Origin of the sequence: Streptosporangium sp. NPDC050855 (genome assembly GCF_044456585.1) — a bacterium.
Classification (GTDB): domain Bacteria; phylum Actinomycetota; class Actinomycetes; order Streptosporangiales; family Streptosporangiaceae; genus Streptosporangium; species Streptosporangium longisporum.
In genome coordinates this window covers 228,589-286,259 of record NZ_JBITFY010000005.1, presented here as the reverse complement: position 1 = coordinate 286,259, position 57,671 = coordinate 228,589, and the positions used below count along the sequence as shown (strand labels likewise).

Annotated in this window: 47 protein-coding genes and 1 tRNA gene (2 of these 48 only partly in view); 30 read left to right on the top strand and 18 right to left on the bottom strand. The window is 72.7% G+C overall.

Annotation, left to right across the window (positions count from 1 at the left end):
- The 7 genes from ACIBCT_RS13820 to ACIBCT_RS13790 all read left to right on the top strand — a co-directional run.
- Positions 1 to 1,172, top strand: partial view of a sugar transferase gene (locus ACIBCT_RS13820; protein ID WP_399188185.1) — the 3' portion only. 325 nt of this gene lie to the left of the window's left edge; only the last 1,172 of its 1,497 coding nucleotides appear in the window; its start codon lies beyond the left edge, outside the window; its stop codon occupies positions 1,170 to 1,172.
- A complete protein-coding gene (locus ACIBCT_RS13815; protein WP_399188184.1) occupies positions 1,172 to 1,939 on the top strand; it encodes a 3'(2'),5'-bisphosphate nucleotidase CysQ in 768 nt (255 codons plus the stop codon). The genes ACIBCT_RS13820 and ACIBCT_RS13815 overlap by 1 nt, the downstream gene beginning before the upstream one ends.
- 19 nt (positions 1,940 to 1,958) lie before the next feature.
- Positions 1,959 to 2,873, top strand: coding sequence for a sulfate adenylyltransferase subunit CysD (cysD, locus tag ACIBCT_RS13810; RefSeq protein ID WP_399188182.1), 915 nt, complete (start codon positions 1,959 to 1,961; stop codon positions 2,871 to 2,873).
- Between the two features lie 175 nt (positions 2,874 to 3,048).
- Entirely contained in the window at positions 3,049 to 4,311 is a 1,263-nt protein-coding gene (gene cysN / locus ACIBCT_RS13805; protein ID WP_399188180.1) for a sulfate adenylyltransferase subunit CysN, read from the top strand.
- Between the two features lie 355 nt (positions 4,312 to 4,666).
- Positions 4,667 to 5,626: a sulfotransferase gene (locus tag ACIBCT_RS13800; RefSeq protein ID WP_399188178.1), complete on the top strand. Its 960-nt coding sequence runs from the start codon at positions 4,667 to 4,669 to the stop codon at positions 5,624 to 5,626.
- Positions 5,623 to 6,564 (top strand): glycosyltransferase, encoded by a 942-nt coding sequence (locus tag ACIBCT_RS13795; protein WP_344899047.1) that lies wholly within the window; start codon positions 5,623 to 5,625, stop codon positions 6,562 to 6,564. The genes ACIBCT_RS13800 and ACIBCT_RS13795 overlap by 4 nt, the downstream gene beginning before the upstream one ends.
- 263 nt (positions 6,565 to 6,827) lie before the next feature.
- A complete protein-coding gene (locus ACIBCT_RS13790; protein WP_399188176.1) occupies positions 6,828 to 7,772 on the top strand; it encodes a WecB/TagA/CpsF family glycosyltransferase in 945 nt (314 codons plus the stop codon).
- 36 nt (positions 7,773 to 7,808) lie between these two features.
- Here the strand turns inward: ACIBCT_RS13790 and ACIBCT_RS13785 are convergent, their stop codons facing one another.
- The 6 genes from ACIBCT_RS13785 to ACIBCT_RS13760 are packed head-to-tail and all read right to left on the bottom strand — an operon-like array spanning position 7,809 to position 14,805.
- Complete coding sequence (locus tag ACIBCT_RS13785) at positions 7,809 to 8,792, bottom strand: sulfotransferase (protein WP_399188174.1); 984 nt, start codon at positions 8,790 to 8,792, stop codon at positions 7,809 to 7,811.
- A complete protein-coding gene (locus ACIBCT_RS13780; RefSeq protein ID WP_399188172.1) occupies positions 8,726 to 10,159 on the bottom strand; it encodes a lipopolysaccharide biosynthesis protein in 1,434 nt (477 codons plus the stop codon). Before ACIBCT_RS13780 ends, ACIBCT_RS13785 begins: the two co-directional genes overlap by 67 nt.
- Positions 10,147 to 11,031, bottom strand: a complete 885-nt coding sequence (locus ACIBCT_RS13775; RefSeq protein WP_399188170.1) for a sulfotransferase family protein — start codon at positions 11,029 to 11,031, stop codon at positions 10,147 to 10,149. Before ACIBCT_RS13775 ends, ACIBCT_RS13780 begins: the two co-directional genes overlap by 13 nt.
- Positions 11,028 to 11,999 carry a hypothetical protein gene (locus tag ACIBCT_RS13770; RefSeq protein ID WP_399188168.1) on the bottom strand — a complete coding sequence of 324 codons (972 nt, stop codon included), beginning with the start codon at positions 11,997 to 11,999 and terminating at the stop codon, positions 11,028 to 11,030. Before ACIBCT_RS13770 ends, ACIBCT_RS13775 begins: the two co-directional genes overlap by 4 nt.
- On the bottom strand, positions 11,996 to 13,288 hold the full coding sequence (locus ACIBCT_RS13765) for a hypothetical protein (protein WP_399188166.1): 1,293 nt from the start codon (positions 13,286 to 13,288) through the stop codon (positions 11,996 to 11,998). The genes ACIBCT_RS13770 and ACIBCT_RS13765 overlap by 4 nt, the downstream gene beginning before the upstream one ends.
- Positions 13,285 to 14,805, bottom strand: coding sequence for a Wzz/FepE/Etk N-terminal domain-containing protein (locus ACIBCT_RS13760; RefSeq protein WP_399188164.1), 1,521 nt, complete (start codon positions 14,803 to 14,805; stop codon positions 13,285 to 13,287). The genes ACIBCT_RS13765 and ACIBCT_RS13760 overlap by 4 nt, the downstream gene beginning before the upstream one ends.
- A 310-nt stretch (positions 14,806 to 15,115) precedes the next feature.
- Here ACIBCT_RS13760 and ACIBCT_RS13755 point away from each other — a divergent pair, with 310 nt between their 5' ends.
- The gene (locus ACIBCT_RS13755) at positions 15,116 to 16,369 is read left to right on the top strand and encodes a glycoside hydrolase family 26 protein (RefSeq protein ID WP_399188162.1); all 1,254 of its coding nucleotides are present in this window, start codon (positions 15,116 to 15,118) and stop codon (positions 16,367 to 16,369) included.
- Between the two features lie 72 nt (positions 16,370 to 16,441).
- Here the strand turns inward: ACIBCT_RS13755 and cysC are convergent, their stop codons facing one another.
- Positions 16,442 to 17,671, bottom strand: coding sequence for an adenylyl-sulfate kinase (gene cysC / locus ACIBCT_RS13750; RefSeq protein ID WP_399188160.1), 1,230 nt, complete (start codon positions 17,669 to 17,671; stop codon positions 16,442 to 16,444).
- Positions 17,672 to 17,763: 92 nt separating this feature from the next.
- A complete protein-coding gene (locus ACIBCT_RS13745) occupies positions 17,764 to 18,492 on the bottom strand; it encodes a class I SAM-dependent methyltransferase (protein ID WP_399188158.1) in 729 nt (242 codons plus the stop codon).
- Positions 18,493 to 18,644: 152 nt separating this feature from the next.
- Between ACIBCT_RS13745 and mfd the strand changes: the two genes are divergently transcribed.
- The 14 genes from mfd to ACIBCT_RS13675 all read left to right on the top strand — a co-directional run bounded on the left by mfd (position 18,645) and on the right by ACIBCT_RS13675 (position 34,024).
- Positions 18,645 to 22,196, top strand: coding sequence for a transcription-repair coupling factor (gene mfd, locus ACIBCT_RS13740; protein ID WP_399188156.1), 3,552 nt, complete (start codon positions 18,645 to 18,647; stop codon positions 22,194 to 22,196).
- A 27-nt stretch (positions 22,197 to 22,223) separates the two neighbouring features.
- A complete protein-coding gene (locus tag ACIBCT_RS13735) occupies positions 22,224 to 22,859 on the top strand; it encodes a SurA N-terminal domain-containing protein (protein ID WP_399188154.1) in 636 nt (211 codons plus the stop codon).
- A gap of 8 nt (positions 22,860 to 22,867) precedes the next feature.
- On the top strand, positions 22,868 to 23,842 hold the full coding sequence (locus tag ACIBCT_RS13730; RefSeq protein WP_399188152.1) for a MazG family protein: 975 nt from the start codon (positions 22,868 to 22,870) through the stop codon (positions 23,840 to 23,842).
- A 279-nt stretch (positions 23,843 to 24,121) separates the two neighbouring features.
- Positions 24,122 to 25,399: a phosphopyruvate hydratase gene (gene eno / locus ACIBCT_RS13725; RefSeq protein ID WP_399188149.1), complete on the top strand. Its 1,278-nt coding sequence runs from the start codon at positions 24,122 to 24,124 to the stop codon at positions 25,397 to 25,399.
- 203 nt (positions 25,400 to 25,602) lie between these two features.
- Positions 25,603 to 26,013, top strand: a complete 411-nt coding sequence (locus ACIBCT_RS13720) for a septum formation initiator family protein (RefSeq protein ID WP_399188147.1) — start codon at positions 25,603 to 25,605, stop codon at positions 26,011 to 26,013.
- Positions 26,014 to 26,053: 40 nt separating this feature from the next.
- Complete coding sequence (locus ACIBCT_RS13715; RefSeq protein WP_344899015.1) at positions 26,054 to 26,563, top strand: DUF501 domain-containing protein; 510 nt, start codon at positions 26,054 to 26,056, stop codon at positions 26,561 to 26,563.
- A 99-nt stretch (positions 26,564 to 26,662) separates the two neighbouring features.
- Positions 26,663 to 27,646, top strand: a complete 984-nt coding sequence (locus ACIBCT_RS13710) for an exopolyphosphatase (RefSeq protein ID WP_399188145.1) — start codon at positions 26,663 to 26,665, stop codon at positions 27,644 to 27,646.
- 188 nt (positions 27,647 to 27,834) lie between these two features.
- Positions 27,835 to 28,911 carry a hypothetical protein gene (locus ACIBCT_RS13705; RefSeq protein ID WP_399188143.1) on the top strand — a complete coding sequence of 359 codons (1,077 nt, stop codon included), beginning with the start codon at positions 27,835 to 27,837 and terminating at the stop codon, positions 28,909 to 28,911.
- 147 nt (positions 28,912 to 29,058) lie between these two features.
- Positions 29,059 to 29,859: a uracil-DNA glycosylase gene (locus ACIBCT_RS13700; protein WP_399188141.1), complete on the top strand. Its 801-nt coding sequence runs from the start codon at positions 29,059 to 29,061 to the stop codon at positions 29,857 to 29,859.
- A 170-nt stretch (positions 29,860 to 30,029) separates the two neighbouring features.
- Entirely contained in the window at positions 30,030 to 31,346 is a 1,317-nt protein-coding gene (locus ACIBCT_RS13695; RefSeq protein WP_399188138.1) for an NAD(P)/FAD-dependent oxidoreductase, read from the top strand.
- Between the two features lie 215 nt (positions 31,347 to 31,561).
- Positions 31,562 to 31,634, top strand: a tRNA-Leu gene (locus tag ACIBCT_RS13690).
- A gap of 709 nt (positions 31,635 to 32,343) precedes the next feature.
- Positions 32,344 to 33,129, top strand: coding sequence for a Bax inhibitor-1/YccA family protein (locus ACIBCT_RS13685; protein ID WP_399188358.1), 786 nt, complete (start codon positions 32,344 to 32,346; stop codon positions 33,127 to 33,129).
- A 184-nt stretch (positions 33,130 to 33,313) separates the two neighbouring features.
- Positions 33,314 to 33,541 carry a DUF4287 domain-containing protein gene (locus ACIBCT_RS13680; protein WP_344900051.1) on the top strand — a complete coding sequence of 76 codons (228 nt, stop codon included), beginning with the start codon at positions 33,314 to 33,316 and terminating at the stop codon, positions 33,539 to 33,541.
- Positions 33,542 to 33,613: 72 nt separating this feature from the next.
- On the top strand, positions 33,614 to 34,024 hold the full coding sequence (locus ACIBCT_RS13675; protein WP_399188136.1) for a PPOX class F420-dependent oxidoreductase: 411 nt from the start codon (positions 33,614 to 33,616) through the stop codon (positions 34,022 to 34,024).
- A gap of 110 nt (positions 34,025 to 34,134) precedes the next feature.
- Here ACIBCT_RS13675 and ACIBCT_RS13670 read toward each other — a convergent pair whose 3' ends face one another.
- From ACIBCT_RS13670 to ACIBCT_RS13660, 3 genes are all read right to left on the bottom strand, one after another.
- On the bottom strand, positions 34,135 to 35,355 hold the full coding sequence (locus tag ACIBCT_RS13670) for an acetyl-CoA C-acetyltransferase (RefSeq protein WP_399188134.1): 1,221 nt from the start codon (positions 35,353 to 35,355) through the stop codon (positions 34,135 to 34,137).
- Between the two features lie 250 nt (positions 35,356 to 35,605).
- Positions 35,606 to 36,949: a PQQ-binding-like beta-propeller repeat protein gene (locus ACIBCT_RS13665; protein ID WP_399188132.1), complete on the bottom strand. Its 1,344-nt coding sequence runs from the start codon at positions 36,947 to 36,949 to the stop codon at positions 35,606 to 35,608.
- A gap of 59 nt (positions 36,950 to 37,008) precedes the next feature.
- Positions 37,009 to 37,983, bottom strand: coding sequence for an SGNH/GDSL hydrolase family protein (locus ACIBCT_RS13660; protein WP_399188130.1), 975 nt, complete (start codon positions 37,981 to 37,983; stop codon positions 37,009 to 37,011).
- A 131-nt stretch (positions 37,984 to 38,114) separates the two neighbouring features.
- Here ACIBCT_RS13660 and ACIBCT_RS13655 point away from each other — a divergent pair, with 131 nt between their 5' ends.
- Positions 38,115 to 39,485, top strand: a complete 1,371-nt coding sequence (locus tag ACIBCT_RS13655) for a cystathionine beta-synthase (RefSeq protein WP_344898998.1) — start codon at positions 38,115 to 38,117, stop codon at positions 39,483 to 39,485.
- Between the two features lie 81 nt (positions 39,486 to 39,566).
- Here ACIBCT_RS13655 and ACIBCT_RS13650 read toward each other — a convergent pair whose 3' ends face one another.
- Positions 39,567 to 40,754, bottom strand: coding sequence for a sensor histidine kinase (locus tag ACIBCT_RS13650; protein ID WP_399188129.1), 1,188 nt, complete (start codon positions 40,752 to 40,754; stop codon positions 39,567 to 39,569).
- A 151-nt stretch (positions 40,755 to 40,905) separates the two neighbouring features.
- On the opposite strand from ACIBCT_RS13650, the gene ACIBCT_RS13645 reads away from it, so the two are divergent.
- Both ACIBCT_RS13645 and ACIBCT_RS13640 read left to right on the top strand, forming a co-directional pair.
- On the top strand, positions 40,906 to 41,076 hold the full coding sequence (locus tag ACIBCT_RS13645; RefSeq protein ID WP_399188128.1) for a hypothetical protein: 171 nt from the start codon (positions 40,906 to 40,908) through the stop codon (positions 41,074 to 41,076).
- A 31-nt stretch (positions 41,077 to 41,107) separates the two neighbouring features.
- On the top strand, positions 41,108 to 42,247 hold the full coding sequence (locus tag ACIBCT_RS13640; RefSeq protein ID WP_399188127.1) for a cystathionine gamma-synthase: 1,140 nt from the start codon (positions 41,108 to 41,110) through the stop codon (positions 42,245 to 42,247).
- A 163-nt stretch (positions 42,248 to 42,410) separates the two neighbouring features.
- On the opposite strand, the gene ACIBCT_RS13635 is transcribed toward ACIBCT_RS13640, so the two are convergent.
- On the bottom strand, positions 42,411 to 42,836 hold the full coding sequence (locus ACIBCT_RS13635; RefSeq protein ID WP_399188126.1) for a hypothetical protein: 426 nt from the start codon (positions 42,834 to 42,836) through the stop codon (positions 42,411 to 42,413).
- A 296-nt stretch (positions 42,837 to 43,132) separates the two neighbouring features.
- Between ACIBCT_RS13635 and ACIBCT_RS13630 the strand changes: the two genes are divergently transcribed.
- Positions 43,133 to 43,555, top strand: a complete 423-nt coding sequence (locus tag ACIBCT_RS13630) for a DUF6292 family protein (RefSeq protein ID WP_399188125.1) — start codon at positions 43,133 to 43,135, stop codon at positions 43,553 to 43,555.
- A gap of 188 nt (positions 43,556 to 43,743) precedes the next feature.
- Here ACIBCT_RS13630 and ACIBCT_RS13625 read toward each other — a convergent pair whose 3' ends face one another.
- Together ACIBCT_RS13625 and ACIBCT_RS13620 are read right to left on the bottom strand one after the other, a co-directional pair.
- Complete coding sequence (locus ACIBCT_RS13625) at positions 43,744 to 45,690, bottom strand: VWA domain-containing protein (RefSeq protein ID WP_399188124.1); 1,947 nt, start codon at positions 45,688 to 45,690, stop codon at positions 43,744 to 43,746.
- Positions 45,691 to 45,699: 9 nt separating this feature from the next.
- Positions 45,700 to 47,127, bottom strand: coding sequence for a sigma 54-interacting transcriptional regulator (locus ACIBCT_RS13620; RefSeq protein WP_399188123.1), 1,428 nt, complete (start codon positions 47,125 to 47,127; stop codon positions 45,700 to 45,702).
- Positions 47,128 to 47,369: 242 nt separating this feature from the next.
- Here ACIBCT_RS13620 and ACIBCT_RS13615 point away from each other — a divergent pair, with 242 nt between their 5' ends.
- Positions 47,370 to 48,551 carry an FIST N-terminal domain-containing protein gene (locus tag ACIBCT_RS13615; protein WP_399188122.1) on the top strand — a complete coding sequence of 394 codons (1,182 nt, stop codon included), beginning with the start codon at positions 47,370 to 47,372 and terminating at the stop codon, positions 48,549 to 48,551.
- Positions 48,552 to 48,733: 182 nt separating this feature from the next.
- On the top strand, positions 48,734 to 49,942 hold the full coding sequence (ilvA, locus tag ACIBCT_RS13610; protein WP_399188121.1) for a threonine ammonia-lyase: 1,209 nt from the start codon (positions 48,734 to 48,736) through the stop codon (positions 49,940 to 49,942).
- 48 nt (positions 49,943 to 49,990) lie between these two features.
- On the opposite strand, the gene ACIBCT_RS13605 is transcribed toward ilvA, so the two are convergent.
- Positions 49,991 to 51,484 carry a M1 family aminopeptidase gene (locus tag ACIBCT_RS13605; RefSeq protein WP_399188119.1) on the bottom strand — a complete coding sequence of 498 codons (1,494 nt, stop codon included), beginning with the start codon at positions 51,482 to 51,484 and terminating at the stop codon, positions 49,991 to 49,993.
- A gap of 427 nt (positions 51,485 to 51,911) precedes the next feature.
- Positions 51,912 to 53,021, bottom strand: a complete 1,110-nt coding sequence (hppD, locus tag ACIBCT_RS13600) for a 4-hydroxyphenylpyruvate dioxygenase (protein WP_399188117.1) — start codon at positions 53,019 to 53,021, stop codon at positions 51,912 to 51,914.
- 102 nt (positions 53,022 to 53,123) lie between these two features.
- Between hppD and ACIBCT_RS13595 the strand changes: the two genes are divergently transcribed.
- The gene (locus tag ACIBCT_RS13595; RefSeq protein WP_399188115.1) at positions 53,124 to 53,603 is read left to right on the top strand and encodes an Lrp/AsnC family transcriptional regulator; all 480 of its coding nucleotides are present in this window, start codon (positions 53,124 to 53,126) and stop codon (positions 53,601 to 53,603) included.
- A gap of 105 nt (positions 53,604 to 53,708) precedes the next feature.
- On the top strand, positions 53,709 to 55,871 hold the full coding sequence (locus ACIBCT_RS13590) for a transglycosylase domain-containing protein (RefSeq protein ID WP_399188113.1): 2,163 nt from the start codon (positions 53,709 to 53,711) through the stop codon (positions 55,869 to 55,871).
- Positions 55,872 to 55,951: 80 nt separating this feature from the next.
- Here ACIBCT_RS13590 and ACIBCT_RS13585 read toward each other — a convergent pair whose 3' ends face one another.
- Positions 55,952 to 57,671, bottom strand: partial view of a thioredoxin domain-containing protein gene (locus ACIBCT_RS13585; RefSeq protein ID WP_399188111.1) — the 3' portion only. Its footprint extends 329 nt past the window's final position; 1,720 of the gene's 2,049 nt are visible here — the last part of the coding sequence; its start codon lies off the right edge, out of view — the gene reads right to left on this strand; it ends in the stop codon at positions 55,952 to 55,954.

The following is a 57,671-nucleotide window of genomic DNA, read 5'->3' as shown; positions in this document are numbered from 1 at the left end:
CGGAGGAGTTCCAGCGCATCCTGCAGTGCGGCTTCATGCTCACCGCCGCCCTCGCCGTCGGCGCCTACCTGACCAAGACCGAGGTGGCCCGCGGGTACGTGGTGCTGGCGCTGCCGCTGACCACGCTGCTCACCCTGCTGGCACGGTACGCGCTGCGCCGCTGCCTGCACCGCAGGCGGGCGCGGGGCGGCTGCATGCGGCGCGTCGTGGCGGCGGGCCACCGGGTGGCGGTCGCCGAGCTGGTCCGCCGGTTCCGCCGGGAGCGCTACCACGGCCTGGAGGTCGTCGGGGTGTGCGTCCCGTCCGGCGGGACGCGGCAGGTGGAGGGCGTGCCGGTGCTGGGCGACCTGTCCGACGTCGCGCTCGCGGCCGGGCGGGTCCGCGCCGACACCGTGGCCGTGCTCGCCTGCCCGGAGATGGACGGCACGGCGCTGCGCCGGCTGGCCTGGCGGCTGGAGGAGAGCGACACCGACCTGGTCGTCGCCCCCGCGCTGATGGAGGTGGCCGGGCCGCGGATCACCATCCGTCCCGCGGCCGGGCTGCCGCTGCTGCACGTGGACCACCCCGAGCTGTCCGGCCTGCGCCGGCTGCTCAAGAACCTGTTCGATCGGCTCGGCGCCGGGCTGCTGCTCGCGGTGCTGCTGCCGCTCCTGGTGGGCCTGGCGGTCGCGGTGCGCGCCTCGGGGCCCGGTCCCGTGCTCTTCCGGCAGCGCAGGGTGGGACGCGACGGCGCCGAGTTCACGATCTACAAGTTCCGGACGATGCGCGCCGACGCGGAGCATCGGAAGATCACCCTGTCCAGCGACGGCCCGGGCATGCTCTTCAAGATCCGGAACGACCCCAGGGTGACCCCGCTGGGCGCCCGGCTGCGCCGCCGCTCCCTGGACGAGCTGCCCCAGCTGATCAACGTCGTGCTGGGCGACATGTCCCTGGTGGGCCCCCGGCCGCCGCTGCCCGAGGAGGTCGCCCGGTACGGGGACGACGTCCGCCGCCGCCTGCTGGTCAAGCCGGGGATGACCGGCCTGTGGCAGGTGAGCGGCCGCTCGGACCTGTCGTGGGAGGAATCGGTACGGTTGGACCTGCGTTACGTGGAGAGCTGGTCCCTCATGCTGGACCTGCAGATCCTGTGGAAGACCTGGTCGGCTGTCGCGCGAGGAGCTGGAGCATACTGATGACCGTTCGCGACGATCACGCACTCGCCGCCGAGCTGGCGACCGAGGCGGGCGAGAGGCTGACCGCGCTGCGCGCCGAGCGCGGCTTCGCCGACCCCTCGGGGCTGCGCAAGGAGGGCGACACCGCCTCCCACCTGTTCCTGATGGAGGCCCTGTCCCGGCTGCGCCCGGACGACAGCGTGCTGTCGGAGGAGGCGACGAGCGAGGAGCGCCTCGACCCGCGCAGGCTCCGCGCCGAGCGGGTCTGGATCGTCGACCCGCTCGACGGCACCCGGGAGTTCGCCGAGGAGGGCCGCGAGGACTGGGCGGTCCACGTCGCGCTCTGGGAGCGCGGCACGCTGACGGCCGGGGCCGTGGCGCTGCCCGCCCAGGGCCGCACGCTCTCGACGCTCCAACCCCCGGTGCCGCCCGCCCCGCGGCCGGACGCCAGGCCGCGGATCGCGGTCAGCCGCACCCGGCCCCCGGAGTTCGTCCGCGCCCTCGCCGGGCTCGCCGGTGCCGACCTGGTGCCGATCGGGTCGGCCGGTGCCAAGATCTCCGCGGTGCTCACCGGGCAGGTCGAGGCGTACGTGCACGCCGGGGGCCAGTACGAGTGGGACTCGGCCGCGCCGGTCGCCGTGGCCCTCGCCTCGGGCGTCCACGCGAGCCGTGTCGACGGCTCGCCGCTGGTCTACAACCAGCCTGACCCGTCGCTGCCGGATATCCTGGTATCCCTACCGGGACTGGCGCCAACGTTGCTCGCCGGAATCCGGGATCTGCACCGCTAATCCCCGCTAGGAGAGACAGATGCTTCAGCGCGACTACACCACGTCGCAGCTCGACGTTCTCGAGGCAGAGGCCATCCACATCATGCGCGAGGTCGCGGCCGAGTTCGAGCGTCCCTGTCTGCTCTTCTCGGGGGGCAAGGACTCCATCGTCATGCTCCGCATCGCGGAGAAGGCGTTCTGGCCCGCACCCATCCCCTTCCCGCTGATGCACGTCGACACCGGCCACAACTTCACCGAGGTCATCGAGTTCCGCGACCGCCGCGCCGCCGAGCTGGGCGCGCGCCTGGTCGTCGCCAGCGTCCAGGACTCCATCGACGCCGGCCGCGTCGTCGAGGAGACCGGCCGCAGGGCCTCGCGCAACCGCCTGCAGACCACCACGCTGCTGGACGCGATCGAGGAGCACGAGTACGACGCGGTGTTCGGCGGCGCCCGCCGCGACGAGGAGAAGGCCCGCGCCAAGGAGCGGGTGTTCTCCTTCCGCGACGACTTCGGCCAGTGGGACCCGAAGAACCAGCGCCCCGAGCTGTGGAACCTCTACAACGCGAAGATCCGCAAGGGCGAGCACATCCGGGTCTTCCCGCTCTCCAACTGGACCGAGCTCGACATCTGGGACTACATCCGCCGCGAGGGCATCGAGATCCCCTCGATCTACTACGCCCACACCCGCAAGGTCTTCGAACGCGACGGCATGCTGCTGGCCGACAGCGAGTTCATCACCCGCGACGAGGACGAGCCGCTGGTGGAGATGACGGTCCGCTACCGTACCGTCGGCGACGTGACCTGCACCGGCGCGGTCCAGTCCGCCGCCGCGACGGTCGAGGAGATCATCGACGAGATCGCGGTCACTCGGATCACCGAGCGCGGCGCCACCCGCGCCGACGACCGCGCCTCCGAGGCCTCCATGGAGGACCGCAAGCGAGAGGGCTACTTCTGATGCCCTCGCGCACGCGGCGAGGCCCCTCCGGGGCGGTCCGCCCGCTCCCCGGCCCGGACGGGTGCCCGCGCACCCCCGGCGGCCGGCACCTGACCCTTGAAACGGAAGAACGACACCTCACGAGGAGGGACGGCGCCGCCCGTCGGGTCACCGACGGTCTCCTGCCGAGAATCTGATGGACATCCTTCGCTTTGCTACGGCGGGAAGCGTCGACGACGGAAAGTCGACGCTCATCGGACGGTTGCTCTTCGACTCCAAGGCGATCTTCGAGGACCAGCTCGAGGCGGTCGAGCGCACCTCCCGCGACCGCGGCACCGAGTACACCGACCTGTCGCTGCTCACCGACGGCCTGCGCGCCGAACGGGAGCAGGGCATCACCATCGACGTGGCCTACCGCTACTTCGCCACCCCCCGGCGCAAGTTCATCATCGCCGACACCCCCGGCCACATCCAGTACACCCGGAACATGGTCACCGGCGCCTCCACCGCCGACCTGGCCATCGTCCTGATCGACGCCCGCAAGGGCGTGCTGGAGCAGTCGCGCAGGCACGCGTTCCTGACCACCCTGCTGCGGGTGCCGCACCTGGTGCTGGCCGTCAACAAGATGGACCTGGTCGACTACTCCCAGGAGCGGTTCGAGCAGATCCGCGAGGAGTTCACCGCGTTCGCCTCCAAGCTCAACGCGCCGGACCTGACGTTCATCCCGATCTCGGCGCTGCACGGCGACAACGTGGTGGCGCGCTCGGAGAACACACCCTGGTACAACGGCTCCTCCCTGCTGCACCACCTGGAGCACGTGCACATCGCCTCCGACCGCAACCTGGTCGACGTGCGCTTCCCCGTGCAGTACGTCATCCGCCCGCAGCGGGCCACCGACCCGTCCCTGCACGACTACCGCGGTTACGCCGGGCAGGTGGCGGGCGGCGTGCTCAAGCCCGGGGACGAGGTCATGCACCTGCCCTCGGGGCTGGCCACCCGTATCGCGTCGATCGACACCTTCGACGGGCCGATCGAAGAGGCGTTCCCGCCGATGTCGGTGACCCTCCGGCTGGAGGACGACATCGACATCTCGCGCGGCGACATGATCTGCCGTCCCAACAACCAGCCGCACGTCTCCCAGGAGCTGGAGGCGATGGTCTGCTGGATGGCCGACACGGTCAAGCTGGCCCCGCGTTCCAAGCTGATCATCAAGCACACCACCCGTAGCGCGCGTGCCCTGGTCAAGGAGCTGCACTACCGCCTGGACGTCAACACCCTGCACCGGGACGAGACGGCCGCATCCCTCGGGCTCAACGAGATCGGGCGCGTCTCGCTCCGGGTGACCCAGCCCCTGTTCGTGGACGACTACGCCCGTAACCGCCTCACCGGCGGCTTCATCCTCGTGGACGAGGCCACCAACAACACCGTCGGCGCCGGGATGATCGTCGACGCCCGGTAGGCCGTCCGCCCGGGTGTCCTCGCCCGCGCCCGGACCGCGCCTCCTTCCGTACGCGACGGGAGGGGCACGGTCCGGGCGCGGGCGTTCCGCGTTTCCGGGCGGGGTGGGCCGGGGCGGGCGGACCCCATGGCGGGCCGGACGGCCCGTGAAGGACGAGGCGGCCCGCGGGAGGCGCGGGGCGGGGCGGTGTGGGAGGCGCGGGGCGGGCCGTGAAGGACGAGGCGGCCCGCGGCGGTGGAGGGCGAGGGTGGCCTCCCCCTCCTGTGGGTAGATCCTTTGTCCGTTCTCTGACCCCTCCGTTACGCTACGCGCTAGCCTCGTCGCGTTCCGTATCCGTGGGGTAGGGGTTCGTGCCTTGTCTGATAGTCCGTCACCCGCCCGGGTGGTCTTCCTCGGTGGCCTCGGCCGCAGCGGGACCACACTGCTGGAGCGCCTGCTCGGTGAGGTCCCCGGCATCGCGCCGCTCGGCGAGGTCGTCCACCTGTGGGCCAGGAGCGTGCTCGCGGACGAGGCGTGCGGGTGCGGCGAGCCCTTCGGGTCGTGCCCCTTCTGGGAGAAGGTCGGCGAGCGCGCGTTCGGCGGCTGGTCCGAGGAGACGGCGCGGAGGATGATCGCGCTCAGGCCGCGGGTGGACCGCACCCGGCGGATCCCCACCCTGTCCAGGCTGCTGGCCGAGGAGCAGGCGGGCACCGGCAGGTGGCCGGCGTCCGGCACCGCCGAGCTGGACGAGTACGTCGCCGCCCACCGCCGCCTGTACGACGCGGCCGGGGAGGTCGCCGACTGCCCGGTCGTGATCGACTCCAGCAAGCACGCCTCCCTGGCCTTCTGCCTGGCGGCGGCCGGGGTCGACGTCCACGTCGTCCACGTGGTCCGCGATCCCCGCGCGGTCGCGCACTCCTGGCGCCGCAGGGTCCCGCGCCCCGAGGACGGCCATCTGATGACCCACTGGTCGCCCGCCCGGACCTCGCTGCACTGGCTGAGCGAGAACCTCGGGCTGGAGCTGCTGGCCCGCAGGGGCGTCCCGGTCACCCGGGTCCGCTACGAGGACCTGCTCGCCGACCCCGCCGACACGCTCAGGCGCCTGGTCGCCGCGATCGGCGTCCCGTGCCGCCTCGACTTCCTCTCGGGCGGCTGGGCGGAGCTGTCCACGGCGCACACGGCCTCGGGCAACCCGGTGCGCTTCACGGTCGGCCGCACGGAGCTGACCAGGGACGACGGCTGGCGGGCCGCGGCGTCGTCCCGTCGCCTGCGCCTGGTCACCGCGCTGACCTGGCCACTCATGATCAAGTACGGTTACCACAGGAGACTCGCGTGAACACATCGGTGGGTGTCGTCATCCCCACCCGGGGACACCGGCCCGACCAGCTGCGCGCGGCCACGCTCGCCGTGCTCGGCCAGGATCATCCCGGTCCCGTCGAGGTCGTGGTCGTGGTGGACGGGGGCGACCCGGCCTGGGTCGCCGACCAGGTGGCCGACCTGCTGGTCGGCAGGGCGCTGACCCCCGGCCCGCAGGACGCGCCCGCGCGCGGGGTGCGGGTGATGGCCAACCGGCTCACCCCCGGCCTGCCCGGCGCCCGCAACACCGGCATCGCGGCGCTCGCCACCGACCTGGTCGCGTTCTGCGACGACGACGACCAGTGGCTCCCCGGCAAGCTCACCGCCCAGGTCGCGGCGCTGGAGGCCGAGCCGCGGGCGCGCTTCTCCAGCTGCGCCATCGAGGTCGAGTACGGCTCGCGCCGCATCCCCCGCCTGGCCGGGACCGGCCGCGTCACCTACCGCCACCTGGTGCGCTCGCGGATGGTGATGGTGCACTCCTCGACGTTCGTGTTCCGGCGCGGTGGTCTCTGGGTGGACGAGAGTGCCCCCGGAGGCCAGAACGAGGACTGGGACCTGGCGCTGCGCGCCGCCGCCCAGCACCCCATCGTGCACGTCGACCGGCCCCTGGTCCGGGTGCGCTGGGGCGGGTCGGCGTACGTGACCCGCTGGGCCGATCGAATCGCCGGGCTGGAGTGGATGCTCGCCCGGCACCCTGATCTGGCCGTGGATCCGCGCGGCGCGGCGCGGGTCTACGGTCAGCTCGCCTTCCACCACGCGGCCCTGGGCCGGAGGCGGGAGGCGGGCCGCTGGGCCTGGCGGGCGTTCACCGCCCGGCACGGCGAGCCACGGGCGCCCATCGCGCTCGCGGTCGCGGCCGGGCTGCTCCCCGCGCGGGGCCTGCTCAGCGTCCTGCACCACCGGGGACGCGGTATCTGATGGCGCCCCTGGCCGAGCACCCGCGCACGACCGTCCGCCCCGGTCCCGCGACGGCACCGTTCCTCACCGTGCCCCTCACGACGAAGCCCGTCGTGACGCCCTTCCCGGTGGCGCCGCCGCTGCCGTCGTCGTCGCCCGTGTCGTCCGCGCGGGTACCGTTCGCGAGCGCGTGGGGGGCAGGGCTCCCGCGGGTGGTCGTGCCCCGTGACATCCGGCCCGCTCCGTCCGCCGTCCACGGGGGCGCGTTCACCGACCACCGGGCCGTGTCCGTCGATCACGTGTCCGTCGATCACGGTCCGGTGCCCGGCCTGCCCGCCGTCGCCGGGCAGGCCGGGACCCCGGGCACCGCGCGGGGGGCGGCACGGGCCACCTCCCGAGGGCGGAGCCGGCCCGACAGGGCCACCTCCCGTCGGCGGGCCCGGCCGGACAAGGCCACCCGGAGGCGGCTGCGCAGGCGCGTGCACGTGGCCGGGATCGCGTTCGACCCGATGACCGAGGGCGAGGTCGTCGACCACGTGGTGGCCGCGCTGAAAGGCGGCAGGGGCGGTCACCTGGTGACCCCCAACGTCGACATCGGCCGGATCGCCGCCCGTGACCCCCGGGCCCGGGAGCTGGTCGAGGGCGCCGACCTCGTCGTCGCGGACGGCATGCCGCTGGTGTGGGCGGCGAGATTGCTCGGCACCCCCGTCCCCGGCCGGGTCACCGGTGCCGACCTGATCTGGTCGCTGTCCGAGGCCGCAGCCTTCTACCGCCACCCGGTGTACCTGCTGGGCGGTCCGAAGGGCGCACCCGGGCGGGCGGCCCGCGAGCTGGTGGCCCGCCATCCCGCGCTGGTGGTCGCCGGGACCGACAGTCCGCCGCACGGGTTCGAGGACGACCCCGACGCCTACGCCCGCGTGCGCGACGCGGTGATCGCCGCCGCTCCCCGGCTGGTCTTCGTCGGGCTCGGGTTCCCCCGGCAGGAGCGGCTCATCGCCTCGCTCCGCCGGGACCTGCCGGGCACCTGGTTCGTCGGCTGCGGCTCGGCGGTCGCCTTCGCCGCGGGCACCGCGCGCCGCGCGCCGAGGTGGATGCGCCGCGCGGGCCTGGAGTGGCTCTTCCGGCTGGTACGGGAACCGGGCAGGCTGGCCCGCCGCTACCTGGTCGACGACCTGCCGTACGCGATCCGCCTCCTGACCGTCTCGCTGGTCCGCGGCCTGTTCTCCTGAACGCCCGGCTCCGGCCGAGGCTCCTGGGCTTCGGTCTCAGGGCTCCGGGTGCCCCCCGAAGGCCAGCTCCCTGACCCGGCGGGCCTCCCGCAGGCTCAGCCGGGCACCGGCCTCGGCGACGGCGCGGCGCGAGTCCGTCGGCCGGTAGGCCGTGCGGGACAGGCCGTGCCAGGCGAAACCGGCGGCGCTCGCCCGGGGGGCGGCCGTGCACGCGCGGCGGACACGCTCGCGGGCGCGGGCGGACCAGGTCAGGCCCGCCCACTCGTACAGGCGGCGGAAACCCGCCGACGGGTCGAGGGCCAGGTCCTCGTAGCGGGCCAGCATGATCCGCGGATGCCGGCCGGCCAGCTCGGTGGCGCTGACCGCCGCCGCCCGCCACAGGGCGGCGGCCGTGGCGACGCGGTCCCGGGAGCCCGCGAGCGGGCGCAGCTCCTCCAGGTGCGGGTGGTCGCGCATCAGCAGCGGTTGGTCGAACAGCTCGCGGAGGTGGACCGTCCAGCCCAGCCGCTGCCAGCTGCCGACGAACGCCACCGGGTCGCGCAGCAAGATGATCACCCGGCAGTCCAGCCGGTCGGCGAACCAGCCCGCCGAGAAGAGCGCGAACGGGTCGTCCAGCAGCGCCCGGCGCCCGGCCAGCCGCCCCAGCGTGAACGCGGTGCCGTGCCGGACCATCCTCGCCAGGTCGTACGGGGAACGGTTGCGGCGCAGCTCGGCCAGGAACCCGTAGCGCAGCGCGACGGTCCGGGTGAAGGCGGGCAGCCAGTCCCGCTCGTTGTCCGGGCAGATGTACTGGAAGCGGTGCCCGACCACGGCGTCCAGCACACCGGGGCAGTGACCGGGCGGGTGCTCGGGGTTGAGCGGCTCGTTGACGTAGACCAGCTCCCCACCGGCGGCGAGCATCCTGCCCGTCCAGCTCGTCCCGCTCCGGGGAAGCCCGGTGACCAGCACGGGGGTCACCGCGTCCACCGCGTGTACCGTGTCCACCGCGCTGACCATGCCGGTCGTGTCCACCGTGTCCACAGTGTCCACCGTGTCCACAGGGCCTGGGGTTTCCGCCACGGGCCGAGGGGGCGCAGGCCGTACCGGCGGTGGACGTGCCGGAGCGGCAGCAGGTTCTTGACCACCGTGCCGCCCGCCCAGCCGAGGGCGGCGCCGAGCGAGCCCAGGGAGGGGATCAGCAGCAGGTCCAGCAGCACCGTCGTGGCCAGGGCCGCGACGAGGTACGCCAGGCCGGCACCGGTGTGCCCGGCGGCGGTCAGCGCCACGTCGGCCATCCCGCACGCGGTGGCGAGCAGCATGGTCGCGGCCAGCACCAGCGCCACCGGCGCGCCCGGGGCGTACTCCTCGCCGAGGACGGCGCCGAGCAGCCAGGGCGCGAGCGCCGCGTACCCCAGCCAGATCGGCCAGGTGAGCGCGACCAGCCAGCGGGTGGACGACCGGTACAGCTCACGGGCGCGCGGCAGGTCGCCTTCGGCCAGGGCGCGCACCAGCCTCGGCTGCGCCGCCTGCGCCAGCCCCTGCCCGGCGAGCTGGCCCACGACCTTGAACCGGGTGGCGGCGGTGTAGACGGCCGCCTCCGCCGGACCGGCCAGCCAGGCCACGACCACGATGTCCAGCCGCTGGAACACCGCCTGGATCCCCGCGGCCAGCGACCGAGGCCAGGTGTGGCGCCACAGCTCGCGCGCGGCACCCGGCGGGCCGGACGTTCCCGGCAGCCGCCGGCGCAGCCAGAGCCAGGCCAGCAGCAGGACCACCGGGTACGGCAGCGCCCAGGCCGCGACCAGCGGTGCCACCGAGCCGCCACCACCGTCCCCACCGCCACCGCTCCCCTCGCCCCCGCCGGCCGTCACCGCCGTACCGACCAGGACGAGCTGGGCCACCGGCTGGAGCACGCCGGTCAGCAGCAGCGTCGGCCGCATCGAACCGAACCCGCGGGTCGCGCTCACCACGACGCCCGAGCACGTCACCGCGGGCAACGCCACCGCCAGCACCCGTAGCGCGGGATCGGGGACGGTCAGGAAGACCACGACGCCGACGGCCGACGAGAGCGACGCCACCGGGACCATCGCCGCGCGGAGGTGTGCCGCAGCGCGCGGACGGTCCACGGTGTGCGGGTGGCCTGTGGCGTCCGGGGGGCCGGACGGCCGGGACCGGGCGATGAGGTGGACCAGCCCGTTCCCCGCGTCCAGCCGCAGCACCGTGGCGGCCAGCAGGCACAGGGTGGTCGCCGCGAAGAAGGTCCCGGCCGTCCGCGGGTCCGTCCCCCTGGCGACCAGCACGACCGTCAGGAACTGCGCGACGGCACCGGTACCCGCCCCGGCCAGCCCGGCCACCCGCGCCACCCTGTGGGCCCGGTCCGTCCCCTCGGCCGGGGTCAGCGGCGCCACGAGGGCTCCGTGCCCAGCCACGAGATCAGCAGGGCGTCCTGCTCCTCGAAGCGGTCGGTCAGCTCGCGGCGCAGGGACGGGGGCATGGGGGACGGTCTGGGCCGGGCGTTGTACCGCTCGAACACCGGGTCCCCCAGGTGGGGCAGCCCGAGGAACGCCAGCACGCGGTCGTAGGTGACCTCCGGTTCGGCGAAGAACCGGCCGCTGTCCAGGACGAGGATCCGTTCCCGGCCGACCAGGGGCTCCAGCCGGGCGAGCTGCTCGGCGTAACGTCCCCTGGCCAGGTAGGCGTGATGGCGGTGGGCCAGGCTCGTCGAGTTCGGTGCGGCGCACAGCGCCTCGGCCACCCCGGCCAGCCGTTCCTCCTCCAGCTCGACGGCCCTGGCGAAGGACGGCTCGGTCTCGAACCCCCTGGCCAGCTCGTGGGCGTGCGCGGAGAAGGCCCGCTCGACGGGGTCGCGGACGAGCACGATCAGCCTGGCGCCCGGCAGGTCGCGGGCGATCCGCGGCCCGGCGAGCGGGTGGAACAGGTAGTAGGGCGACGACTCGAAGACCTGTGGCCGGTGGCCGTACCTGCGTGCCGCCCGGGAGAGCGACATCCGCAGCGGGAAGTGGGCCCGGTACCACGACGGGCCCCGGTCGTAGGCCACGTCGAAGTAGTGCACGCCCTTGCGCAGCAGGGGCTTGAAGATCAGCGGGTGCTGGGACAGGGCGCGGTACAGCGAGGTGGTGCCGCAGCGCTGGGCCCCGACGATGAGGAAGGTGGGGGGCGTCCGCCGTGCCGAGGTGAGGCGCCCCGCGGCCTGGGAGATCGCGTGGGCCGCGCGTTTCAGCTCGGGCCTCAGCGCCGGGGGCACGACCGCGGGCCTCACAGCAGGCTCTCCTGGCCGTCGAGGACCGGGCTGAGCCATACCTCGGGAGGGCCGAGGGGGGCGTGGCCGTCGGCCGCGTGCCGGTCGGCGAGCGCGATCAGGTAGCGCAGGGCGGTGAGCCGGGACTCGGCGGCCGACAGCCCGAACGGGGCCAGGATCCGCAGGGAGCGCGCCACGCACGCCCCGGCCGCGGTGACCGGGTCCTGGCGGCGCAGCGCGCGGTGGAGGAAGTGGTGGACGGCGTCGAAGCCCAGGGGAACCCCCGTGCCGAACCGTTCCCAGTCCCAGACCAGCAACCGCCCGTCGGGCCCCCGCGAGATGTTCCACGACGCCAGGTCCCCGTGCCAGGCGAAACGAGAGGCCCGGTGGTACGGGGTCTCGGGACATGGGGGCTCGGGGGGTCCGGTGCCGGGGAACGCGCGGCCGGGGAACGGAGCCGCGGGGATGTGGGCGATCTCGGTGATCGCGGCCGTGAGGACGTCGTCGCGGATCCGTCCCCGCCGCACCGGGAGCGGGGTCAGCGCCAGGACGGACAGGCCGCGCCACGACCCGTGGTGCAGCACGGCCGGTGGGACGACGGTCTTCAGCGGCACGCCGGCGAGCAGGCCGAGGGTCCGTGCCTCGTGCGCGACGAGCTCCCGGGTGAGGTCGGTGTCGCCGATCTTCACGAAGGCGATCGGCCCGTCCGGGGCGTGCGCCTCCAGGATCGGTTTGCGGTTGGCCCGCCGGGCCGGGGGCACCCGCAGCGTGACGCGGAGACGGGTGCCGAAGATCTCGCTCAGGTGGCTCTCGATGCCCCCTCGCCGCACCATGACCCGTCCGCCCGGATGCCACCACGCGCGCGGGACCAGCCTGCGGGGGAGCAGCCGGTGCGGGAGCAGGGTGTACGGTCTCGGCTCGCCGGGACCGGGGAAGAGCAGGTCGACGGTCCGGTCGAGATAGCGCAGGCGGGCGTGGGCGTCGTTCATGCGGCCGTGCTCGCCATCGAGTTCCTCCAGAGCAGCGCGAACGAGACCAGGTACAGGCTGAGCGGCGTGACCAGGCCGTCGTAGACGAACATGTAGAGCAGGGTGAGGATCATCACGAGGACCCCGGCCATGCCGATCGGGCTGCGGTCACGCCAGTGGCGGCGGACGGCCCCGGCGAAGAACGCCACGTAGAGCGCGGCTCCCGTGAACCCCTGAGTGATCATGAGGTGCCAGAGGTGGCCGTCGCCGCCCAGCGGCGGGTGACCGCAGGTGACGCACCAGTCGGTCTTCCCGGTGGTGATCGTCCGGTGGTTGCCCCTGGCGTTGCGGGTGTTGCCGTACCCGATGATCGGGGAGGTGACCGCGGCCGCGACGGTGGCCGTCACGGTGAAGCCGCGGATGTCGTTGCTGTGCGGGCTCTCCAGCCGCTGGGCCACCATCGTGCGCAGGGGGCTGAGGGCGAACACCAGCGTTCCCGCCGCCAGGATCGCGCAGGTCACGACGCGTGCACGCCCGCCCAGACGCACCAGCAGGTACGCGGCGGCGACGCCGAGCCCGATCCACAGCCCGCGGTTGAGCGAGTAGACCACCGGGATCGCGGCCAGCGCGACCAGCAGGACCGCGGCCGTCCGCCTGCGCGGGCCGCCGTACACCCACCAGCCGACCACGAACCAGACGAGCAGCACCGACAGGTTGCCGCCCCAGGCGTTGGCCCACTCGAACGGCGCCTCGGGGCGGGGCGAGGGGTGGCCGAGGACCCACTGCGTCTGCGCCGCGGTGGGGTGGATCAGGTTCTGCACGAAGGGATTGCCGCTGATCCAGCCCGGGAGGATCAGCTCGACCGGCGAGGTGAACGCGGCACGGGGTGCGAACACGCCCAGCAGCCCGCCCGCCACGGTCGTGACGAACAGCGCGCCGAGCATCCGTACCAGGGTGAGCTGCGGCAGCTCCTCCTCGGTCAGGTTGCCCAGGTAGAGCACCATGATCAACAGGGAGACGTAGAGGACGAGGCGCATCAGGTAGCCGATGAGCCGCCCGGCGCCGAACTCGCCGTAGGTGCCCGGCGGCATCTCGCCGAGCATGACCGCGCTGATCAGGTACCCCGCGAGGAGGAGCAGCCAGAGGCCGAACCCGCGCGGTGCCCTGATCGGCCGTCTCCGCCACAGCACCGCCGCCATGGCCGGGGCCACGACGACAACGCAGAGGCCACCGAAGCCGAGGGCCCACCAGACGGGGTACCCCACCAGGAACGCGGCGATCGGCCAGGCGGCCGGACGCAGGCCCCTCACCGTCGGCGTCCCCTCCGCCCGGCGGCGACCTGCCGCTCCTGTGGAACGTTCCCATGGGGCTCCGGGTCCGGAGGACCCTCGGGCACCCCGGGGTTCGGGTGCGCGGAGCACGGGGGATGCGGTGGGGGAAGCGAGGGGGACGAAGGGGGTGCGGCGGGGGAGACGGAGGACGGAGGGGGCGAGAGTGCCGGGATCATCGGGTTCACAGGACTCACAGGACTCACAGGACTCGCCGGGCCCGTAGGGCTCGCCGGGGGAGGTGGTGCGGCCCGGTGCCCTCCCGCCAGGCCGGCGAGGGGAAGACCGGTCCTTTTCGGAAGAGCCTCGCGGTCCCTGCCGCCCGGGTCCCGTCCGTCCACCCGAGGGACGTCCTCGCGCCCGAAGTCCTCGTGCCGAGGAGGTTCGTGCCGGGGAGGCTCATGCCCAGGGACCTCGTGCCCGGCGATCTCCTGGCGGCCGGCCTCGCGTGCTCGCTTCCCCCCGGGACGGGGAGCGGGCGGGGGCCGTACGGCGGACGGCGGGAGCGCGCCGCCGGTGAGCAGGGTGCCCGCCACCGGGACCCCGCGCTCCCGCAGGGCCCGTGCGGCACGCCTGACCTCCCTGGGGGAGGTGCCGGGCACGGAGACCACGAGCACGGCGCCCGCCAGGCCGCGCAGCTCCTCGTCGCCGACCGCGTCGAGGCCGGTCAGCCGCCGGACGTCGGCGGCGGTGCGCAGGGTGGTGTCGAGGCGGTCGCGGACCCAGGCGAGGCCGACCCCGCAGAGCAGCCCGGCCATCAGGCCGCTGCCCAGGTACAGGGGAGGACGCGGGGCGCGGGGCTCGCTGGGGGCCACCGGCGGACCGATCACCGAGCCGGGGGTGACGGCGACCGTCCTGAGGGCGTCGTACCGGGCGGTGAGGGCGTGCACCTGGCGGAGGAGGACGTTCTGCCGCTGGAGGGTCAGGGCGCGCTCGGAGGTGCCGGTGCCCAGCCCGGGAAGGGCGGTGGCGACCGCGGTGAGGCTCGCGTTGACCTGCTTCAGCTTGGCCAGCACCGTCCTGAGCTGGGCGCTGAGGGCCCGGGTGGCGGTCTCGCGCCGCTGGGCCAGGTAGGCCAGGGAGTAGGCGTTCGCGCACGAGGCCGCCGCCGCCGGTGCGGCGGCCGTGCAGGAGATCTCCAGGACCGAGGTGTTGGGCGGTACGGAGACCTCGGCCGGCCCGGGCAGGCCGGCGAACAGCCCGCGGGCCTTGGCGGCGACCACCGCGGACCGGGCGACCTGGGCCTCGGTGTCGAGGTTGAGCGGTTCGCGCTGGCGGGCGGTCACCTGGTTGACCTGCTCCTGCGGGCCCACCGGGGTCACCAGGACCTGTGCGGAGGCGGTGTACGAGGGCGGGGTGAGCCACAGCAGGGTGAGGCCGCCGCCGGTCCCGGTGAGGAGCATGGACAGGACGGCCAGCCGGCGACGGCGCAGGAGCGACACGTAGTCCGCCAGGTCTCCGCCTGAACGACGGGTGGGGGCGTCCGGTGACGGGCTCATGTTTCGCGGGTGCCTCTCGGGCGAGCAGCTGCGGGAACCCTTGGAACTATAGGTCGGCTTTTCCTTTCCCCGGAGGGGTACGCAGGATTTTCCTCGCGTTGGTCCGGCTGATCACATCCATATAACGACCGTTTATTGGACATGTCCCGCCGTCGGCTCCGGGACTGTGGAATGGAGCGGCAAAGTTCAGGGCGAGGCACGTCCGGGCGATGGAAAGGTGTTCCCCCGAGACGGCCGGCGAATGCCTGCGGACGACATCTGCGAGGGATCGTTGCATCAGACAAATGGTTCTATAGAGGTAATTCCGCGTATGGTCAAAATAGGCGGTTCAGGGCTCGTCCTGGCGCTCGGGCTGGGGTGCGTGGCACTGGCCGTCGCGGGGGTGAGCGGGTGCAAGGGCGCCGCCTGCGCGGCCGGGGCCGCGGGCTCGGACACCGCCGGTGCCGCGGGCGCCCGGAGCGGACAGGACGGCCACAGCGGACAGAGCGGCCACAGCGGACAGAGCGGTCACAGCGGCCATAGCGGACAGGGCGGCCACGACGGTCACGGTGAGCGCGGCGGGCAGAGCGGGTCAGGAGCCGCGGAGGCCGCCGATCCCGGCACCGGCGGTGGCGGGCGGGGGCGGACCGGCTGCGAGGTCTCCCGCACGCTCGTCCCCTCCTGCGGTGCCTGGTGGGGGGTCGCACCGGAGATCTTCACCGGACGGCGCCCGGAGCGGGCACTGGAGCGCGCCGAGAGGCGGATGGGCCGTCCGGCCGCCGTCATGCACGTCTACCACCGCGGTGACGAGCTCTTCCCGACCTCCGCCGAGCGCGCCATCGCCCGCGACCCGGACGGCCGCAGGCTCCTGCTGGTCAACTGGAAGCCGTCCGTGGACAACTCCCACACCTGGGCGGAGATCGCCGGCGGCGCGCTGGACGCGCGGATCGACCGGCTGGCCGCCCACATCGTGAGGACCTTCCCCGAGAGGTTCTTCCTCACCGTTCACCACGAGCCCGAGAACGACGTCCTGGAGACCCCGGGCGCGGGGATGTCCGCCGCCGACTACGCGGCGATGTTCCGGCACGTGGTACGGCGGCTGCGCGCCGGTGGCGTGACCAACGCCGTCACGGTGATGACCTACATGGGCGCGCCCAACTGGGCCTCCAAGCCCTGGTTCGAGCGGCTCTACCCGGGCGACGACGTGGTCGACTGGGTGGCGATGGACCCCTACGCCGACCGCCGGGTCGACGGCTTCGACGCGCTGGTCAACAAGATCCGTCCGGACTTCCCCCGGTGGCCCGGGTTCTACCGCTGGACGGGGGAGCGTTTTCCCGGCAAGCCCGTCATGGTGGCCGAGTGGGGCGTCTTCGAACGGCACGACCGGCCCGGCTTCAAGGAGTCCTTCTTCACCTCGGTACGGGCCGGGCTGCGCGACTACCCGAGGATCAAGGCCCTGGTCTACTTCGACTCGCCGCGCGCCCCCCGGGGGGACACCAGGTTCGACACGACGCCGGGCGCGCGCAGGGCCTTCGGCGAGCTCGCCGGCGACCCCCGCCTGCGCCCGGCCGTCCCCTCCGGCTGATCCGCGCGCCCCCGCCCGATCCGCGCCCCGCTCGATCCGCGCGCTCCCACGAGGGCGAGGGCCAGGGCGGGGTCAGCGGATCCAGCCGCCCTGGATCAGCGGGTCGAGCACCTGGTGCACCGCCCGGTCCACACCGATGTCGGTGGTGTCGATCTCCAGGTCGGCGTCGTCCGGCTCCTCGTACGGGTCGGAGATGCCGGTGAAGCCGGGGATGAGCCCGGCGCGGGCCTTGGCGTAGAGCCCCTTGCGGTCGCGGCGCTCGCACTCGGCCAGCGGGGTCGAGATGTGGACCAGCACGAAGTCGGCGCCGACGGCCTCGACCATCGCGCGCACCTCCTCGCGGGTGGCCGCGTACGGCGCGATGGGCGCGCAGATCGCCAGCCCGCCGTGCCGGGCGACCTCGGCGGCGACGAAGCCGATGCGGCGGATGTTGAGGTCGCGGTCCTCCTTGGAGAAGGTCAGTCCCGCCGAGAGCAGGTGGCGCACCACGTCGCCGTCGAGGAAGGTCACCGTGCGGCTGCCGCGCTCCAGCAGCGCGTCGTGCAGCCCGCGGGCGACGGTCGACTTGCCCGAGCCGGACAGGCCGGTGAAGAAGACCACCAGCCCCCGCCGGTGCGGCGGCCCGGGGATCGTCACGGGCTCCGGGCCGGCCAGGTGCTCGGTCGCGCCGTAGGCCTCGGCGATCCGCTCGCGCAGCTCCAGGTCCAGCGCGGGCTCCCGGGGCGCCAGCGGCACCACCGCCACCAGCGTGTCCTCGGGCAACCGGTCGCGGGCCTTGAGCGCGGCGCGGACCACCGCGGGCCCGCCCTCGCCGTACGCCAGCGGGAGCAGCAGGATCGACGCCTCCAGCTCCTGGGCGGTCGCCAGCAGGTCGTCGAGGTCGCCCAGCGGCCCGCGCATGGTCACGGCCAGCACGGACTCGCGCTCGCCCAGCTCCTTGCGGATCTCCGCGGGCGGGCGGCGGAGCCGGGCGAACGGGCCGTGCTGGGGGACGTCCAGCGCCTCGACCGGCCCGCAGACGAAGCCGTCCTCGCGCCCTTCCACGGTCAGCACGGCCAGCGCCGCGCCCTCGGGGTCGCGCAGGGTGATCCGGTCGCCGGGGGCGGCCGGATGGTCGTCCGGCAGCACCAGGGTGACCGGCACCGGCCACGGCGTGCCGTCGGCGAGCGTGCCGCGCTCGTCGACCGAATGCGCGTCGGCCGAGCTCAGAAAGCCCGTCAGCGGCGTGAAGGCGCCGGAGAGCAACAGCTCGAGGTCGGCCAGCTCACGGGCGTCGGGGGTCCACTCGAAAGGCGCCGTCATCTGCTCCACAATCCCGCTCGTCGGACGTTCCGGCCCGCCCGCCCCGGATGGCGCCCCCCTCGGGCGAGCCGGAGACGACCGGCGGCCGGATCTCAGACCAGCCGGGCGAAGTGGCTCTGGGGTTTGCGGATCACCATGGTCACCTCGTCGCGAGATGCGGGCCGGCGCCCCCTGGAGAGGGTCTCCACCGCCGAGCAGGCGGCGCGGGCAAGCTTACCGAGAGGTCCGTCCAGCGCGGGCCCGCTGCGGGCGGAGATGTCCTCGGTCACCATCAGCCCGCGTACCAGGCAGAAGGAGTGCATGCCCTCGCGTGAGGCGATCGGCTCGTAGACGGCCGGCAGCGGCCCCACCGTGCCCGGCGGGGTGAACCTGCGCCACAGCAGCCGCCGCAGCGCCGCCGGTGTCCGCCGGTCGCACACCCCGTACGCCGAGGCGCGGTCGCGCATCCTGACCAGCAGCAGCCCGCCGGGGCGCAGCCCTGTCAGCAGCCGGTCGAGCACCAGTTCGGCGTGCTCGATCCTCTCCAGCAGGAACGACACGTAGACGACGTCGAACGCACGCGGCGGCACCGGCACCGAGCGCAGGTCGCCCAGCGTCCAGGAGTCCAGGTCCTTGCGGGCGGACGTGCTGGTGCGCAGGACGGGCAGGTCCTCGTCGATGCCGATGACCCTGGTCTCCATCTGCGCCAGATCGAGTGGTTCCGGCCATCCGCACCCGGCGATCAGGACGTCGAGCCGCCGGCCGAGCAGGCCGCTCCACTGATCCCTGATCCGCTGACTCAGCAAATCGTCTCGGTCGACGACCGATCTCACCTCAGACATATAACGGAGAGTAGTCAACACAGCACGATTCATCGTGCATTTACCGCTCCATGCGAGGGCGGGCGGCGGGCCAAGTAGCCTTGACGGGGTACCCCGTGTCTTCTCCGGCCCGGGGACGTCGTGTTGCCGTCGTGGGGCTGTGGGCGAATCTGATGAGCCTTTCCGGACTTCTTGATCTTGTCGTCGGGGAGCCTAAGCTGGCTTCCCTCCTCCGGGACGTGCGCGGGGGCGACCCCTCCGACGTGGCGCTGGTCGCGCCGCCCGCGCTGCGGCCCTTCGCGGTGGCCGCGCTGGCCAGGGAGGGGGCCAAGGGCACGGCCAGGACCGTGCTGGCGGTGACCGCCACCGGGCGCGAGGCCGAGGATCTCGCCTCGGCCCTGACCAGCCTGCTGGACGAGAGCACCGTGGCGGTCTTCCCCGCCTGGGAGACGCTCCCGCACGAGCGCCTGTCGCCGCGCGGCGACACCGTGGGCCAGCGGCTCGCGGTGCTGCGCAGGCTGGCCCACCCGGTCGAGGGCGACCACTCGGCCGGGCCGCTGCACGTGGTCGTCGCGCCCGTCAGGGCCCTGCTCCAGCCGATCGTGCGCGGCCTGGGGGGCCTGCGGCCGGTACGGCTGCGCGCCGGGGACGACGCCGACCCGGATTCGGTGGTGCACGCCCTGGTGGAGAACGGCTACCACCGGGTGGACATGGTGGAGCGGCGCGGCGAGGTCGCCGTCAGGGGCGGGCTGCTCGACATCTTCCCGCCCACCGAGGAGCACCCGCTGCGCCTGGAGTTCTGGGGCGACACGGTCGAGGAGATCCGCTGGTTCAAGGTCGCCGACCAGCGGTCCCTGGAGGTGGCCGAGGACGGCCTGTTCGCCGCGCCGTGCCGGGAGCTGCTGCTGACCCCCGAGGTCAGGGCGCGGGCCCGGGAGCTGGCCGAGGCGCACCCGGCGCTGGCCGAGATCCTGGAGCAGCTGGCCGAGGGCGTCCCGGTGGAGGGCATGGAGGCGTTCGCCCCGGTGCTGGCCGGGGAGATGGACCTGCTGATCGACCACCTGCCCGAGCAGTCGGCGATCTTCGTGTGCGACCCGGAGCGGATCCGCGGGCGCGCCGACGAGCTGGTGCGCACCAGCCAGGAGTTCCTGGAGGCGTCCTGGATCACCGCGGCCTCCGGTGGCGAGGCCCCGATCGACCTGGGGGAGGCGGCCTTCCGCACGCTGGAGGAGGTGCGGGACCACGCGCGCGAGCTGAGCCTGCCCTGGTGGTCGATCGCGCCGTTCGGCGGCGGGGACGACGCGGACCCCGAGGGCGGCCGGGACGACGGCCTGGTGCTGACCGCGCGCGAGGTGGAGTCCTACCGGGGCGACACCCAGCGGGCGCTGGCCGACATCAAGGGCTGGCTGGACTCGGGCCGGGTCGTCGTCCTGCTGAGCGAGGGCCACGGCCCGGCCGAGCGCATGGTCGAGCTGCTCAAGGGCGTCGACCTGCCCGCCCGCCTGGAGCCGGGCCTGACCGGGACGCTCGACGCCAAGGTCGTGCACGTCGCCACCGGCCTGGTCGAGCACGGCTTCGTGACCCCGTCGCTGGCCGTGCTGACCCACCTGGACCTGGTCGGCCAGAAGGCGTCCACCAAGGACATGCGGCGGCTGCCCTCGCGGCGCCGCAACATGGTCGACCCGCTCCAGCTCAAGATCGGCGACCACGTCGTGCACGAGCAGCACGGCGTGGGCCGCTACGTGGAGATGGTGCAGCGCACCGTGCAGGGCGCCACCCGCGAGTACCTGGTGATCGAGTACGCCAAGGGCGACCGGCTCTACGTGCCCACCGACCAGCTCGACGAGGTCACCCGCTACGTCGGCGGCGAGTCGCCCACCCTGAACCGGATGGGCGGCGCCGACTGGGCCAAGGCCAAGACCAAGGCCAAGAAGGCGGTCAAGGAGATCGCCGGGGAGCTGATCCGGCTCTACTCGGCCCGGATGGCCTCGCCCGGCCACGCCTTCGCCCCCGACAGCCCCTGGCAGCGGGAGATGGAGGACGCCTTCCCCTACGCCGAGACGGGCGACCAGCTGGAGGCCATCGACGAGGTCAAGCGCGACATGGAGCGCCCGATCCCGATGGACCGGCTGATCTGCGGCGACGTGGGCTACGGCAAGACCGAGATCGCGGTGCGGGCGGCGTTCAAGGCCGTGCAGGACGGCAAGCAGGTGGCCGTGCTGGTGCCGACCACGCTGCTGGTGCAGCAGCACATGTCCACCTTCGCCGAGCGCTTCTCCGGCTTCCCGCTCAACGTCAGGCCGCTGTCGCGGTTCCAGAGCGACGGGGAGGTCTCCGCGACCCTGGAAGGACTGCGCGAGGGCTCGGTCGACGTGGTGATCGGCACGCACCGGCTGTTCTCGCCCGAGGTCAGGTTCAAGCAGCTCGGCCTGATCATCATCGACGAGGAGCAGCGGTTCGGCGTCGAGCACAAGGAGGCCATGAAGCACCTGCGCACCCAGGTCGACGTGCTGGCCATGTCCGCCACCCCGATCCCGCGCACCCTGGAGATGGGCCTGACCGGCATCCGGGAGATGTCCACGATCCTCACCCCGCCCGAGGAGCGGCACCCGATCCTGACCTTCGTCGGCCCGTACGACGAGAAGCAGATCGGCGCGGCGATCCGGCGCGAGCTGATGCGCGACGGCCAGACCTTCTTCGTGCACAACCGGGTGTCCAGCATCGGCAAGGTCGCGGCCATGCTGCGCGAGCTGGTGCCCGAGGCCAGGGTCGCGATCGCGCACGGCCAGATGCAGGAGCACCAGCTCGAGAAGATCATGGTGGGCTTCTGGGAGCGCGACTTCGACGTGCTGGTCTGTACCACGATCGTCGAGTCGGGCCTGGACGTGCCCAACGCGAACACGCTGATCGTCGACCGGGCCGACACCTACGGGCTGTCCCAGCTCCACCAGCTCCGGGGCCGGGTCGGCCGGGGCCGCGAGCGCGGCTACGCCTACTTCCTGTACCCGCCGGAGAAGCCGCTCACCGAGACCGCGCACGAGCGCCTGGCCACGATCTCCCAGCACACCGAGATGGGCGCGGGCATGTACGTGGCCATGAAGGACCTGGAGATCCGCGGCGCCGGCAACATCCTGGGCGCCGAGCAGTCCGGTTTCATCGCCGGGGTCGGCTTCGACCTGTACGTGCGGATGATGGCCGAGGCCGTCCAGGAGCAGAAGGCCAAGCTGGCGGGCACCCCCCGCGAGGACGAGCGGCCCGACGTCAAGGTCGAGCTGCCGATCAACGCTCACATCCCGCACGACTACGTGACCTCCGAGCGGTTGCGCCTGGAGGCGTACAAGCGGATCGCCGCGATCGGCTCCGACGACGACATCGCCGCGGTCCGCGACGAGCTCGTCGACCGGTACGGCCGGCCGCCCCAGCAGGTGGAGAACCTGCTGGAGGTCGCCCGCTTCCGGATCCGGGCCCGCCGCGCGGGGCTCACCGACGTCACCCTGCAGGGGGCGAACATCAAGTTCGCGCCGGTGGAGCTGCGCGACTCCCAGCAGGTCAGGCTGCAGAGGCTGTACCCGAAGGCGTTGCTGAAGCAGGCCGCCGGTACGTTGCTGGTGCCCGTGCCCAAGACCAGACCGCTCGGCGGCCAGCCGCTGCGCGACCTGGACCTGCTCAAATGGTGTGGTGATCTCGTCGAGGCCATGTTCCTCGAAGCCGTACGGGTAGAGTAAGCGGCGTTTGTCGTGAAGGGAACGCATGTGAAGTCGACTCGAGTACGCGTCATCCTGGCGGTCGCCGCCGCCGGGGTCGCGCTGACCGCCTGTTCTCCCAACCAGGCGGGCGCCGCCGCCGTCGTGGGCGGGGAACGGATCAGCTCCGGTGAGCTGGACAGGAACGTGCGCGAGTACGAGGCGGCGCTGGCCAAGGCCGGCGTCAACGCCTCGCAGCTGCAGTTCCAGGACAGCGTCCCGCAGCTCGTGCTCTTCCAGCTGGTCAACGCCAGGCAGTACGCGAAGGTCGCCGAGAGCAAGGGCATCACGGTCACCGAGGGCGAGATCGACCAGGTGATCGCGAGCCAGGGCGGCCCGCAGAAGTTCGAGCAGGCGATGCTCCAGCAGGCCGTGGCCCCCTCGAAGGCGCGCGACTTCATGAGGTCGCAGGTGCTGATCAACAAGCTCGTCGCCAAGTACGGCGGTGGCAACGACGAGGCGGCCCTGCAGCGCGGCCAGGCGCAGGCGATCAAGGACCTGCAGACCGTGAAGGTCGAGTGGAGCCCCCGGTACGGTCAGATCAACACGCAGCGCAGCGAGCAGCAGCCCAGCGTCTTCGTCGACGCCGGTCGCTTCGGCACCGCCGGCAAGTCCGCGGCCGCTCCCGCGCCGCCGCAGCAGTAGCGCCGGGCATGCCGCTGATCGTCGTCACCACCTCGCCCCGGGTCGCCCCGGGGCTGCTCGGCCACCACGCGTGGCAGGTGCTCCGACAGGGGCCGGTCCGCACCGGCTCCGCCGCCCACCCGCACCTGCCCTACCTGGCCGAGGCCGGGGTGCAGGTGGAGGTGGTCGCGCCGGACCCGGCCGCGCTGGTCCGCGAGGCGCAGGCGGCGACCGTGGTGTGGCTGGAGGCCGACGAGGCGCTGATGCGCTCGATCGGCCATGCCGCCGTGGCGCTCGACGACCCGCCGGTGATCGAGATCGTGCCCGGCTCCTACGACCTGCCCGGCGCCCGGCTGCTGGACCTGGTCGCGGTGATGGACCGGCTCCGCGTCGAATGCCCCTGGGACGCCCGCCAGACGCACGAGTCCCTGGCCCCGTACCTCATCGAGGAGGCCTACGAGGTGCTGGAGGCCATCGAGGAGGGCGACCACGCGGCGCTCCGCGAGGAGCTGGGCGACCTGCTGCTGCAGGTGGCCTTCCACGCGCGGGTCGCCCGGGACCGGTCCGGCGAGGCCGGTGACGCCGGTGACGCCGCCGGGGCGTTCGACATCGACGACGTGGCCGACGGGATCGTCTCCAAGCTCGTCCGCCGCCACCCGCACGTCTTCGCCGACACCCGGGTGGACGGCGCGGGCGAGGTCAGCGCCAACTGGGAGACGATCAAGGCGGCCGAGCGGGCGGCCAAGAACGGCGGCGACCCGGGGTCGGCCGTCGACGGCGTCCCGATGGGCCAGCCCGCCCTGTCGCTGGCCGCCCAGCTGCTGCGCCGCGCCGAGCGCGCCGGAGCCCCGGTCGAGGTGCCCGAGCAGATCCCGGCCGACGGCCTGGGCGCGCGGCTCTTCGAGCTGGTACGCCAGGCGCACGCGGCCGGGCTCGATCCCGAGGCCGAGCTGCGCGCCGTCGCCCGCGCCTACCGCGACCGGGTCCGCGACCTGCCGCCCTGACGTCGCCACGAGGACCGGGCCGCGAGGACCGGGCGGGGTGAGGTCCGAAGCCGTGACAGGACCGGGGACGGACGCGTGAGAGACCGAGGTCCGAAGCCGTGAGAGACCCGGGGACGGACGCGTGAGAGAGGCGGGACACCTTTCACGAGGTGTCCGGGACGTGAAGGGTTCCCGGCCGCGAGGTGACGGGATCGCGGTACCCGGTCCCGGCCGCCGTACCGGTAAGTAGGGCTCGGTAGGCTTCTGAGGCAAACTGTCCTGCGACTTTAGGAGCGCTTCGTGGCTTCCATCGAGGGCGTAACCGCCCGCGAGATCCTTGACTCCCGGGGCAACCCGACGGTCGAGGTCGACATCCTCCTGGACGACGGCAGCCAGGGTCGTGCCGCGGTTCCCAGCGGTGCGTCCACCGGCCAGTTCGAGGCCGTCGAGCTACGTGACGGCGACGAGCGCTACGGCGGCAAGGGCGTGGAGAAGGCCGTCCTGGGGGTGACCGACGAGATCGGCGACGAGATCCTCGGCTTCGACGCGGCCGAGCAGCGCAGCATCGACCAGGTCATGATCGACCTGGACGGCACGCCCAACAAGGCGCGGCTGGGCGCCAACGCGATCCTGGGCGTCTCGCTGGCCGTGGCCAAGGCCGCCGCCGAGAGCGCCGAGCTGCCGCTGTTCCGCTACCTCGGCGGGCCCAACGCGCACGTGCTGCCGGTGCCGATGATGAACATCCTCAACGGAGGAGCGCACGCCGACAGCAACGTCGACGTCCAGGAGTTCATGATCGCGCCCATCGGGGCGGAGACGTTCCGCGAGGCCGTGCGGATGGGCACCGAGGTCTACCACGCGCTCAAGGGCGTGCTCAAGGAGAAGGGCTACGCCACCGGTCTGGGCGACGAGGGCGGCTTCGCCCCGAACCTCCCCTCCAACCGCGACGCGCTCGACCTCATCCTGGTCGCGATCGAGAAGGCCGGGTACGTGCCCGGCGAGGACATCGGGCTGGCGCTGGACGTGGCCGCCTCGGAGTTCCACTCCGACGGCGTCTACACCATCGACGGCAAGGGCCTGTCCTCGGCCGAGCTGATCGCCTTCTACGAGGACCTGGTCGCCGGCTACCCGCTGGTCTCCATCGAGGACCCGCTGGACGAGAGCGACTGGGAGGGCTGGAACGCCATCACCCGCGCCCTCGGCGACAAGGTGCAGCTCGTCGGCGACGACCTGTTCGTGACCAACCCCGAGCGCCTGGCCCGCGGCATCGCCGAGGGCACCGCCAACGCGCTGCTGGTCAAGGTCAACCAGATCGGCACCCTGACCGAGACCCTCGACGCGGTGGACCTGGCCCACCGCAGCGGCTACCGCTGCATGATGAGCCACCGCAGCGGCGAGACCGAGGACACCACGATCGCCGACCTCGCCGTGGCCACCAACTGCGGCCAGATCAAGACCGGTGCCCCGGCCCGTTCCGACCGGGTGGCCAAGTACAACCAGCTGCTCCGCATCGAAGAGCTTTTGGACGACGCGGCCCGTTACGCGGGTCGTGCCGCGTTCCCGCGGTTCCGACGGTAGTTTCTCGTCTGGCGGCCCGCTCCCGCTCCGGGCGCGGGCCGTCACCCGGGCACGCCGCCGCCCGGCCCGTCCGGGACCACCGGAACCGGCCGGGATCCCCGGAACCGGCGGGAATGCGCCGGGATCGGTGCCCGTACGGCGTCGGGGTCGCCGCACGGGGCAGGGGGCCGGTGCCATGGGGGCGCACGGACGAAGGAGGGGCGATGGCGGCACGACCGCAGCTGACCGGACGGGCCGCGATCCTCGCGATCGTGGTGTGCGCGATCGCCATGAGCCTCGCCTACCCCATCAGGGAGTACGTCGCCCAGCGGCGCCAGATCGCCCAGCTGGAGCAGGAGAGGGCCAGGGAGCTCGCCGCGATCAAGGCCCTGGACGACCGTCACAGGCAGCTGCTGGACCCCGGCTTCATCAAGCGTCAGGGCAGGGAGCGGCTCTTCTACTGCGCTCCCGGGCAGAAGTGCTACGTCGTCATGGGCGAGTCGCCCTCGCGGGACTCCGGCGCCGCCGGTGAGCGCAGGACCGCCACCAGGCCGCCGTGGTACGCGACCCTGTGGGACTCGGTCAAGGCCGCCGACAGCGGCGAGGGGCAGAAGGCGGCGAAGGCGGCCGGGTGACGCCGATACCCTGGTTGTCGTCTTTCAGGGGGTGTCACGAATGGTCGATGACCGCGACGTGGCGGCGGTGGAGCGACAGCTCGGCCGGACGCCGCGAGGACTGCGCGGGGTGGCGCACCGCTGCCCGTGCGGGCTGCCCGACGTCGTCGAGACCGCACCGAGGCTGCCCGACGGGTCGCCGTTCCCGACGCTGTTCTACCTCACCTGCCCCCGGGCGGCCTCGGCCATCGGCACGCTGGAGACGTCGGGGATGATGCGCGACATGCAGGCCAGGCTGGCCGAGGACCCCGAGCTGGCCGAGGCCTACCGCGCGGCCCACGAGGACTACGTGGCCCGCCGCGACCGCGCCGCCGCCGAGGACGGGCTGGAGCCGCTGCCCCGCGACATGCAGAGCACCGGGGGCATGCCCACCCGGGTGAAGTGCCTGCACGCCCTGGCCGGGCACGAGCTCGCGGTGCCCGGCGGCAACCCGTTCGGCCGCGAGACGCTCGACGCGCTGGGCGAGTGGTGGGCGGCCGGGCCCTGCGTCGGGGACGTGGACCCGCGATGACCCCGAGCGTGCCTTCACCGGCGTGCCGGGCCCTCCCATGACCTTCCACGCGATCCGGGCCGTAGGCCCGGCCGTACCCCGAGCCCCGAAGGAGGCCGCGTGATGCGCGTCGCCGCGATCGACTGTGGCACCAACTCCGTCCGCCTGCTCGTCGCCGACGTCGGCGAGGGCGGCCTGTCCGACGTCGAACGGCGGATGGAGATCGTCCGGCTGGGCCAGGACGTCGACAGGACCGGCAGGCTGGCACCCGAGGCCCTGGAACGCACGTTCACCGCGATGCGCGGCTACGCAGGCCTCATCGAGGCTCACGGGGCCGCCGCGGTCCGGGTGGTCGCCACCAGCGCCACCCGGGACGCCGCCAACCGCCAGGAGTTCGTGGACGGCGTGCGCGAGATCTTCGGGGTGGAGCCCGAAGTGATCACCGGGGCCGAGGAGGCGGAGCTGTCGTTCACCGGGGCCACCCGCGACCTGGTGCGCTTCTCGCCCGAGACCGGGATGCCGTCCCCGGACGGCACCCGCCCCCCGTACCTGGTGGTCGACATCGGCGGGGGCTCGACCGAGTTCGTGCTCGGCTCGACGCACGTGGAGGCGGCGCTGTCGGTGGACATCGGGTGCGTCAGGCTGACCGAGCGGCACCTGCGCGACGGTGGTGACCCGCCGTCGGCCGAGGCGGTCGCGGCGGCGACGGCCGACATCGACGACGCGCTGGACCGGGTCGCGGCCGAGGTGCCCGTGGAGCGGGCGATGACCCTGGTCGGGCTCGCCGGCTCGGTCACCACCGTCGCCGGCATGGCGCTCGAACTGCCGGAATACGATCCGGAGAAAATTCACCATTCGCGAATCGCGGCAGGTCAGGTGCATGACATCGCCGAGCGCTTGCTTGGAATGACCGTCGAGCGCCGGGCCGCGATTCCCGTCATGCACCCGGGTCGGGTCGATGTCATCGGCGCGGGGGCGCTCATCCTGGACCGGCTGGTGCGCCGGTACGGTTTCGCCGAGGTGGTCACCAGTGAACGCGACATCCTCGATGGCATCGCCTGGTCCATCGCTAAACATAACAAGCCCGACAATTCTCGCGTTTAACCGCGAGGGAACGGCTTTTCCGTTTATGGTGTGGTAAAGGAGCCTCAGCGAGGCTTTGCCGTGAGACCCGGCGCGACTGCCGTCGGGGCGGCAACCGTCTCCTGGGGTGATCTTGTGCCTCCCAACGAACGGAGCATCCCCTCATGAAGTCCGGACTAGCACGAAAGCTAGCCGCAACAGGAGCCGGCGTGGCCATGCTGGCGACGATGGCGACCGGTCTGCTGGCCACGCCCGCAGCGGCGGCCAGCACGGGCCAGGCGACGGCGGCCTCCGCCGTCGCCAAGCCCAAGCCCAAGCCCGCCGTCTGGGCCGGTACGCCCAAGGCCTCGCCCGCCAAGTACAGCGGCGAGTGCCCGGTCACGGTGACCTTCTCCTCGAGGATCAAGGTGAAGGCCGTCAAGAGCAAGACCACCGTGGCCTACCGCTGGCTGCACGGTGACGGTTCCAAGAGCAAGGTGAAGTCCTTCACCTTCCGCGGCAAGGGTGTCAAGAACTTCACCGTCAAGGAGAAGGCCACCTTCAAGGGCGACGTCAAGGGCTGGCAGGCCATCCAGCTCCTGGCTCCCCGCGCCGCCACCTCCGCCAAGGGCCGCTTCGCGGTCTCCTGCGGTGCCGGTGAGGACGACCACGAGGTCATCCAGCCGCCCAAGCCCCGCGTCGACGCGCGGATCTGGGTGGACGAGGGTGACTGCAAGGCCACCCTGATCGGCCGCATCAGCGCCTCCGGTGTCCGCTGGGTGCGCTACCAGTGGGTCGTCAACGGCCACGTGGTCGACCGCGACGCCGTGCGCGTCGACGGTTCGCGCAGGGTCTACCACGTGATCAAGCCCCGTGACGACTTCAGGGGCTGGGCCTCGCTGGAGATCCTCGGCCCGGTGGACGCCTCCTCCGGCCGCGAGTACTTCAAGATCCGCTGCGAGGACGAGGCGCCGAAGGTCTGGGCCGGCGTCAGCGCACCGTCCGACTACACCGGCACCTGCCCGGCGACCCGTACCTTCACCGGCACGATCAGCGTCTCGCGCGGTCACGTCGCGGTGAAGTACCGCTGGATCCGCGACGGTGTCGCGGGCGACTGGCAGCGCGCCTACTTCGGTGGCAAGGGCCCGCAGCGCGAGAGCGTGAGCGACACCTGGAGCGCCTCGGCCTCCGGCCAGTCCAAGCGCGCGATCGAGATCTACGGTGGCCCGACCACCGACACCGTGACGGCCAAGGTCGTCTGCACCCCGCCCCCCACCCCTACCCTCACCCCGACCCCGAGCGCCTGACGGCACGGTAGGTCACGGTGACGTGCCCGGCACCCCGGTGTCGGGCCGCACCACGAGCACGACGGGCGGCGTCCGCACCTCGCGGGCGCCGCCTTCTCGTGTGCCGGTACGGTCCGGGACGGACCCGGGATCGGGCACCATCGGAGGATGACCCACGTTCCTCCCGGCTCGGGCTGGCCCGAAGACCCCGCCCGGCCCGACACCCCCGTCGCCCGGAACCCCGGCGAGGTGCGCGAGCTCGCACTGAAGATCAGCGACCTCGGCGCCCTGGTGGCCGCTCAGTCCGTCTGCCGGGCCTGCCCGCGCCTGGTCGAGTGGCGCGAGGAGGTGGCGACGGTCAAGCGGCGGGCGTTCGCCCGGGAGACCTACTGGGGACGGCCCATCGCCGGGTGGGGGGACGAGCGGCCGCAGGTGCTCATCGTGGGACTCGCCCCGGCGGCGCACGGCGGCAACCGGACCGGGAGGATCTTCACCGGGGACCGCAGCGGCGACTGGTTGTTCGCCTCGCTGTACCGGACGGGCCTGGCCGCGCAGGAGACGAGCGTGCGCGCCGGTGACGGGCAGCGGCTGATCGGCGCGCGGATGGTGGCGGCGGTCCGGTGCGCCCCGCCCGCCAACAAGCCCGAGCCCTCCGAGCGGGCGGCCTGCTCTCCCTGGCTGGCCCGCGAGATCGCCCTGGCCTCGGCCGACCTGCGGGTGGTGGTCGCCCTCGGCGGGTTCGCCTGGCAGGCGGTCTGGCCCGCGCTCAGGGACGCCGGGTACACCCTGCCCCGCCCGAGGCCGCCCTTCGGCCACGGGGCCGAAGTGGAGATCGTCTCACCCGAGGGGGCCTCGGTACGGCTCCTGGGCTGCTACCACCCCAGCCAGCAGAACACCTTCACCGGCCGGGTGACCGAGCGGATGCTCGACGACGTCTTCACCAGGGCGAACGCGCTGCGCGGCTTGTGAAGTCGATCACAAAGAGAAGATCGTTGGAATTTCTTACCCGAAAGAAGGGCTTTCCATGACGTAGGAGAAAAAACCGGTGCTGTTGCCAGGGTCGCACCTGGCGCGGGGGAGATCGCACGGGTATGCTTGTGAAAGGTTTCACAAGCCTCGAAACTAAGGATGGCGTCACAGTGGACCGCAACTCCAAGCACATCGTCGTGGTCGGCGGAGGCTACGTCGGTCTCTACACCGTGCTGCGCCTGCAGCAGACCCTTCGCAGGGCACTGCGCGACGGAAGCGTGCGCATCACCGTCCTCACCCCCGAATCCCACATGACCTACCAGCCCTTCCTTCCCGAGGCGGCCGCCGGAAACCTCTCGCCCCGGCACGTCGTGGTCCCCCTGCGCCGGGTGCTCTCGAAGGCGACGATCCTCAACGGCAAGGTCACCAAGGTCAACCACGCGGCCAAGACCGTGACCTTCGCCCCCAACGTCGGCACCCCCCACGAGATCGGGTACGACATCGTGGTCATGGCCGCCGGCTCGGTCTCCCGCACGCTCCCCATCCCCGGCCTGGCCGACTCCGCGATCGGCTTCAAGACGGTCGGCGAGGCCATCGCGCTCCGCAACCGGGTCCTGGAGCTCCTGGACCGGGCGGAGAGCGACGACGACGAGGGCCTGCGCAGGCGGGCGCTGACGTTCGTCGTGGTCGGCGGCGGCTACGCCGGCATCGAGGCGCTCGCCGAGCTGGAGGACATGGCGGTCGACGCCGCCCGCTACTACCGCAACATCTCCCGTGCGGACATGCGCTGGGTCCTCGTCGAGGCCACCGACCGCATCCTGCCCGAGGTCGGTCCGGAGATGGGCAAGTGGACCGCCGAGCAGCTGCGCGAGCGCGGCATCGAGATCAAGATGAACACCCGCCTGAACTCCTGCGAGGGCGGTCTGGTCAAGCTCTCCGACGGCGACGAGTTCGAGGCCGCCACCATCGTGTGGACCGCCGGGGTCAAGCCCAGCCCGGTCGTCAACGCCGGTGACCTGCCGCTGGACGAGCGCGGCCGGATCAAGGCCACCACCCGCCTGACCGTGGTCGGCGTCGAGGACGCCTACACGGCCGGTGACGTGGCGGGCGTGCCCGACGTGACCAACCCCGGCCAGTACTGCGCGCCCAACGCGCAGCACGCCGTGCGGCAGGCCAAGGTCCTGGCCGACAACATCACCCGTAGTCTGCGCGGCCAGGAGCTGGTCGACTACCGTCACCGCTACGTCGGTTCCGTCGCCGGGCTGGGCCTGCACAAGGGCGTCGCCAACGTCTACGGGATCAAGGTCCGCGGGCTGCTCGCGTGGTTCCTGCACCGGACCTACCACCTGTCGCGGGTGCCGACCTTCAACCGCAAGGTCCGCGTGACCGCCGACTGGACGCTGGCGCTGTTCTTCAAGCGCGAGACCGTCTCCCTGGGGGAGATCGAGGAGCCGCGTACGGAGTTCCGCAGGGCGGCGGCGAGCTGAGCCCCGAGAATCCGCGGGCGGGCTCCGTGAATGCGGAGCCGAACCCTGCGAATCCGGAGGCGGGCGATACGGCCCCCTCCGGATTCGTCGTTTCAGACGTCCCATGCGTCACCGGATCCCCTTTATTAGGACGATTAGGAGCTTTCCGCCCATCGAACAGGCGGGCGTTGGCTCCAGCAGTTACGCATGAGTGGTCCGTTACGTATGATTACGGCGCCCCCGTAGCCCAATGGCAGAGGCAAACCCCTTAAAAGGGTTCGAGTGAGGGTTCGAGTCCCTCCGGGGGCACCCGTGAAGACCCGCCGATCGAGGCCTCCGACCGGTGAGAACGCGGACGGTGTCCTTTTCCGGTGACCGACCCCGCCCCTGATCGGCCCGTCGAACGGCTCTCGGTGACCGGAGACGGTCGTCGTCCCACCGGCCGGGCCGTCCCGGGACCGCGGAGCCCGGGGAGTCTATGGAGCCCGGAGGTCACGGATGCCGCTGAACCTCCGGAGCCCGGGGAGCCCGCGGGACGCCCGGGGCCCGTGGGGCGTGCCACCCCCGGCCGCCGGGTCCGCCCGCGAGGGGGCGCCGCCTCCTTGGCCGGCCGGGCCGGGCCGGGCCGTGCCGCGACCGTCCCGGGGTCTCCCCCGGAGCGCGGCCGGATCAGGGCCGAGATCACGGCCGGATCCAGGCCGAGGTCACGGCCGGGGCCGGGGTGGGAGGCCGCAGGCATAAAACGGGGGTCATGAGGGTTGGGACGGGTGTGACCCACATGCGCGGCCGAGGGCGCCGTACCCTGAAAGAGGCGAAGACCTCGCAGACCTCGCGGTGCCTTTCCGGCCGACGGCCGGTGAAATCAATGTGGGGGTCGGGAACCGGGCGCGGCACTCGTTCGTTGGCACTGTCGGCGGTAGCCGTGCGGCCATCCGAACAGCATGGATATCAACACGATACGGCCGTGTGACAACCGATCTAATACGCTGATCGCGTAGGTTGCAGCGTGGAGGCAGCGATGGAGAGCAGGAACCCCGTATTCGGTCGGCAGACTAAGGGGAATCAGCAGGGCTGGGGCATGCCGACCCCCACCCCTGACCAGCTTCAGGGAATGTACGACACGCCCTCGTACGCACCGCCCGCACAGCGGACGATGACGATCGACGACGTGGTCGTACGCGGTTTCATCACGCTGGGCACGCTTGTCGTGTCGGCGGCGGCCGCCTGGGCGCTCAACCTCGGCATGGGCGCGGCGATCGCCGGCGTCCTCGTCGGCCTGGTGCTCGCCCTGGTGATCTCGTTCAAGCAGAGCACCAACCCGGCGCTGATCCTCGGCTACTCCGTGGCCTACGGTGTCGCCATCGGTGTGATCAGCCACGTCTACAACGATCTTTACAGTGGCATCGTCTTCCAGGCGGTGGTGGGCACGGCCCTGGCCTTCGGCGCCATGCTGACGGTCTACTCGCTGCGCATCATCCGGGTCACGCCGAAGTTCACCAAGTTCGTCGTGGCGGCGGGCCTGGGCCTGATGGGCCTCATGCTCGTCAACCTGGTGGCCGGGTTCTTCATCGAGGACGGCATCGGCATCCGCGCCGGTGGCCCGCTGGCGTACGTGTTCAGCATCGCCACGATCCTCATCGGCTGCTTCTTCCTGCTCCTCGACTTCGACGAGGTCGAGCGCGGGGTGCGGAACGGCGCTCCCGAGAAGTACTCGTGGCTGATGGCCTTCGGCCTGACCGTCACGCTGGTCTGGATCTACCTGGAGATCCTGCGCCTGCTGAGCTACTTCAGCAGCAGCGACTGACCGATCTCCCAGAAGGACCCCGCCGGAACGCCTCCGGCGGGGTCCTTCGTTTTTCCCGCCCCGACGAGTGAACAGGCGGCGGCCGGGGGATGGACGAAGCACGACGGAAGAAGCGTCCCGGGGCTTGCCAACTGGGCTTTCGTGATGCACTGTCGAGCAAAGGAGCCTATCCGTGGAGGTGCCCATGTCGTTGAACCACTCAATGGAGACGCAGAGCAAGCTGATCGCAAGGGTTCCGGACATCACGGGACGCGCACTCCCGGAGTGGTTCCAAGCAATCGACAACGGCCCGTCGTTCCTCCGCTGCGACGAGCGTGCCACCTGGCTCGCCGACGAGCACGGGCTGTCCCACGGCTACGCCGCCGCCATCGTGCACGAGCACGAGCGGCACCGCCGTACCCGTTACCTGTAGAGGCCGCCGATCTCAGCCGAGCCCGCGCCACCTCGGTGGTGCGGGCTTCGACGTACCCGCCATGATGGGCGCATGGATCATGACAGGGCACGCGCCTTCATCCGAGCCAACCACCGCGCGGTCATGCTGACCACGCATGCCGACGGCCGTCCCCAGCTCTCCCCGGTCACGGTGGGGATCGACGCCCAGGGGAACCCGGTCGTCAGCACCCGGGAGACCGCCGCCAAGGTCCGCAACCTGCGCAGGGACCCCCGGGTCTCGCTCTGCGTGACGACGGACGCCTTCTTCGGCGAGTGGATCCAGATCGACGGCACGGCGGAGATCGTCCCGCTCCCCGAGGCCATGGAGCTCCTCGTCGCGTACTACCGCGACATCTCCGGCGAGCACCCCGACTGGGACGACTACCGGGCGGCCATGGAACGGGACCGGCGGGTGATCGTGAGGATCGAGCTCACCCGCGCGGGCCCCGACGTCCACGGCTGACGGCCCGCGACGGTTCGCCGTCGACCGGCCGGGCACCCCGGCCGGAACCGCCCGGGGCACGTCGTCCCCGGGCGGGTGTCCCCGCACGGTGTCCCCGGAGGGGCGTCCGGTCAGCTGAGGCGTTCCAGGACCATCGCCATGCCCTGCCCGCCGCCGACGCACATGGTCTCCAGGCCGATCGACCTGTCGTGGAAGGCCAGGCTGTTGAGCAGCGTGGAGGTGATGCGGGCACCGGTCATCCCGAAGGGGTGCCCCACCGCGATGGCGCCGCCGTTGACGTTGAGCCGGTCGAGGTCGATGCCGAGGTCCCGGTAGGACGGGATGACCTGGGCGGCGAACGCCTCGTTGATCTCGACGAGGTCCACGTCGCCGATGGACATGCCCGCCCGCGCCAGGGCCTGCTTCGAGGCCTCGACCGGGCCCAGGCCCATGATCTCGGGGGAGAGCCCGGTCACGCCGGTGGAGACGATCCTGGCCAGCGGGGTGATGCCCAGCTCGGCGGCCTTGGTGTCGCTCATCACGATCACCGCGGCGGCGCCGTCGTTCAGCGCGCAGCAGTTGCCCGCGGTGACCGTGCCGTCGGGCCGGAAGACCGGCTTGAGCCCGGCGACCGCCTCGTAGGTGGTCCCGGCGCGGGGGCCGTCGTCCTTGCTCACCACGGTCCCGTCGGGCAGGGTCACCGGGGTGATGTCCTTCTCCCAGAAGCCGTTGGCGATGGCCTTCTCCGCCAGGTTCTGGGACCGGACGCCGAACTCGTCCTGCTCCTGGCGGGAGACGCCCTTGAGCGCGGCGAGGTTCTCCGCGGTCTGGCCCATCGCCACGTAGATGTCGGGCAGCCGGCCGTCCTCGCGCGGGTCGTGCCAGACGTCGCCACCGCCCTCGGCGGCCCGGGCCGAGCGGGCGCGGGCGTCGTCGAAGAGCGCGTTCTGGGTGTCGGGCAGCGAGTCGGAGTTGCCCTTGCCGAAGCGGGAGACGCACTCCACGCCCGCGGAGACGAAGACGTCGCCCTCGCCCGCCTTGATGGCGTGCAGGGCCATCCGGGTGGTCTGCAGCGAGGACGAGCAGTAGCGGGTCACGGTGGTGCCCGGGACGGTGTCCAGGCCGAGCAGGGTGGCGACCACGCGGCCCATGTTGAAGCCCTGCTCACCGCCGGGCAGGCCGCAGCCCAGCATGAGGTCGTCGATCGTGGTCGGGTCGAGCTGGGGGACCTTGGCAAGTGCCGCCTGGATGATCTGTACGGTCAGGTCGTCGGGGCGGATGTCCTTGAGGGACCCCTTGAAGGCGCGTCCGATGGGCGAGCGCGCGGTCGCGACGATGACTGCCTCGGGCATGTGGCTCTCCTGGGTTCGTATCTGCTCCTGCAGCGGAGCGTACCGCGCGGTATGCCGGAATCCACGCCCCGGGGGCACCCGGAACAGAACGTTGTACCGGACGCACAGGGCCCCGTCCGGAGACGGGGCCCGTCGTGAGGGATCGCCGGACCCGGTCGTGCGGCGTGCCGCGCGGGCCGGCCGGGTGAGCCGATCGGGTGGGCCGGTCGCGCCGGCCGGGGGCGGGCCCGTCGTGCGAGCCGGGCGTCCGTCAGCCGTACATGCCGGGAGCGGTGCCGTCGCCGTCCTTGATGCCGTGCAGGCCGCCCTTCTCGTCGCGCCACATCCGCCAGCCGTTCTGACTGCCGGTGAACCAGGCGGGCGGGGCGCCCGATCCGGCGACCCGGGTGCCGTCGGCGAGCCTGAACTCGCACAGCGAGGCCACCGAGTAGAAACCGGCGGGCTGGCCCTTGAGCGGGAGCGGCTTGGGATCGGTCACGCAGAAGGACCAGGCGTGCGCGTCCTTGACGTCGGCGGGGCGGCCGGTGGGCAGGTCGAAGGCGGTGCCCGGCTTGCCGTGCCGCAGGAAGCCGACCTTCTCCATGCGGGGCGGGAACGCCAGCCACCAGCCCGCCTCGGGGACCTGCGTGGCGGAGATCTGCCCGAGCACCCGGCCGTCGTCGGCGGCCAGCCGGGCGAACCCGCCGTAGCGGCCCTCCTGGTCCACCGGGCGGACCACCGGCGCCAGGCCGGGGCTGCCGCTGGGGTAGACGCGGACCACCGAGGGGCGCATCCAGTTGACCCTGCCGTCGGAGAGCCTGACGGAGAACAGGCCGAAGGCCGAGGCCTTGTTCGTCTTGGGATTGGTGTAGGGGGCGACGTACCCGACCAGGTCGTTAGCGGTCGCGCCGAAGGACCAGCCGCCCGACAGGTCGATCCCGGTGCCGAGGGCCTGCTCGACCGGGACCCGCCACAGGACCTTCCCGGTCACCACCTCGTGCGCCTGCAGGACGGGGCGGCGGGCCAGGCGCAGGAAGACCACGCGCGAGGCGTCGGACCACTGGGCCTCGGCGATGCCGGGCAGCCGCCAGGCGACCTTCCCGGTGAGCGGGTCCAGCACGACGACGCGGGCACCGGCCAGGGCGGTGTTCTCGGACACGCACACGTACGCCCCGCACCGCTGCGGGCCGAAGGTGGAGTGCACCGGCCGGCTCCACCTGCGGGCCCCGGTCCGCCCGTCGAGCCCGACCAGCGTGGCCTTCCAGCGGCCGCGCCTGGCCGGATCGATCGCCACCGCGACGGTCCGCCCGGAGGCGGTCTCGACGATCGCCGGGGGGGAGACCCCCATCCCGGGCAGGCGGCCCGCCATGGTCGAGGGGTGCGCCCACAGCCTCCTGCCGGTGACCAGGTCCAGGGCCACCGTCTCCAGGGTGCCGTCGGGCCTCATGGAGGTCGTGGCGGCCACGCCTCCGGCGACGGTGGTGCGGCTGACCGCGTTCATCTCGGTGTTGTGCCAGGTGGGATGGTCCGGGGTGGCCGCTTCGCTGCCGGAGCAGCCGCCCAGGGTCAGAACTCCGGCGAGCACCAGGGCCGGTTTCGCGAGGGGCCGGATCACGGGTATTCCACTCCAATGCGGACGAGGCGTCACGGCCTCGCCGCGGAGGGTGACCGGGTTCAGGCGCGGCGGGGCCGCGCTCCGGTTCTGCGGCCGAGCATGGTGGCCCACCGTCCGTGAGGTCCGGTGGCCCGGCCGCCGACACGGGTCGCGGTGACCTCGGCGCCGGGCTCCTCCGCGGCCTTGGCCGCCGCGAGGTAGATCGACTCGGCGCGCCGGGCCCGGGGTTCGGGCCACAGTTCCAACGCGCCGCACACAGAAGGTAGCACCGCGTAAGCGATCTGTAGATAACCTTGTGCAGATGGGTGGTAACGATCAAGGCCGAACATCTCCGCCGGGTTCGTGTCGAACTCCTGTCCCAGCAGGTCGGCGAAGGCCACCGTCCGCCCGCCCGCCTCGACCACCGCGACGGTCTGCGCGGCGGCCAGCTGGCGGCTCCAGCGACGGGTCACCCAGCGCAGCGGCTGGGCGATCGGCCGTACCGTGCCCAGGTCCGGGCAGGTGCCCACGACCACCTCGGCGCCGGCCTCCCGCAGCCGCAGCACGGCCTTGCGCAGGTGCCGTACGGCCTGGGCGGGCAGGGTCTGCGAGGTGACGTCGTTGGCGCCGACGAAGACGACCGCGATCTCGGGGCGGGCCTTCAGCGCCCGGTCCACCTGGTCGCCCAGCTCGGCCGAGGTCGCCCCGGACCTGCCGGCGACGGTCAGCCGTACCGGCCGCTCGGCGATCAGGGCGAGACCGTTGGCGATCAGGGCGCCGGGCGTCTCGGCGGGGTCGGAGGTGCCCAGCCCGACCGAGAGGGAGTCGCCGAGCATCACCAGCCGGATCGGCTCGCCGCCGAAGGGCCCGTACACGCCGTCCGAGGGCGGTCCCTCCATGCCGTGCGGGCGCCCGACCGTGCGGCGGGCCACCAGCGCCTCGGCCAGCAGCAGCCCGTAGGCCGCCGCGCCGAGCGCGGTGACGCCCCCTCCTCCCACCGCGGCCGCGGCGGCGATGCGTCGGGCGGCGCGCGCCGTCCCGGGCGTCCGGATCACGAGGCGTTGCTCCCTCCGTGCGGGGCGGTAGCGTTGCCTTGGAACCCACGCCGAGGCCCGCCACCCCCATGGGATCACGGCGCACGACAAACAAGCTGACCCAGCTTTGGTATTTCGAGGTGATTATCCCGGTGCGCGTACATGATTCGCTCGTCGAGCTGATGGGCAACACCCCCCTGGTCCGGCTGCACAAGGTGACCGAGGGGATCTCCGCCCAGGTGCTGGCGAAGGTGGAGTACTTCAACCCCGGCGGCTCGGTCAAGGACCGCATCGCGGTGCGGATGATCGACGCCGCCGAGAAGTCGGGCGAGCTGCGCCCGGGGGGCACGATCGTGGAGCCCACCTCGGGCAACACCGGGATCGGCCTGGCCATCGTGGCCCAGCAGCGCGGGTACCGCTGCCTGTTCGTGGTGCCGGACAAGGTGGCCCAGGACAAGATCTCCGTCCTGCGCGCGTACGGCGCCGAGGTCGTGGTCTGTCCGACCGCGGTCGCGCCCGACCACCCCGACTCCTACTACTCGGTCTCCGACCGGCTGGCCAGGGAGACGCCGAACGCCTGGAAGCCCGACCAGTACTCCAACCCGCACAACACCGAGAGCCACTACCACTCCACCGGCCCGGAGATCTGGGAGCAGACCGAGGGCAGGGTCACCCACTTCGTGGCGGGCGTCGGCACCGGCGGCACGGTCAGCGGCACCGGCCGCTACCTCAAGGAGGTCTCCGGCGGCCGGGTCAAGGTCATCGGCGCCGACCCGGAGGGCTCGGTCTACTCCGGCGGCACCGGGCGGCCGTACCTGGTGGAGGGCGTCGGCGAGGACATCTGGCCGGCCAACTACGACACCACGATCTGCGACGAGATCATCGCGGTCTCCGACCGGGACTCCTTCGGCATGACCCGGCGCCTGGCCCGCGAGGAGGCGCTGCTGGTGGGCGGCTCGTGCGGCATGGCGACGGCCGCCGCGCTGCGGGTGGCCGAGCGGGCCGGGCCGGACGACGTGGTCGTCGTGCTGCTGCCCGACGGCGGCCGCGGCTACCTGTCGAAGATCTTCAACGACGAGTGGATGGCCGACTACGGCTTCCTGACCACCCCCAGCGAGGAGGGCCTGGTCAAGGACGTGCTGGTCCGCAAGGGCCCCGGCATGCCGGAGTTCGTGCACACCCACCCGCACGAGTCGGTCGACACGGCCATCTCGATCATGCGCGAGTACGGCGTGTCCCAGCTCCCGGTGATGAAGGAGGAGCCGCCGGTCATGGCGGCCGAGGTGGTCGGCTCGATCCTGGAGCGCGACCTGCTGGACGCCCTCTACCGGGGCCGGGTGCGGCCGACCGACCCGATCGCCGCGCACATGTCGCAGCCGCTGCCGACGATCGGCGCGGGCGAGCCGGTCTCCATCGCCGTCGAGGCGCTGGAGAAGGCCGACGCCGCGGTCGTCCTGGACGACGGCAAGCCGGTCGGCCTGCTGACCCGCCAGGACCTGCTGGCCTTCCTGGCCAACCACTGACCCCACCGGCCTCCGGTCCGGCCGGATCGTGGTACGGCACGGGCCGGAGGGGGATCCCCCTCCGGTCCGCGCCGTCCGAGGTCAGAGCGGGAACTCCGCCAGCACCTCCCACGCCCCGGAGGGGGTGGGACCGGCCAGCAGCCGCCCGCCGAGCGCCTCGACGCGCTCGGCCATGCCCACCAGGCCGAAGCCGCCGCCCAGGCGGCTGATCCGCGTGTCGGTCACCGAGCCGTAGTTGCGCACCCGCAGCCGCACGGTGGTCCCGCTCCAGGGGACGGTCCCGCTCCAGGGGTCCAGGCCGGCGCCGTCGGCCAGCTTCAGGTCGGCCTCGATCCAGCCGGTGCCCGGGGCGTGCCGCCGGACGTTGGTCAGCGACTCCTGAAGGACCCGGTGAAGGGTGGTCATCACCTCCGGGGGCACGGTCTCGTCGGTGATGCCCTGGCCGATGTCGAAGGCCACCTGGGGGCCGGCCGTGGAGAAGCGCTCCACCAGCGTGCGCATGTCCATCAGCGTGCTGCCCGGTGAGCGGGCGGCCTCGTCCTGGGCGCGCAGCACGCTGACCAGCCGCCGCATCGAGGTCAGCGCGTCGGCGCCGGCGTTGGCGATGGCCTCCAGCGAGGGGACCACGGCCTCGGGCTTCTGCTCGGCGACGACCTTGGCCGCCTGGGCCTGCACCACGATCCCGGTGATGTGGTGGGCCACCAGGTCGTGCAGTTCCCTGGCGAGCTCCAGGCGCTCGGCCCGCCGCACCGAGTCGACGGCCTCGCGGCGGCGCTCCAGCTGGAAGCGCAGGTAGGCGCCGGTCCCGGCGGCGAATGACCAGCCGACGAAGAGCAGGAACCCCGAGGCCACCGCCGCGTTCGCCTCGTTGATGCGCGCGCACGAGACCTCCAGCACGATCATCACGGCCAGCGAGAACAGCGCGGCCCGCCGGACCGGCTCGATGGCGCGCAGCCCGCCGACGGTGAGGATCAGCAGCGCGCCGATCTCGGCCGTCCCGGGCTTGCCGTCCGCGCCGGTGGCGCCGATGACCAGCGTGGACAGGACCGACACCGTCAGCAGGACGCGGAGGTCGCCCACCCGGTGGCGGCGGCGCCGCAGCACCGCCACGATGCCGACCACCCCGCACACGGGGCTCAGCCACCCCACCACGTCGGGCGAGGACGCCGCCAGCAGCACGTCCACCAGGAGCAGCAGCACGAGCCAGCCGATCAACGCGATCTCGCTGAGCCTCTTGACCCAGTAGACGAGCCGGCTGTTCTCTCCCACGGTCACCGAGCCTAAGCCTCATGGCCGACATGTCGTATCGGCCGTTCGGCCGAGCGCCACCGGCCCGGACGGGACCTTCAGCGGAGGCGGCGCGGGGGCCCGGTCACGGATGCTGGAGACGTCACGACGGAGAACGAACGGGGAGAAAAAAATGGACATCCTGCAGATCCTGCTGCCGATCGCCGGCCTGGTGGTCGGTGTGGTCCTGATGCTGGCCGACCCGCTGCTGCTCTCGCGGGTCGGCGGCGAGCGCGACGACGGGGCCGGGACGGCGACGACAAGGGCCGCCGGGGCAGGTGGGGAGCGTCTTTCCTGGCGGTGAGCGGGTCGCCGTAGCGAGTAGCGTTGGGCCCATGAACCATGGATTCGAGACGCTGGCCATCCACGCGGGTCAGGACCCCGACCCCCACACCGGGGCCGTGGTACCGCCGATCTACGCGGTGTCCACCTACAAGCAGGACGGCGTGGGAGGGCTGCGCGCCGGATACGAGTACAGCCGGTCGGCCAACCCCACCAGGACCGCCCTGGAGGAGGCCATGGCGGCGGTCGAGGGCGGCGCCCGGGGGCTGGCCTTCGCGTCCGGCCTGGCGGCCGAGGACACGGTGCTGCGCGCCCTGTGCAGGCCCGGCGACCACGTGGTCATCCCGAACGACGCCTACGGGGGCACCTACCGCCTGTTCGCGAGGGTCCACGAGCGCTGGGGCCTGCACTACGACCCGGTCCCGCTGGGCGACCTGAGGGCGGTCGCGGCGGCGATGACCCAGAAGACCAGGATCATCTGGGTGGAGACCCCCACCAACCCGCTGCTCGGCGTCGCCGACATCGCGGCCCTGGCCCAGCTCGCCCGCGAGAACGGGGCGCTCCTGGTGGTGGACAACACCTTCGCCTCGCCCTACCTGCAGCAGCCGCTCGCGCTCGGCGCGGACGTCGTCGTGCACTCCACCACCAAGTACGTGGGGGGTCACTCCGACGTGATCGGCGGCGCGCTCGTCGCGCGCGACGCCTCGGTGGGCGAGGAGCTCGCCTACCACCAGAACGCGATGGGCTCGGTGCCCGGGCCGTTCGACGCGTGGCTGACGCTGCGCGGCCTCAAGACGCTCGGGGTGCGGATGGACCGCCACTGCGAGAACGCCGAGCGGGTGGTGGACCTGCTGCTCGCCCATCCGCGGGTGACCTCGGTGCTCTACCCGGGCCTGCCCGACCACCCCGGCCACGAGGTGGCGGCCAAGCAGATGAAGCGCTTCGGCGGCATGGTCTCCTTCCGGGTCGCCGGTGGCGAGGCCGAGGCGGTCGAGGTGTGCGACCGCACCAGGCTGTTCATCCTGGGCGAGTCGCTCGGCGGGGTGGAGTCGCTGATCGAGCACCCCGGCCGGATGACGCACGCCTCCGTGGCGGGCTCGCCGCTGGAGGTCCCCGGCGACCTGATCCGCCTGTCCGTGGGCATCGAGTCGATCGACGACCTGCTCGCAGACCTGACGCAGGCCCTGGGCTAGCCGTACCGTCCCGCGGTCCTCTCCGCGGGCACCCGGGACGTCCGGGGCGTCCGGGTCGCCCGGGTCGCGGGGGCGCGACCCGGGCTCGGACCGGCCCGTCCCCGGAGCGTGCCCCCGGCCCGGACCTGACGTCCTCGGACGCTCGCGGGGGCGTGACCCCGGCTCAGACCGGATCCCCCCAGACCATCAGCACCAGGATGACGATCCAGATCAGCACGATCACCCCGGACAGCGCGGCGATCCGGCCGGTCTGCACCTTGGCGTCGTCGTCGGGGCTCTCGCTGGTCAGGACCCGGATGGCGGTGCCCTGGTCGCGGTCCACCATGACCAGCAGCACCGCGGCGACGATGAACAGCGTCATGGACACCGACAGGTACGGCCTGCTCAGGAACTCGCGGCCCAGCAGCACCCCGAACAGGAAGACCCCCACGGAGGCGACGCCGTAGACGCGGGTGGTCTTGTGCAGGTAGCGCAGGACGCCGACGTCCTTGGCGCGGATGAATCTGGGGGTGGACATCGTGGCGGCGGTGATCGGCCCCAGGGCGAAGATCGCGAAACCGATGTGCAGCCAGAGCAGCAGGTCTGTCATGGGCCAGACATTAGTCTCCGGCGGTGTCTTCTTGGTACGCCCCCGTACGTCCCGTACGTCTCGCACACGCCTCCGGGCCCCGATCGGGCCCTGACGGGCGGCGCGGGCAGCGGCCGGGCAAAGATCCGTACAGGTAACGCAAAGTGCTCGATCCTCGCATTCTTGCCCTGAGCACCCTCCGGGGGTCAGTAGGATCGCTGGCGAGCTCGTTCCCGTGTGAGGAGACCTGCGACGGTGAGGTCGCGGTCGTGCCGGGCGGGCGTTCCATCGGGCAGGACGGCACAAGGGAGTGCCCCGTGAGCATCAGACATGTCGAGCCGTACGGCGAGGAGTGGCGCGAGCGCCCGGCCGGTTACGCCGCCCTCGTCGTCAGGGCGCTGGGCGATCAGGTGGAGAGCTGGTGGCAGGGACCCTGCGACCCGCGTACCGTCACCATCCGGCTGGCCGGGGGCGACGCGCTGGTCTGGGACGAGGAGAGCGGCTGGCGCCACGGCCGCTACGCGAGCGGTGACCGGGAGAACCCCACCGTCCTCGCCGACCCCCGCTATCTGGGCGGCGGCCTGCTGCCCGCTCCCGAGCGGATCGGCCCGGCCGTCGCCGACGCCCGCGCGGGTGTCGGGAACTGCACGGCCTGGCGGCCCTGCTACCGCTCCCACCGCCACCACCGCGACGGCTTCGACCTGGCGCTCGGCGCCTACGCCGTCTACGCGGGCGCCTGACCCGCACGGGCGTTCGACCGGCTCGGACGCCTGACCCGCGCGGACGTCAGACCGGCTCGGGCGCCTGATCGGCTCGGACGCTCGACCCGCACGGACGACTGACCGGCGTCGACGCCTGACCGGCCGCCCGCCGGAGCCCGGGATCGGGCCCCGGCGAGGGGGCGGACGAAAGGCCCGGATCCGGCGGGTCAGCGGCTGCGACGCGTCCGCAGGAAGTCGCTGACCACGTACTCCCCCAGGTGGTCGGCGCCCGTGGAGAAGACCCGGCCGCCGTTGCGGCGTCCCACCTCGTCGACGAAGTCCCGCAGGCGCTCGTCGTCGGCCAGCATGAAGACGTTGAGCGTGGCCCTGCGCCGGGTCATCTTGTCGACCTCGGCCAGGGTCAGCTCCAGCGTCTCGGAGGTGGGCGGCCACTCGAAGGCCGCCGACCCGTCGCGCCGCAGGTGGGCGGTGGGCTCACCGTCGGTGACCACGAGCACGACCGGCTCGAAGTCGGGGTGACGGTCCAGGTGGCGCCCGGCGATCAGCAGGGCGTGGTGCAGGTTCGTGCCCTGGACCATGTCCCACTCAAGGCCCGCCAGCTCGTCGGGCTGCAGCACCCGGGCGTAGTTGGAGAAGCCGATGATCTGCACCGAGTCCTGGGGGAACTTCGAGGCCACCAGGGCCTGGAGGGCCATCGCGGTCTGCTTGGCGGCGGCCCAGGTGCCGCGCAGGGCCATCGAGTACGACAGGTCCACCAGCAGGCAGACCGCCGCGGCCGTGCGCCGCTCGGTCTCGGCCACCTCGAAGTCGTCCACCGTCAGGGTCACCGAGCCGGTGCCCCCGCCGCGCCGGACGCCGTTGACCACGGTGCGGACCACGTCGATCGGCTGCTCGTCGCCGAACCTCCACGGCCGCGAGGAGCCGGTGAGCTCCCCGGCCGAGCCCGCGTCCACCTGGTCGTGGTCGCCGCGCCGGCCCCCCTCCAGGGAGGTGAACACGCGGCGCAGCGCGGTCTCGCCCAGCCTCCGGACGGCCTTGGGGGTGAGCTCCACCTTGCCGCGCTGGCGGCGCAGGTACCCCTGGGCCTCCAGCTCGCGCTCGACCTGCTTGAGCGCCTCCAGGTCGTCCACGGCGGACCGGCCGAGGGCGCGCCGGATCGCGTCCTCGTCGATGTCGTCCATCCGGGCGCCGGGGTAGTCCTGGCGCAGCGCGGACTCCAGCTGCGTCAGGTCGGCGAGCTCGTCCAGCGCGCCCACCGCGTCGGACATGCCCATCGGCTCCTCGCCGCCGAACCGCTCCGGGGTGTTCCAGGACAGGTCGGGACGACGGGCGTAGAGGGACTCGCCCAGGCGGCGCATCTGCTCGTCCAGCCCGGCCTGCTGAAGGGTCTGCCCGATCAGGGCGTCGAGCTCCTCCCGCTGGGCCGGGGTCAGCGAGGCCAGCAGGCGCTGGGTGGCCGCGGCCCGGCGGGCCAGGGTGTCGACCAGCTCCTCCAGGTTCCGCGGCGCCTCCGGGAACATGTCCCCGTACTTCTCCATGAACCGCTCGAAGTCGGCCTGGGTGTGCTCGCCCCGGGCGTCCCGGTCGAGCATGTCGTTCAGGTCGGTCATCATCTCCCTGACCCGCTCCATGGCGGCCGGGTCGGGATTCTCCAGCGCCTGGCGCATGCCGCGGAACTGGCTGTCGAGCACCTCCCTGCGCAGCAGGTCGCGCAGCTCCTCGAAGGTCCGCTGCGCCGCGGCCGAGCGCCAGCGGTACTCGCCCAGCTCCCGGATGGCGCTCGCGGTGTCGTCCGGGAGCGCGGCCAGCTCGGCCTCGCGCAGCCGGGCGTCGTCGGAGGGGTCGGGGAACAGCTCGGCCCGCTCCTGGCCGATCGCCTTGTCCAGCAGCGCCCTGGCCCGCTCCAGGGTGCCGTCCAGACGGCCGCGCTCGCGCAGCTCGCGCCTGCGCCGCCGTACCTCGCGGAGCAGGTCCTCCAGGCCCCGCCGGTTCTCCGCCCCGGGCAGCCCCTCCCTGAGCAGGTCGCGCAGGGCGTGGGCGGGGTTGGAACCGGACAGGACCGCGTCGCCCATCCGGTCCAGCGCCGAACGGACGTCGTAGGGCGGGGCGAGCGGGTCGGGCCCGTCCCGGTATTCGCCGTAGCGATAGCTCATGCGGACCCCTCAGGTGCGGTAGACCGTCGTACCGTCCACCTCGTCCTTGGACAGCCGGCGCAGAAGGTAGAGACCCTCCATGGCGAACTCCAGCGCGGCGGCGGCGTGCCCGGGGGACTCGTCGCCGATGCCGAGCTGGGACATGATCCTTGCCAGGCCCGGCACGGGCCCGACCCTGCGCAGCAGCTCCGAGGCCGGGACCGTCACGCCCGACTCGACCTGGGCCCCCTCGGAGAACCTCTCCAGCAGCGGGTTCAGGTCCGTGCCGCCGAGCGTGCCGCGGAAGGTCTCGGCCACCGCCCTGCGGAGCAGGTGCGAGAGCACCTCGATCTCCCGGCCCTCCTCGCTGACCTCGAACTCCACCTTGCCGCGCAGCGTGTGCACGATCCCCGGCAGGTCCGCCACCCGGGCCACCGCGTGGTCCTCCCCGGTCAGCGCGGCACGCCGTACGGCGGAGGCGGCCGCGGTCTCGGCCGCGGCGATGGAGAAGCGGGCCGAGACCCCCGAGCGCGAGTCCACCGCGGTGGACTCCCGGACCAGCCGGGTGAAGCGGGCGATCACCTCGATCAGGTGGTCGGGCAGGTCGGCGCCCACCTCGCCGAGCGCGGCCTCCTGGCGGATCAGGACGAGCTCGGTCTCGACCGACAGCGGGTAGTGGGTGCGGATCTCGGCGCCGAAGCGGTCCTTCAGCGGGGTGATGATCCGGCCCCGGTTGGTGTAGTCCTCGGGGTTGGCGCTGGCGATCAGCAGGATGTCCAGCGGCAGGCGCAGGTTGTAGCCCCTGACCTGGATGTCGCGCTCCTCCAGCACGTTGAGCAGCGAGACCTGGATCCGCTCGGCCAGGTCGGGCAGCTCGTTGACGGAGAACACGCCCCGGTTGCTCCGGGGGACCAGCCCGTAGTGGACGGTCTCCGGGTCGCCGAGCGTCCGCCCCTCGGCGATCTTGATGGGGTCGATGTCGCCGATCAGGTCGCCGACGGAGGTGTCGGGGGTGGCGAGCTTCTCGCCGTACCGGTCGTCCCGGTGCTTCCAGGAGATCGGCAGCTCCTCGCCCGACTCGGCCGCCAGGCGGCGGCAGCGGGCGCAGGAGGGCTCGTAGGGGTGGTCGTTGATCTCGCAGCCCTCGACGACGGGGGTCCACTCGTCCAGGAGCCCGGTCACGGTGCGGATCAGCCGGGTCTTGCCCTGGCCGCGCTCACCGAGCAGGACCAGGTCGTGCCCGGCGAGCAGCGCCCGCTCCAGGTAGGGCAGGACGGTGTCGTCGAAGCCCACGATGCCCGGGAACCGCGGCTCCCCGGCCCGCAGGCGGGCCAGGAGGTTCTCACGGATCTCGGCCTTTACCGTACGGTGAATATGGCCGCTCGCGCGCAGCTCGCGCAGAGTACGTGGCTCTGGGATATGAGGCACGGGATCGAGCCTACGTCCACAACGCACCATCCGGCACTCTCCTCCCTCTTCCGGATCTTGTTCCCTTCCGCCGGGGCCCTTGCGGAGCCGCGGGAGACCCCCGTGGGACGCGGGCGGGACGGGCCGCCGATATTGCGTGGCGGCCGGGGCGAGTGCTTGCCCCGGCAGTGGGGACAATCGCTCCAGGAACAGGCACCGGACGGCTCCGGCACGGGGCGGCCGGCGCTTGCGACGGGAACACGACGGACAGGGGGTGCGGACGAGTGGCGCTGATGACGAGTCGTTTCGCCGACGGCCTCGCGGTGGGGGCCGACCTGGTCGCCGCGGCCGAGACCGCGGTGCGCCGGGCCCTGTCCGGCCTGTCCGGGCCGGCGGACCTGCTCTGCTTCTTCATCTGCGGGGACGACCCCGACGAGGTCTCCCGGGCCGGGCTGCGCGCGATGGGCATGGCGCCCGGCGCGGCCGTGCTGGGATGCAGCGCCACCGGGGTCATCGGGGACGGCCAGGGGATCGAGGTGACCCCAGCGGTCAGCGCCTGGGCCGCCACCCTGGAGGGGGCGAGGCTCACCACCTTCGCCCTCGACACGCTCAAGACCGAGGACCGCTTCGTGGTGGTCGGCCTGCCCGACCGGGCCCCCGACGACCGGGCGGCCGTCCTGCTCGCCGACCCCTACAGCTTCCCCACCGACGGCTTCGTCGAGCGCTCCGCCGAGGTCATGGGAGATCTCCCGCTGATCGGCGGCCTGGCCAACGCCGTCCAGGGCCGCGGCGCGGTGCGGCTCTTCGCCGACGGCCAGGTGCACACCGAGGGCGCGGTGGGGGTGCTGCTCAGCGGCGACGTCAACGTCGCCACCGTGGTCAGCCAGGGCTGCCGGCCGATCGGCCCGACCATGGCCGTCACCTCCGCCGAGGACAACCTGCTGCTGGAGCTCGCCGGGCAGCCCGCCCTGGCCCGGCTGGAGGAGATCGTCAGCGCCCTGGACGAGGACGACCGCGACCTGGTCGCCTCCGGGCTGCAGATCGGCGTCGCCATGGACGAGTACGCCGAACGGCACGAGCGCGGGGACTTCCTGATCCGGGGCGTGCTCGGCATCGACCCCGAGCGGGAGGCCGTGGCCATCGGCGACGTCGTCGAGATCGGCCGTACCGTCCGCTTCCAGGTCCGTGACGCCGCCACCGCCGACGAGGACCTGTACGAGCTGCTGGACGCCCACCGCGAGGAGTTCGGCCGGGTGGACGGCGCCCTGCTGTTCTCCTGCAACGGCCGGGGCTCGGCCATGTTCGGCAGCGCCGACCACGACGCCGTCGCCGTCCACGACACGCTGGGCCCGGGCGGGGTGGCCGGGTTCTTCGCCGCCGGCGAGGTGGGCCCGGTGGGCGGCCACAACCACGTCCACGCCTTCACCGCCTCGGTCCTGGTCTTCTCCGCCCGCCCGCCCGCCGACCGTTCGTGACGCCCCTCGGCGGCCCGGCGGCCGGAGGATCAACCGACCTTGAGCTGTTCGTCGCCGAAGTCGGCGATGAGCATGAGACGACAGGGCGATCGCGACGGGGGCGAGAAATACCGACCGCCTGGGCCGGGGGCGCCGGGGCTCGGGTGCGGGGGCGGGGCGGTGCCGGTCGTACGATGAGCCGCATGCAGGACCCTCAGGTGACCTATGACGACGTGGTCGCCGCGCGCGGGCTGCTGGCCGACGTCGCGCTGCGCACCCCGCTGCTCCACTCGCACGTGCTCTCCGGTGTGGTGGGCGGTCCCGTCCACCTCAAGTGCGAGAACCTGCAGCGCTCCGGCTCGTTCAAGATCCGGGGAGCGTACGTCAGGATCGCCGGGCTGACCGGGGACGAGCGGCTGCGGGGGGTGGTGGCGGCGAGCGCGGGCAACCACGCCCAGGGCGTGGCGCTGGCCTCCGGGCTGGTCGGGACCGGCGCGACCGTCTACATGCCGCGGGGGGCGCCGCTGCCCAAGGTGGCCGCGACCCGCTCGTACGGCGCGGAGGTGATCTTCGCGGGGGACACCGTGGACGTGGCGCTGGAGCGGGCCCGCGAGCACGCCGGGCGGACCGGGGCGATCTTCATCCACCCCTTCGACCACCCGGACGTCATCGCCGGGCAGGGCACGATCGGGCTGGAGATCGTCGAGCAGCTCCCCGAGGTCGGCACGATCGTGATGTCGCTCGGCGGTGGCGGGCTGGCGGCCGGGGTGGCGCTCGCGGTCAAGTCGCTGCGGCCGGGGGTGCGGATCGTCGGCGTGCAGGCCGAGCTGGCCGCCGCCTACCCGGCGTCGCTGGCCGCGGGGCATCCGGTGGAGGTCAGGCCCGCCCTGACGATGGCGGACGGCATCGCGGTGGGCCGGCCGGGGGAGCTGCCCTTCGAGCTGATCCACTACCTGGTGGACAGCGTCGTGACCGTCACCGAGAGCGAGATCTCCCGCGCCCTGGTGCTCTGCCTGGAGCGCGCCAAGCAGGTCGTCGAGCCGGCGGGCGTGGCCGGGGTGGCCGCGATCCTGGCCCACCCGGAGGTCTTCGAGCCACCGGTGGTGGCGGTGCTGTCGGGGGGCAACATCGACCCGCTGCTGCTGGCCAAGGTCCTGCGGCACGGCCTGGCCGCGGCCGGGCGCTACCTCACGGTGAGGGTGCCGCTGGCGGACCGGCCGGGCGCCCTGGCGACGCTGCTGACCCGGCTGGCCGACCTGGGCACGAACGTGCTCGACATCGTGCACCAGCGGCTGGGCATGCACCCGGGCGAGGTCGACGTCCAGCTCCAGCTGGAGACCAAGGGGCCGGTGCACTCCGAGGAGGTGCTGGGCTCCCTGCGGGTGGACGGATACAAGATCGTCTGTACCTGAACCGGCCCGGCGGGGGACGGTCCCGCGTGACGGGGTCTGGGAGGCGCCCTACCAGGTGGTGGGCTTGCGCGGGGTGAACAGCCAGGCGTCGAAGAGGGCGTCCAGGTCCTTGCCGGAGACCTTCTCGGCCTTGGCGAGGAACTGCGCGGTGGTGACGTTCCCGTACCGGTGCTCGGCGGCCCACTCCCGCAGGAGCCTGAAGAACGCCGGGTCGCCGATCCGCTGCCTGAGCGCGTGGAGCGTCATGGCTCCCCGGGTGTACACCGAGTTGTTGAACAGGTCGTCGGCCCTGGCCCGGCCCGGGGCGTAGCTCCAGATCGGGTCGTCGGCGCCCGCCGAGTGGCTCCTGCGGAACAGCTGCTCGGCGGTGGTCCGGCCCTCGTGCTCGGACCAGAGCCACTCGGCGTAGGTGGCGAAGCCCTCGTTGAGCCACAGGTCCCTCCAGCGCTTGATGCTGAGGCTGTCGCCGAACCACTGGTGGGCAAGCTCGTGGGCGATGATGGAGTCGTCCGGGGCGAACCCGCCGTACATGGGCTTGGTCTGGTTCTCCAGGGCGTAGCCGGCCGGGAAGTCGTCGACCACGCCGCCGGTGGAGGAGAAGGGGTAGGGGCCGAACAGCGTGCTCCAGTGGTCGGTGACCCTGCCCGAGGTGTCGTAGAGGTGCTGGAGCTCGCCGCGGTACTTCGGGTCGACCGCGGCCAGGTTCTTCAGGCCCCCCGGGGTCCTGCCCTGGCGCAGCTCGAACCTGCCCAGCGTCATGGTGGCCAGGTAGCTGGCCATCGGGTGGTTCTCGCGCCACTGGAAGGTCGTCCTGCCGCCGGAGGTCCTGGGCGTGCCGACCAGCTCCCCGTTGGCCAGCGCGGTCAGCCCGGCGGGCACGGTGATCGAGAACTCGTAGCGGGCCTTGTCCGCGGGGTGGTCGTTGCCGGGGAACCAGGTCTTGGCGCCGTTCGGCTGGCAGGTGACGAACGCGCCGTCCTTGGTCGGGATGAAGCCGTACGTGCCGAGGTTGGAGGAACCGCGGACCGGCTTGGGCTCCCCGGCGTAGGTGACCTCGACGGTGAACGCCGCGCCGTTCCCGACGGGGGTCGCCGGGGTGACGGTGAGCTCGGTGCCGCTGCGGCCGAACCTGGCGGGCCTGCCGTTCACGGTGACCCGGCGGACGGTGAAGCCCGACAGGTCGAGGTTGAAGGCGGTCAGCGGCTGGGTGGCCCGCGCCTCGATCCCGGCCACCCCGGACAGGCGCCTGGAGGAGGGCTCGTACCCCAGCCTGAGGCGGTAGCGGTCCACGTCGTAGCCGCCGTTGCCGTCGGTGGGGAAGTCGGGGTCGCCGATCCCGGGGGCGCCGGGCCCGGACTCGCGGTCCGGCGCGGAGATCGAGGCCGACACCGGGGCCGAGGCCGGCATCGGGGCCGAGGCGGAGGCCGGGCTCGTGCCCAGCACGCTCTGGCCGCTCGACGCCGAGCAGGCGACCGTGCCGGCGATGCCGAGCACGCCGAGAAGAGCGGTGGTCGCCGTGGTGGCCGGCCGCTTGGACGCCATACCCTCAAGCCCCCTTCCCCGGCCCGTACGGCCGAGCCAGTGAATGGCACCCTACGCGACCTGCCTGCGCCGATCAGGCGTCTCGGGCAAGCGTCCGGACGCCGGGACCGGACACGGCCCGCCCGTGCGACCGACAAAGTACGAAATGCGGGTTCATCCACCCCGGGGGCGGGTGGCGCAGATCACTCGGGTCCCGGACGCCGGCGTCCACCGGGGTGGCTCCCCGGCGGACGCGGGACCGGGAACGGCCGGTCGATGGTGACCGGCCGTGACGGTGCCGTTCCGGATTGATCGCCCCGAGGGGGTCCTGGCAAAGCCAAGGGCGGTCATCGGTTGTCCCCGGGAGGCGTTACCCGGGACGGTCCGTCCCGGGTGGCACGCGCGGTGCGGGTTGGCGGGTTGGCGGGTTGGCGGGGTGCGGGTGCGGCTAGAGGTTGCCGCGCAGGTCCTGCTCGCGCTCGATGGCCTCGAAGAGCGCCTTGAAGTTGCCCTTGCCGAACCCGAGCGAGCCGTGCCGCTCGATCAGCTCGAAGAACACGGTCGGGCGGTCCTGGACCGGCTTGGTGAAGATCTGCAGCAGGTAGCCGTCCTCGTCGCGGTCGACCAGGATGCCGCGCTTCTTGAGCTCCTCGATCGGGGCGCGGACCTCGCCGATGCGGGCGCGCAGCTCCGGGTCGTCGTAGTAGGAGGCGGGCGTGTCCAGGAAGGCGACCCCGGCCGCGCGCATGTGGTCGACGGTGGTCAGGATGTCGTTGGTGGCCAGCGCGATGTGCTGCACGCCGGGGCCGCCGTAGAACTCCAGGTACTCGTCGATCTGCGACTTCTTCTTGGAGATGGCCGGCTCGTTGAGCGGGAACTTCACCTTGCGGGTGCCGTCCGCGACGACCTTGGACATCAGCGCCGAGTACTCGGTGGCGATGTCGTCGCCGATGAACTCGGCCATGTTGGTGAAGCCCATGACCCGCCGGTAGAACTCCACCCACTCGTCCATCTTGCCGAGCTCCACGTTGCCGACGCAGTGGTCGATCGCCTGGAACAGCCGGCCGTTGCGGACGGCGGGGGGCGCCACCAGGGGCTCGGCGGCCACGAAACCGGGCAGGTAGGGGCCGCTGTAGTTGGACCTGTCGACCAGGGTGTGCCGGGTCTCGCCGTAGGTGGCGATCGCCGCGAGCACGACCTTGCCGTGCTCGTCCTCCATCACGTACGGCTCCGCCAGCCCCTTGGCGCCCTGGGCGAGCGCGTGCCGGTAGGCCTGCTCCACGTCGGGGACGTCGATGGCGAGGTCGATCACACCGTCGCCGTGCTCGGCCACGTGCCGGGAGACGCCGGTGCCCGGGCGTACCGCGCCCCGGAACTCGAACCGCGCCGAACCCGAGGTGAGCACGTAGGACACCTCGTCGCGGCTGCCGTTCTCCGGGCCCCGGTAGGCCACGAGCCGCATGCCGAACGCGCTGGAGTAGTAGTGGGCGGCCTGCTTGGCGTTGCCCACGGCGAAGACCACGGCATCCATGCCGTTCACGGGGAAGATGTCGCTCATGCCCATACTGTCTGTTTTATTGGGCGACCTGTGCAAGAGTGACTTGAAACTCTGTACAATTTGCCCAGTTACTCACCGGTCACCCTGGAGAATCTGTACACCATGACGATCGACGAGCTCGACGCCCGGCTCATCGCCCTGCTCGCGGCCGAGCCCCGGCTGGGCGTGCTGGAGTGCTCGCGGCGGCTGGGCGTGGCCCGGGGGACCGTCCAGGCCCGGCTGGACCGGCTGTCGGCCCGCGGGGTGGTCACCGGCTTCGGGCCGGACGTCGCCCCCGCGGCGCTGGGCTACGACGTGACCGCGTTCGTCACCCTGCAGATCCGCCAGGTCAGCGGGCACGACCCGGTCTCCGACCAGCTCGCGGCCATCCCCGAGGTGCTGGAGGTGCACACCATCACCGGCGGCGACGACATGCACTGCCGGGTGGTGGCGCGCAGCAACACCGACCTGCAGCGGGTGATCGACCAGATCGTCGACGTCCACGGCGTGGTCAGGACGTCGTCGGTGATCGCCTTGGACACTCCCGTGCCATACCGTGTTCTGCCTTTGGTGGCCGATGTCCCCCGCAAGGCGAGAGGGTAGCCGTACCATGCCAAGCAGGGGCCAGACACCGTTATCCATCGTTTACCCTTGGCGGTCCGTGCAGGTCGCAGGGGGTCTGCGATAGGTCCTACCGGGGGGTCACGCGTGGTGAAGGGTCGGACGAGCGTTTCCAGGAGAAGGATCCTGAAGATCACACTCGTCCTCTTCGGCGTTGTCGTGCTCTCGGTGGCGGGCCTGCTCGGGGTGGTCTGGGCGATGACCCCCATCCCGGACAGCACGCAGCCCGACGCCACCGCGCAGGGATCGGTGATCTACTACCGCGACGGCAGGACCGTGCTGGCCCGCCAGGGCGTCAACCGCAGGAGCGTCACCCTCGACAAGGTGCCGCAGACCCTGCGCAACGCGGTCATCGCCGCGGAGAACCGCTCCTTCTACGACGACCAGGGCGTCTCCCTGAAGGGCACCTTCCGCGCGATGTGGTCCACGCTCACCGGCCGGCAGCTCCAGGGCGGCTCCACGATCACCCAGCAGATGGTCCGCAACTACTACAGCGGCCTGAGCCAGGAACGGTCCGTCGTCCGGAAGCTCAAGGAGGTCATGATCTCCCTGAAGGTGGACCGTTCCAAGTCCAAGGACTGGGTGCTCGAGCAGTACCTCAACACCATCTACTTCGGCCGGGGTGCCGACGGGGTGCACGCCGCGGCCGGGGCCTACTTCCGCAAGGACCTGAGCAGGCTGACCCTCGCCGAGAGCGCCTACCTGGCCGCCGTGATCCAGCAGCCCTCCAGGTTCGCCGACCCCTCCGGGCCCGACCTGTACGCGGCCAGGGAGCGCTGGAGGTCGGTGATCGACGGGATGGCGGCCATCGGGGCGATCACCTCCGAGGAGGCCGCCCGAGCGACCTTCCCCGCCCTCGCCAGGCCCAGGGCGATCTTCGAGCCCACCGGGCAGCAGGGCTACATGCTCGACCAGGTGACGGCCGAGCTCAAGAGCAGGGGGTACACCGACGAGGTGATCAACCAGGGCGGGTTGAAGATCGTCTCGACCTTCGACAAGAACCTGATGGCCGCCGCCGAGCGCGCCGTCACCTCGGTGCTGCCCGAGGGCACCCCCCGCAAGGTCCGCACCGGCCTGGCCGCCGTCGACCCCGCGACCGGCGAGGTCACGGCCTTCTACGGCGGCCGCGACTACGCCGCCAACAAGTTCGACAACTCCTTCTCGGCCAAGGTGCAGGCCGGATCGACCTTCAAGGCGTACGCGCTGGCCGCCGCCCTCGACAACGGCTTCGGCCTGGAGACCCAGGTCGACGGCAACTCGCCGCTGCGGGTCGCCTCGGCCGACATCCCCAACTCGGGCGGCTACTCCTACGGCCAGATCAACCTGGTCAGGGCGACGCAGAGCTCGGTGAACACCGCGTTCGTCGACCTCGCCCAGAGGGTCGGCCTGGACAAGGTCGTCAAGGTCGCCCAGAACTCCGGGATCCCCGCCGAGCAGCTCGCCCCGCACCGGGGCGCCGCGACGCTCCCACTGGGCGTGGCCTCGGTCAGCGCGGTGCAGAACGCCTCGGGGTACGCCGTCTTCGCCGCCGAGGGAGTCCACCGCGAGGCCCATGTGATCCGCTCGATCACCGAGGCGAGCGGCCGGATCGTGAAGAGCTCCACCAAGGGCAGGCGCGCCTTCGGCGAGCAGGCCGCCATCGACGCGACCTACGCGCTCCGGCAGGTCGTCGAGGCCGGCACCGGCTCGGGAGCCCGCCTGGCCGACCGCCCGGTGGCGGGCAAGACCGGCACCACCGACGAGTCGGCGGCCGTGTGGTTCGCCGGGTTCACCCCGCAGCTCGCGGTGGCCGTCGACATGTTCCGCGACGACAACAAGCCGGTGACGGTCAACGGCAGCGCCCTGTACGGCGGGTCCTACCCGGCGCAGATCTGGCGTGCCTTCATGACCGAGGCGATGAAGGGCAAGCCGGTCAAGGAGTTCAAGGAGCCCTCCAGCTACGGCTACTCCAACCCCTACGGCGACCACGGCTACGGCCAGGAGGACCCGCGGGGGCAGGCGGGCGTCGGCCCGGTCCCCGGGCCCGGCGACACCGGCACCCCCGAGCCGGGCGCCCCGGCCCCGGAGGGGGAGGTCCCGGTCCCCGACCGGGGGCCCGGCGCGGGGGAGGGGCCCGGGGAGTGGCCCGGGGACGGCGGCGACGGTCCCGGCGGCTGGGACGAGGACCGGGGCGACGGCCCCGGCGGGGACGGCGACTTCGGCCTCGACGGCCTGGGCCGCAGGCTGGGGACCTCCCCCGGCGAGGGGTGACCCCTCCCGGGCCGTGGCCGGCCGGGGGGCGTCACGCCCTTCTCACCCGGCCCTTTCGGGGCGCGGCGGGCGCCGGGCCATCAGGCCCCGGCCGCGAGCTCGGCCAGCAGGGCGGCCGGGGTGGTGACGGGCATCCGGCAGGTGAAGCCCCGGCACACGTAGGCCGCGGGCTCACCCCCGACCGGCCCCCGCCCCTGAAGCAGCGGGACCTCGTCCGAGTCGCCCTCGCCCAGCGCCACGACCAGGCCGGGCAGCGGGGAGAGCAGCGCGGTCCGGTGCAGGGCCGCGGTCGCCGGGTCACCGGCCGGGCCCACGACGGCCACCTCGACCGGGCCGGAGACCGCCGCCTGGGCCGCGGCCAGCCCCCACCCGGCGAACCGCGCGTGCCGGTCGGCCAGGACGGTCACCGTGCCCAGGGCCGCCTCGGCCGCCTCCCGGTGCCGGGCCGAGCCGGTCAGCGCCGCGTACGACAGCAGCGCCCCGGCGGCGGCGAACTGACCCGACGGGGTGGCGTTGTCGGTGGGGTCCTGCGGGCGCTGGAAGAGGCTCTCGCTGTCCTCGGCGGTGTCGTAGAACCCGCCGGCGCCGTCGGAGAAGCGCTCCAGGATCGCGTCCAGCAGCGTCCCGGCCCGCCGGAACCACCTGACCTCGCCGGTCACCCCGTACAGGGCGAGCAGGCCCTCGGCCAGGTCGGCGTAGTCCTCCAGGACGCCCGCGTTGGCGCCCGCCCGGCCGTCCCGGGAGGTGCGCAGCAGCCGGTCGCCGTCCAGATGGAGCTCGTCGACCAGCGTGGCGGCCCGCCGCGCCGCCTCGACGAGGTCCGGCCGGTCGAACAGGGCCCCGGCCTCGGCGAGGGCGGCGACGGCCAGGCCGTTCCAGGCGGCCACCACCTTGTCGTCGCGGCCGGGCCGCACCCGGCCGGCCCTCGCGGCCAGCAGCGCGGAGCGCACCCGGGCGAACCGCTCGGGGTCGTCGGGATCCTCCAGGAGCTGGAGCACCGAGGTGCCGTGCTCGAACGTCCCGGTCACCTCGAACAGGCCGATCGCCCAGTCGCCGTCCTCCTCGCCGAGGACCTCGCGGAGCTCCTCGGGCGACCAGACGTAGAACTTCCCCTCCTCGCCCTCGCTGTCGGCGTCCAGCGCGGAGGCGAAGCCCCCCTCGGGGGTGCGCATCTCGGCCAGCAGCCAGTCGGCCGTCTCCAGCGCGATCCGCCTGCCCAGCACCGAGCCGGTGGCGCGCCACCAGTGCGCGTAGACCCGCAGGAGCAGGGCGTTGTCGTAGAGCATCTTCTCGAAGTGCGGCACCACCCAGTCGGCGTCCACGCTGTAGCGGGCGAACCCGCCGGCGAGCTGATCGTAGATCCCGCCCCTGGCCATGGCCTCCAGCGTGTGGACGGCCATGGCCGCCGCGGCCTCCCCGGTCGCCCCGGCCTCCGCGGCCTCCGCGCCGGAGTCCTCCCCGGCCGCGTCGTCCCGGGCCGCGCCGACCGCCTGCGCCGCGGCGTGGCGCAGCAGGAACTCCAGGGCCATCGACGGCGGGAACTTGGGCGCGCCGCCGAAGCCGCCCCGCTCGGCGTCGAAGGAGCCGGCCAGGCCGCGTACGGCCCGCGCGAGCGTGTCCGGGGTGGGCAGCGGCCCGGAGGGCAGCGCGGACCGTTCGTTCAGCGCCTCCACGATCTTCGAGCCCTGCTCCAGCACCGCGGCGCGGTCGCCGGTCCAGGCGTTCGTCACCCCGGTCAGCAGGCGCTGGAACTGCTGCCGCGGGAAGTAGGTCCCGGTGTAGAACGGGTGGCCCTCCGGG

Coding starts and splice junctions, on each gene's coding strand:
- ACIBCT_RS13755 (WP_399188162.1), top strand. CDS start 15,116: ATGGTCAAAATAGGCGGTTCAGGGCTCGTCCTGGCGCTCGGGCTGGGG.
- cysD (WP_399188182.1), top strand. CDS start 1,959: ATGCTTCAGCGCGACTACACCACGTCGCAGCTCGACGTTCTCGAGGCA.
- ACIBCT_RS13635 (WP_399188126.1), bottom strand. CDS start 42,836: ATGACAGACCTGCTGCTCTGGCTGCACATCGGTTTCGCGATCTTCGCC.
- ACIBCT_RS13685 (WP_399188358.1), top strand. CDS start 32,344: ATGGAGAGCAGGAACCCCGTATTCGGTCGGCAGACTAAGGGGAATCAG.
- ACIBCT_RS13595 (WP_399188115.1), top strand. CDS start 53,124: ATGACGATCGACGAGCTCGACGCCCGGCTCATCGCCCTGCTCGCGGCC.
- ACIBCT_RS13730 (WP_399188152.1), top strand. CDS start 22,868: ATGCCGCTGATCGTCGTCACCACCTCGCCCCGGGTCGCCCCGGGGCTG.
- ACIBCT_RS13670 (WP_399188134.1), bottom strand. CDS start 35,355: ATGCCCGAGGCAGTCATCGTCGCGACCGCGCGCTCGCCCATCGGACGC.
- ilvA (WP_399188121.1), top strand. CDS start 48,734: ATGCAGGACCCTCAGGTGACCTATGACGACGTGGTCGCCGCGCGCGGG.
- ACIBCT_RS13620 (WP_399188123.1), bottom strand. CDS start 47,127: ATGGTGCGTTGTGGACGTAGGCTCGATCCCGTGCCTCATATCCCAGAG.
- cysN (WP_399188180.1), top strand. CDS start 3,049: ATGGACATCCTTCGCTTTGCTACGGCGGGAAGCGTCGACGACGGAAAG.
- ACIBCT_RS13680 (WP_344900051.1), top strand. CDS start 33,314: ATGTCGTTGAACCACTCAATGGAGACGCAGAGCAAGCTGATCGCAAGG.
- cysC (WP_399188160.1), bottom strand. CDS start 17,671: ATGACGGCGCCTTTCGAGTGGACCCCCGACGCCCGTGAGCTGGCCGAC.
- ACIBCT_RS13760 (WP_399188164.1), bottom strand. CDS start 14,805: ATGAGCCCGTCACCGGACGCCCCCACCCGTCGTTCAGGCGGAGACCTG.
- ACIBCT_RS13625 (WP_399188124.1), bottom strand. CDS start 45,690: ATGAGCTATCGCTACGGCGAATACCGGGACGGGCCCGACCCGCTCGCC.
- ACIBCT_RS13645 (WP_399188128.1), top strand. CDS start 40,906: ATGGACATCCTGCAGATCCTGCTGCCGATCGCCGGCCTGGTGGTCGGT.
- ACIBCT_RS13640 (WP_399188127.1), top strand. CDS start 41,108: ATGAACCATGGATTCGAGACGCTGGCCATCCACGCGGGTCAGGACCCC.
- ACIBCT_RS13715 (WP_344899015.1), top strand. CDS start 26,054: ATGGTCGATGACCGCGACGTGGCGGCGGTGGAGCGACAGCTCGGCCGG.
- ACIBCT_RS13815 (WP_399188184.1), top strand. CDS start 1,172: ATGACCGTTCGCGACGATCACGCACTCGCCGCCGAGCTGGCGACCGAG.
- ACIBCT_RS13770 (WP_399188168.1), bottom strand. CDS start 11,999: ATGAACGACGCCCACGCCCGCCTGCGCTATCTCGACCGGACCGTCGAC.
- ACIBCT_RS13745 (WP_399188158.1), bottom strand. CDS start 18,492: ATGTCTGAGGTGAGATCGGTCGTCGACCGAGACGATTTGCTGAGTCAG.
- ACIBCT_RS13700 (WP_399188141.1), top strand. CDS start 29,059: ATGACCCACGTTCCTCCCGGCTCGGGCTGGCCCGAAGACCCCGCCCGG.
- hppD (WP_399188117.1), bottom strand. CDS start 53,021: ATGAGCGACATCTTCCCCGTGAACGGCATGGATGCCGTGGTCTTCGCC.
- ACIBCT_RS13675 (WP_399188136.1), top strand. CDS start 33,614: ATGGATCATGACAGGGCACGCGCCTTCATCCGAGCCAACCACCGCGCG.
- ACIBCT_RS13615 (WP_399188122.1), top strand. CDS start 47,370: ATGACGAGTCGTTTCGCCGACGGCCTCGCGGTGGGGGCCGACCTGGTC.
- mfd (WP_399188156.1), top strand. CDS start 18,645: ATGAGCCTTTCCGGACTTCTTGATCTTGTCGTCGGGGAGCCTAAGCTG.
- ACIBCT_RS13720 (WP_399188147.1), top strand. CDS start 25,603: ATGGCGGCACGACCGCAGCTGACCGGACGGGCCGCGATCCTCGCGATC.
- ACIBCT_RS13605 (WP_399188119.1), bottom strand. CDS start 51,484: ATGGCGTCCAAGCGGCCGGCCACCACGGCGACCACCGCTCTTCTCGGC.